Genomic DNA, 57,671 nt, shown 5'->3' on the forward strand with positions numbered 1-57,671 from the left:
ACGCTCGCTATATGTTTTACTGTTTAGTTTTCAATGACCAAAGTACTTGTTTATTTTAGCATTTGTTAACTCATTTGTCAACACTTACTTAAAATATTTAAATTTTTCTTGCCCCGTAAGAACCATGTCTTAAGGACAAGATTTATTATATTACTTATATTATAGTAACGTTTTTAAAATTTAACCATTATATTAAATTACATATATAATACTTTATAATACTATAACATACTAACTTTTACTATATTAGATACACTACGATAAGTTGACTAGTTTTTTCATATATATATGCACTTTTACATAGGTTTTATTGTATTTTATAACTGTTTACATATTAATTTATCTATGTATGGATACTTATTTCAATTACTTGCACCAAAGGATTACTATCTTTACATTGAATATAACAACTTTAAAGCTGAAAAAAGACTAGGTACAAATTAAAGTACCTAGTCTTAATATTTATATATTATAAATTTAAAAGTCTAATTAATATAAAATTATTCTTGATCTAATTCTATATCTTCATCATCTAAATTATCATTAGTGTTAACCTTAGCAACAGAAACAATCTTTTGACCATCATCCGCTCTCATTAAAGTAACACCCATAGCATTTCTACCTGTAGTTGAAATACCACTTACAGCAAGTCTAATAATAATACCGCTATTGTTGATTATCATAATTTCATCTGAATTATTAACGCTTCTAGCACTTATTATTATTCCTGTTTTCTTTGTAACCTTATATGTGATAATTCCCTTACCACCTCTGTTTTGAACTGTGTAATTCTCAAAACTTGTTCTCTTACCAAATCCATTTTCACTTACTACTAATAGGTCGTTGCCTTCCTCTGCAACTTCCATACTAACTGCAATATCATCTTCTCTAAGAGTAATACCCTTAACCCCTGCAGCAGTTCTACCCATACATCTAACATCTGATTCCTTAAATGTAATTGAGTATCCCTTCTGAGTTACTATAGTAATATTCTTAGTTCCATCAGTTAATTTAACGCTAATAAGCTCATCATTTTCCTTAAGAGTAATAGCATTAATACCTGTTTTTCTAATATTAGCATATTCAGTAAGTCTTGTTTTCTTAATGATTCCACCTCTAGTACTGAATAGTAGTGTTTCATCTTCAACAAAGTCTTTAATAGTAATAACTGTTTGGATTTTTTCGTTAGGTTGTAGTGGAAGTATGTTAACAATATTAGTTCCCCTAGCTGTTCTACCTGCTTCAGGTATTTCATATGCCTTAAGCTTATATGCACGACCAAGGTTAGTGAAGAATAGTATATTGTCATGTGTTGAAGTTATAAATAAGCTTTCAACAAAATCATCTTCACGAGTAGCAAGACCCTGAATACCTCTTCCGCCTCTTTTTTGGCTCTTGTAAGTATCGCTTGGAAGTCTCTTAATGTAACCTGCATGAGTTATAGTTACAGCTACATCCTCTTCATCTATTAGGTCTTCAATATTAATTTCATCCATAGAGTTTTCTATTGATGTTCTTCTTTCATCAGCATACTTGCTTCTAATTTCCAGAAGTTCTTCTTTAATAATATCTAAAACCATTTTTTCACTTGAAAGTACAGCATTAAGGTATGCAATTGTCTCCATAAGCTGATTATATTCATTTTCTATCTTTTCTCTTTCAAGTCCAGTAAGTCTTTGAAGTCTCATATCAAGAATAGCCTGTGATTGTCTTTCTGATAATGAGAAATTTTCCATAAGAGATTCCCTAGCTATTTCTGTAGTTTTTGATCCACGAATAACTTTAATTACTGCATCTATATGATCAAGTGCTATTCTAAGACCCTCTAAAATGTGGGCTCTAGCTTCCGCCTTGTTAAGATCAAATATACTTCTACGTCTAATAATCTCCTTTTGGTGATCTAGGTAGTGTATTATTATTTCCTTAAGGTTAAGTACCTTAGGCTCTCCATTAACAAGTGCAAGATTAATAACACCAAATGTATCTCTCATCTTAGTGTGCTTGTACAGAAGGTTAAGAATTACGTTAGGATTAGCGTCTCTCTTAAGTTCTATAACAATTCTCATACCATCTCTATCTGATTCATCACGAAGATCTGATATACCTTCGATTTTCTTCTCTTTAACAAGTGTAGCTATATTTTCTATAAGTCTAGCCTTGTTAACCTGGTATGGAAGTTCAGTAACTATAATTTTGTGTCTTCCCTTTTCTTCCTCAATTTCAGCCTTAGCTCTAACTATTATTCTACCTCTTCCTGTTTCGTAGGCACTTCTAATACCTTCACGACCTAGAATTGTAGCAGCTGTTGGGAAGTCTGGTCCCTTAATCTTAGTCATAATATCCTTAACTGTAACTTCAGGGTCATCAATAACCATTACAGTTCCATCTATTACTTCACCAAGGTTGTGAGGTGGCATATTAGTTGCCATACCTACTGCAATACCACTTGAACCGTTAACAAGAATGTTAGGGAATCTTGAAGGTAGAACTGTAGGCTCCTTTTCACTTCCATCAAAGTTATCAGCAAAATCAACTGTATCCTTGTTAATTTCACGAAGAAGTTCCATTGATATCTTTGACATTTTAGCTTCTGTATAACGCATTGCAGCAGCAGAGTCACCGTCTACTGAACCAAAGTTTCCGTGTCCGTCAACTAGTGGGTATCTAGTAGAAAAGTCCTGTGCCAGTCTAACCATTGCATCATATACTGCAGTATCACCATGTGGGTGGTACTTACCAAGTACGTCTCCAACGATTCTGGCAGACTTTCTGTGCTTTTTATCGTGGTATATTCCTAGCTCATGCATAGAGAATAATATTCTTCTATGAACAGGCTTTAATCCGTCTCTAACGTCAGGTAGTGCTCTACCAACGATAACACTCATTGCATAATCGATATAACATTTTTGCATTTCGTCTGCTATATCAATATTAAGCACCTTATCTCTATTTTGTTCCATTTACTCTTTCACCTCTTCTTTATATATCAAGGTTGTGAACTTTCTTAGCGTTCTCTTGAATGAATTCACGTCTTGGTTCAACCTTATCTCCCATTAGTACTGTAAATATATCATCTGCCTTAATAGCATCTTCAATTGTTGCTCTAAGCAGTGTTCTAGTATCAGGGTCCATAGTTGTGTCCCAAAGCTGCTCTGCATTCATCTCTCCAAGACCTTTGTATCTTTGGATTTCAACACCTTCTCTACCTATTTCGTTAAGTCTAAGCTCAAGCTCAGCATCTGAATATGTGTAGAAACTATTCTTACCCTTAGAAACCTTATATAGTGGTGGCTGTGCAATATAAACATGGCCCTCTTCAATAAGTGGTCTCATATATCTAAAGAAGAATGTTAGTAGAAGTGTTCTAATATGAGCACCGTCTACGTCCGCATCGGTCATTATTATTATTTTGTCGTATCTAAGCTTTGATACGTCAAATTCTTTATCTATACCAGCACCAAATGCTGTAATCATATTTCTAATTTCATCTGAAGCTAGAATTTTATCTATTCTTTGCTTCTCAACGTTCATAATTTTTCCTCTAAGAGGTAGTATAGCTTGGAATGCTCTACTTCTTCCCTGCTTAGCGGAACCCCCTGCTGAGTCTCCCTCAACTAGGTAAACTTCACAAAGCTTAGGATCCTTCTCTGAACAGTCAGCAAGTTTTCCTGGAAGACTCATAGAATCTAGTACGTTCTTACGTCTAGTAAGTTCTCTAGCCTTTCTAGCTGCTTCTCTAGCTCTTGAAGCCATAAGTGATTTTTCTAGTATAATTTTAGATACGTGTGGGTTCTCTTCTAAGAAGCTTGAAACCTTATCTCCACATATACTTTCAACTATACCCCTAACCTCTGAGTTACCAAGTTTAGTTTTAGTCTGCCCTTCAAATTGAGGGTTAGTAACCTTAACAGATATAACAGCTGTCATACCTTCTCTAGTATCCTCACCTGATAGGTTCTTATCACTATCTTTAAGTATGTTGTATTTTCTAGCATAGTCATTAATAACTCTAGTTAAAGCTGTCTTAAATCCAACAACGTGTGTACCACCTTCAGTAGTATCAATGTTATTAGCAAATGATAGTATAGTTTCGTTATATCCAGTGTTGTACTGAAGTGATATTTCAACCATAACATCATCCTTAAGACCTTCTATGTATATAGGATCCTCATGTACTATGTCTTTTTTCTTATTAATAAACTTAACAAACTCTTTAATTCCACCTTCATAATGGAATACTTCTACTCTATCTTCTTCTTCTCTTTCATCTGTAAGAGTTATCTTGATTCCCTTATTTAGGAATGCAAGTTCACGAAGTCTTTGAGCTAATATGTCATATTCATATACTAAAGTTTCGAATATTTCGTGGTCAGGCTTAAATGTTACAATTGTCCCTGTGTCTTTACAGTCACCTGTAATCTTCATATCAGATAATACATTACCTCTTTCATATCTTTGGAAATGCACTTTATTGTCACGTCTAACCTCTACCTCAAGGTATTCTGAAAGGGCGTTAACAACAGATGCTCCAACTCCGTGAAGACCACCTGATACCTTGTATCCCCCTCCACCGAACTTACCACCTGCGTGAAGTACAGTAAATACTACTTCAACTGCTGGCTTATTCATTTTTGGGTGCATACCTGTAGGTATACCACGACCATTATCCTTAACTCTTATAATATTATCCTTAAGGATTGATACTTCTATATTGTCACAGTATCCAGCTAGGGCCTCATCTATTGCATTATCTACTATTTCGTAAACTAAATGATGTAAACCTCTACTACTTGTACTTCCAATATACATACCCGGTCTTTTTCTAACTGCCTCAAGTCCCTCAAGAACCTGAATCTCACTGGCACCGTAATTTTGCTCTTTATCCACTAATATATACCTCCTTCACCTTAGTCTATTTTAATGGCTTTATATTTGTTAAGTTATTCATTTCTCTTTTAAAGTCACTACGCTTTACAAGGGTTACAGAAGAAATAGGTGACAAGTAAATAATACTCTTCTTGTCTCGTTCTGTAAGAACTATTGACTTAGGTTTTTCCTTGTTAATTCTCTTTACGAAGCCTTCTTCATCTGATATTCTCATAAACTTGTCGCTATCGATACTATTAACCGAATCAATATCTAAAATAGCTATAACTTCTTTCTGTGGAATTACAACATTCTCTCCAAGATGCAGGAACATATTCCATCCCCCTTAAAAAAATACTCATTATTCGATTATAACATAAATAAACTTATGTTTCATAACATATTATATTAGGCTAATTTAAGCTTTTATCTAAGTTCTAATTTACCCTCTTTAACGTAAAAAATTTGTCTATTTTCATCGTTAAATAAATCTACATCACTTCCACTTGTGCAAGTTAATATAGTTTGAACATGTCTTAAATTATTTATAAGATATTTTTGTCTGTTTTCATCAAGTTCAGATAATACGTCATCTAATATTAAAACAGGGTATTCCCCTGTAATAGTACGTATAATTTCTATTTCGGATAACTTTAAGGAAAGTGCAGCACTTCTTTGTTGACCCTGTGACCCAAACTCTCTAACATCAATTCCGTTAATCCTAATCATAATATCATCCTTACTAGGACCTGCTAATGTATATCCTTTTTTAATTTCAGATTCTCTAAGGGATTTAATTTTATTATAAAGTTCTTCTCGAACCTGATCCTTAGATAATATTGACTTAACATCACACATATATTCCACTTTAAGACTTTCAGCATTATTTGTAATGCTGCTGTGAATATTACTTGATATTTCAGCTATGTTTTTAATAAACTCATTTCTCATAATAATAATTTCACTTGCAACCTCACACAGCTGCTCTGTAAATATTTCAAGTGTGCCCTGGTTTTCCCTTGAATACTGCAGGGATTTAAGTAAATTATTTCTCTGGTTAAGTATTTTATTATATCTATTAATTAAATAGTGATATTTAGGTCTTATTTGACTTATCTCATAATCTAAAAATTTACGACGTAAAACAGGACCCTCCTTAACAAGCTTAAGGTCCTCAGGTGAAAACATAACAACATTAAGTCTACCTAAAACCTCAGATGCTTTTGTAGCCTTAAGTCCATTAACTTTAATATGATTTTTATCTTTCTTAGATAAGAAAACTTCAACTTGAGTTTCTGTATACTCCTTGGATATTAAGGTATTAATAATTGTATTTTCACTATCCCATCTTATTAGATCTTTGTTTTTAGATGTTCTATGTGAACGAAGTCCACTTATGAAATAAATTGCCTCTGCAATATTAGTTTTACCCTGGGCATTTTCACCTAAAAATATGTTAAGTCCACTTACAAAATTAATATCTACCTCTTGGTAGTTTCTATAGTTTTTAAGTTTAAGATTTTTAACGTACATAATCCACCTTAACAGATTTCAAAAGATTCTACACCTTCTACTTCTACAACGTCACCTTTTCTGATTTTCTTACCTCTTTGAGTTGCTACTTCACCATTAACTTTAATCATTCCATCTGTAATAAGCATTTTAGCAAATGAACCGTTATCAGCTATTCCTGCAAACTTTAATAATTGATCAAGCTTTATAAATTCAGTAGTAATTTCTATTTTATTCATGGTTTATCCTTCTCTCATATATTAATTTAAATGGTGCATACAGAGTATACACCATTTAGCTTCTTAATTATAAATATATAGCTAGGGGTATTCCCTTAATCTAACTATACTCTATGAAGAATTTATTACTTTAAATAACTGCTAAATTAGTTTAAACAGTTATATGTTACTTAATACTTGCATCTCTAACTGGAAGTACAAGATATATGAAATCTCCATCTTCTAACTTCTTAACTATACAAGGACTAACACTTGTTGATAGTTCAAGTAGTACTTCATTATCCTCAATTATTCTTAATGCATCTAGGAAGTACTTAGCATTAAATGCTATCTTAATGTCTTCACCATCCTGTTCAACATCAACCTTCTCATATACATTACCTAGCTGTGAATTAGAAGTAATAACTATACTTGAATCCTTAATATCGAATCTAATAAGGTTAGTTTTTCCTTCTCTAGCTAGAAGTGAAGCTCTTTCTATACTATGAAGAAGCTCTCCTCTATTAACTTTTACTTTAAGTCTATACTCATCAGGAATTATTTGTCTGTAATTAATAAACTCCCCTTCAAGTAATCTTGAAATAACCTTCGTAGTTCCAAGATTAAGAAGAATATGGTTAGGTGTAAATGTTATTTTAACTGTATCACCTTTAATATCAAGTATTTTAGATATTTCACTTAGAGTCTTACCTGGAATAACAGCGCTAATATCACTAGCTCCTGCTATACGTTCTTTCTTAATACTTAATCTATATCCATCAAGTGCAACAAAACTAAGTACAGTATCCTTAACTTCAAATAATATACCTGTAAATATTGGTCTTATTTCATCCTGTGCAACTGCAAATATAGTCTGCCTAATCATGTTCTTAAGAATGTCCTTAGGTATGTCATACATTGTATTTTCATTTATTTGAGGAAGTTCTGGGAAATCCTCTGATGATGTACCAACAATGTTAAACTCAGAATTCTTACATGATATATTAACGTTTCTATCACTAACCTTAAGAGAAATATCTTCATTCGGAAGCTTTCTTATAAGATCTAGGAATAGCTTAGAGTTAATAACAACAGAACCTGGTTCATATATAGTAGCGTCTATTTCTGTTTCTATTCCAAAATCAAGATCAGTTGCAGTAAGTACAACCTTATTATTAATTGACTTTATTAGTATTCCCTCAAGTATAGGGTAAGTTGTCTTTGTAGAAGCTGCTCTAGCTACAATATTAATTCCTTCTAGTAGGATCTCTTTTTTACAAGTAAACCACATAGAAAAACCTCCTTTGTCCACAGGGTGTATTTGTCTTAAATATATATAAATATATCTAATTAATTTAGTAGTAATAGTAGTAGGGGCTGTTGATAAGTGGATAAGTCCCTGAACCTACAATTACTAACAGTTTGATTAAAAAACACATGTGGATAACATGTATACCATACTGCAACACTTATCCACATTATTAACGTCCAAAATACATAAAATAAATTATCCACATTTATTACCCAAATAAAAAAACAAAAATGTTAATAAAAAATAGGGGATTGTAGTAACCCCCCTTAAGGTACTAATTATTTTTTTGGATTTTTTTCATTAGTTCATCTACTGTATTAGACAAACTATCATCCTTTTCAATTCCTGCTGATATTTTTTCGTAGGCATGTATTACAGTAGTATGGTCACGTCCACCAAACTCCTCGCCTATCTTAGGTAGAGAAAGATCAGTTAATTTTCTAGCTATGTACATAGCTATTTGTCTAGGGAAAGCAACGTTTTTAGTTCTTCTCTTAGACTTAAAATCTTCTGCTCTAAGGTTGTAGTAGTTTCCTACAACGTCCTGGATAAGCTTTATTGTAATTTGCTTTGATGTTCTATTAGATATAATGTCTTTTAGAGCTTCTGAAGCAAGCTCTACACTAATGTCTGAATTAGTTAATGATGAGAATGCAACAACTCTAATTAAAGCCCCTTCTAGCTCCCTAATATTAGATTGTATTTTCTCAGCTATATAAACCATTACATCGTTTGAAATATCAAGGCCTTCAAGGTCTGCCTTCTTCTTAAGTATAGCTATTCTTGTTTCAAAGTCAGGAACCTGTATGTCTGCTATAAGCCCCCACTCAAATCTAGATCTTAATCTATCTTCTAAGGTTGGGATCTCCTTAGGAGGTCTATCACTAGATATAATTATCTGTTTATTAGCCTCGTGTAGAGTATTGAAAGTATGGAAAAACTCTTCTTGAGTTCTCTCTTTACCAGCAATAAACTGAATGTCGTCAACTAGAAGTACATCAACGTTTCTGTACTTATTTCTAAATTCTACATTCTTGTCATCCTTAATTGAATTAATTAGTTCATTAGTAAACTTCTCGCTTGTTACATACTCAATCTTTGCATTAGGATTACTATCTAATATATAGTGTCCAATGGCATGCATTAAGTGAGTTTTCCCAAGACCTACCCCCCCATAAAGGAACAGAGGATTATAAGCCTTAGCTGGTGCTTCTGCTACTGCGAGAGAAGCTGCATGGGCGAACCTATTGCTATTACCAACTACAAAGCTATCAAATACATACTTAGGATTAAGTGTAGTTGATGGAAGTTCATCCTTTGGAGAGCTTGAGTTATCAAACCCCTTAGGAGAATTGCTTTGCTTAGCTGGAGATTCCTGAGACACATCGTCACCAGGAAGTACAATGCATATTTCATACATTTTAGAGGATACTAACTTAACAGCATTAGATATAAGATCCTTGTATCTAGCTTCTAGTATTCCCTTAGTAAAGTCGTTCTGTACTAATAAATATAATGAGTCCTGAGTTATTTTAATTGGCTTAATTGGACTAATCCAAGTATTAAACCCAACTTCAGTTAACTCAGATTTAATAATATTAGTGGTTTTATCCCATAAATCACTAAGCTGGTTCCCCATAGAATTGCCTCCTGTTTTAATTTTATTAAAAATTTATTTAATGAATATTTTAGAAATAGTGAATTATCAACAACGTTATTAACAGATTCAATTATATTATTAATAATTGTTAACAACAAACAACAAAAATACACACAACATGTGGATATGTTAATAAACAAAAGTTATTAGACAACATAATAGAGTTATTAACAATTACCCTAATAACACTATTAACATTGTCTAAATCATTGAAAATAGGCAAAAAAATAATAAGTTTTTAAACTAAATCACAAAGATATTAACAGGTTTATCCACAGCATGTGTATAACTCGAATATAGTCAACATATCCCTAAAAGTTATCAACATATGTAAATTCATTTTATCAAATGTTTAATTATGTATCAACAATTATCCACAAAAAATAAAGTCTGGGGATAAAACATATCTACAGCATATCTATTTCTTGACAGTTTAGGCCTCAAACTATATAATCTTTATAGTAATCTTATTTAATGGGAAAGTACGTTTATAAATAAACGGATCATATATATAAGGAGGTGTTTTATCAATGCTTAGAACTTACCAACCTAAAAAGAGACAAAGATCAAAGGAACATGGTTTCAGAAAGAGAATGAAGTCACATGCTGGACAAATCATTCTTAAGAAGAGAAGAAGAAAAGGTAGAAAGAAACTTTCTGCATAAGGCCGCTAATTTTGTGGCCTTTTTCTATAATATTTATTGGATTCAACTTATAGAAAGAGGATTTTAATGAAGAGTGAAGAAAAAATAAAGAGAAATTCTCATTTTAGATATATATATAATAGAGGAAAATCTTTAAGTAATGACACTCTTGTTCTTTATAGAATCAAAAACAACAAGCCTGTAAGCAGATTAGGGATATCTGTTAGCAAGAAGGTTGGAAACAGTGTTGTTAGAAACAAGGTTAAAAGACTGATTAGAGAATGCTATAGAGTTAATAGAGGATCATATAAGACTGGATTTGATTTCATATTTATAGCTAGGCAAAAGGCTTCTACAGCAGACTATGCTAAGGTAGAGTCTGCTATGAAGCATTTAATGAGAAAGTCAGGTATGTTTATAGAGGAATGATGCTTTATGTTAAAGAAGTTATTCCTATGGATCATAAGGATGTATCAAAAATATATATCTCCTATGAAGAAACCCTGCTGTAGGTTTTATCCTACATGCTCTACATATGGAATAGAAGCTATCGAAAAATATGGTGCCTTAAAAGGCGCCTTTATGACTATAAAAAGAATATTAAAGTGTCACCCTTTCCATGAGGGTGGTTATGACCCTGTACCTTAAAGGAGGTTATTAGTAATTGGGCGGATTTGTTGATTTATTAACAGGATTTTTTGATGTAATCCATAATTTCATTACTGGACTTGGAATCACATCACTAGGTGTATCTTATGTTTTAGACATATTTGTATACACATTAATCCTTAAGCTAATTGTTATGCCACTATTTGTTGTACAACAAAAAAGTACAAGAAGAATGGGTGAACTAACACCTAAGGTTAAGGAGCTTCAAGAAAGATACAAAAACAATCCTCAGAAACTTCAAGAGGAACAAATTAAGCTTTACAAAGAGCTAGGGGTTAATCCTATGATGGGATGCTTACCACTTCTAGTATCTATGCCAATATTTATTGCAATGTTTACAGTAGTATCATCTTACCCAGGATTTAATGGGACTTCATTCCTATGGATACCAGACCTTGGAAAGTATGATCCTTTATACATTTTACCGCTATTAACAGGAGCTATACAGTACTTTAGTGTTATGGTTATGTCTAAAAACATGGACCCTGAGCAACAAAAAATGCAAAAAAGAATGGGTATTGTTATGTCCGTTATGTTTGTATTTATTTGTTTCAAGTATAAGGCAGCACTTGCTATTTACTTTATTGCCAGCAGTTTAATTCAAATGATTCAAACCATGGCAATTAATGCATATCTTGCTAAAAAGCAGGTTAAGGAAGATGCTATTAAGGCAGAAAAAGCAGCTGAAAAAGCTAAGAGAGAAGCAGAAGAAAAAGCGGCTAGACGTGAGCTACACAAGAAAAAGAAGAAGAAGCCACAAATAGAAGGTGAAACTTCAAAAACTGAAGGGTGTGAAGCAGCAGCAGATGCTGATAGACCTAAGAAAAAAAAGAAAAAGAAAAGACCTGTTGAAGGTGGAGAAATAAAACCGAAAGACGACAAGGTCTCAGAATAAAAGGTGGTGAAGGTCTAGTGAAAACTTTAGAGGTAACAGCCAAGACGATTGAAGAGGCATTAGAAAACGGACTTAAGGAGCTTAATGTAGCACTTGAAGAGGTTGAGTATAGTGTAATTCAAAAGCCAAGTAAAGGTTTTCTAGGTCTTATAGGAGTTAAGCCAGCGAAAATAGCAATTTCTCTTAAAGCGAAGACAGTTAAAGAAGAGGCTACTAAACAAGAGGTTGCAGTAAATACAACGGCTGTAGACTATGAGGGGCTAGCAAAGAAGTTTTTAAGAGATGTCTTAAACAACATGAACATTATGTGTGAAATACACGTAGATGTTACTAGAGATGCAGTTAAGGTTAACCTAGTAGGACCAGACATGGGAATACTAATAGGGAGAAGAGGAGAGACTTTAGACTCACTTCAATACCTACTTAGCCTTGTAATTAACAAAGAGAATAAAAACGACAAGTACAAGAGAGTTGTTATAGATACAGAAAACTACAGAAAGAAAAGGGAAGAGACACTTGTAAGACTATCATTTAAGTTAGCTTCAAGAGTTAGAAAAACAGGCAGCAGTATTACACTTGAGCCTATGAACCCTTATGAAAGAAGAGTTATTCACTCAACACTTCAAAACAACAAGTTTGTTTCAACTAGAAGTGAAGGGGAAGAACCATTCCGTAAAGTAGTAATAGAATTAAGAAAGACCCAATAAGGGTCTTTTTTTTTCGCCTTAATATAGGGGAGAGTTTCTAAGGTGGTAGAGTCTAAAGTGGTTTATTTGTAGAGTGTAGCAAGGGAGATTTACTCAAGGACTTCTAATTATCAAAAATAAACCTTTATTAGACTCTACCACCTAAGAAACTCTAGCAATATTAAGAAAAATAATTCCCTTAATGTGACTATTTTTAGGAGTGGGGAATAAGAGGGTATTTTTTAAATAAAAAAGACCCTTATGGGTCTTATTTGAGTTGTAAGAAGTTTTTATATTTATTTAGGATCAATGTATTATAATATAATAAAAATTGATTACAGGCTAAATGAGGAGGATATTTGTTTGGCATCATCTATGGATGGGATGTTGTTAATTTTGTATACTAAGTTATTGTGATTAAATAATAAAATATATCTTGTTACAGGAGAGCCTTCCGAATAATCCTTAATAAGCTGAATTGTTTTAGATGAGGAGAGTTTAATTGGTGTTAGGAACTCTGAGTCCATTAAGTTTTCAAATTGAATAGACTTAGAATCTGAATTAGTTAAAACTCTTATGTAAGCATAGGGTTCTTTAATATCTGATAGGAAATGAGTTACCCCTTGGACATCTAAATTTTTATTATATGTTGAAGTAAATCCCTTAGGTATTAAGTAGATTTCAGCTATATTAGTATGTTTAATAAATAAAGCTTCGTAGGACTTAAAGTCACTAGGATACAAAATACTTAAACCTGTATCCTCTTCAAGTGAATTAATACTAGGGTATATTTTAGATTTAATACTAGAGTTTAATTCTGTATATGTATAGTCTTTAATTTGATTAATATTAGTTGAATTAACTTGATAAATTGAATCTATTAATCTTTTTTTAGCGAAATCCTTTGAGTTATAGTTTAGTATTAGAAGAATACATCCAATTACTGTAATTAGGAATCCTATACAAGTCCAAAACAGTTTATTTTTCATACTTATCACCTCAAATGATAAAGGACATCACATGATGTCCTTTTATTTTTTTATGGTTGCTTATAGGATTTTACTCCCTTAATTATTCCTTTAACTATGTTATTTTGGAATTCAGGACTAGCTAGTTTTGGAGCGTCATTTATATTATCTATAAAGCCCATTTCTAGTAGTAGGGCGGGCATTTTAGTATAGGTAACTACCCAAAAATCCTTAGGTTTAGCTTTTCTATCTATCATAGAGGTAGAGTTTATTACTTCTTTATGTACTAAAGAGGCAAACTCTCTATCCTTTAATTGATTTGAATTACTAAAATATGTTTCTATTCCTGTTCCTTTACCATTAAATGAATTACAATGTAGAGATATAAAAAGGTCTGCATTGTTATTATTAGCAAATGTATATCTATATCTTAGTGATTCTGATTTATCCTTACTGTTCCAAGCAGTAGAATCATTATTTCTTGTATAGAGTACTCTATAACCGAGTCTTTCAAGTTCACTTCCCAGTTTAAGTGCTACTTGAAGAGTTATATCTTTTTCGAAGAAGTTAATAATAGTAGACTTAGCTCCTGGGTCATAGCCTCCATGTCCTGGGTCTATTACTATTAAAGTATTTCCATTTGGTGGAGGTGGTATAGGTCCTGTTTCTGATTCGGAGTCAAATTCTATTATTTTAAAGTCCTCATATCCATTACCTTCTACAAGTGATGATTTAGCCCATATAAGATATTTGTTTTTACCCTTTTTAACTGTTGTGTTAAGTGGAAGGGTTAATTCCTTAGATGATGGATATTCATTTGAATATGCCATTATTTCATCCCATTTATTTAATGTATATGAATATGAAAAAATCCTATACTGTATTGATTTTTCAGTAGATGATGTAACTATGTCCACCTCAGGCGTATTACCTACTTTAATCTTAAATGGATTTATAGCACAAAAGTCTATTTTAGTTAAAGTAGGATCAACTATAACATCCTTAGTTATAGAGGATTCACTTCCTTGAATTCCATATGGTTTAACATATACTTTATATGTGTTTTTACCTGGTTTAAGTGGTATTAAAGTTGATATTTTAGTTAAACTTAAAGCTTCAACAGGTGCTGAGTATCCATTAGAAGCATCTTCCCATATGTTTAATGTAGAAGAATACAGCTGGATCTTATATTGAACCTTAGTTTTAGATGAGGATTTAACTCCTATAATAGGGGTAACTCCTACAGCTTCATCTATTGGATTAATTATAATTTGATTTATTTTAGCTGTTTCAGATGCAGTGGTTTTGATTGTATAGTGCTGCCTTGTATCATATCCTGTTTTGTTTGCTGGTTTAGTATTAGGTCTTTTAATCCATACAACAAAGTTATTTTCACCACTATATAATTTACACTTAAGTTTTAGTTTATATGGTAATGAAGATGAAACAGGACTTGAGTATCCACCTGATACATTTTCATATTTTTTCTTAGATGGTGAGTACTTAAAAATACTGTATTGAACCTTACTGCTGCCTGATGCTTTTAGTTCAATTATTGGGGTCTCTCCATTTATAAGATTCTTATTAGTAAATTTAATTGAATTTATCTTCGGTAGAGTGTTTCCGTATACATTTAATGGTGCTAATATGGTTAAAATAACACTAAATATAATGGAAAATACTAAGGGTATTAATAACCTATTTTTTTTAATTAAGAGATTAATGATTATCTCCTCCTCTACATATATTTACATTATTTTCTATATGACTTATATTAACATAATAAGATAGTAATTATAACCATTAGTACTAATAATTATTAAGATGTTTATTTGAATTGCTTAATAGTAAGTTTTTAATGTATTGGAATATATAAGGTTGTTAATAACTATTGATGTAGGGAATTATGGAGCTATAAATTTAATCCTGTGGATAAGATGTTTTTTTAGGATTTTGCGAATATTGTGGTATTCTGTGGATAAATAATAGGTTATAATTTTATATAGACTATGTGGATAACTTCAATTATACTTTATTGAGACTTTGGCAAAGCTTAAGATAATATAATTGAAAATATTTTTTGTATTGGAAGGTGTTAATATGTTTTTAGATGACACTATTGCAGCTGTAGCCACTGCCCCTGGTGAAGGTGGTATTGGTATAGTAAGAATTTCAGGGAGTGACGCCCTTAATATATTAAGAAAGATTTTTAAACTTAAAAGCGGAAATGAATTTAAAGAATTTAAGTCCCACACTGTTAAGTATGGTCACATTATAGACCCAAACACTAATGACATAGTAGATGAGGTACTATGTATTTTTATGGAGGGACCTAAGACCTACACAAGGGAAGATGTTGTTGAGATTAACTGCCACGGTGGAGTTGTATCTGTAAGACAGGTTCTTCAGGTTGTACTTGAAAACGGTGCTAGATTATCAGAGGCTGGAGAGTTTACTAAGAGGGCATTTCTTAACGGAAGAATTGACCTATCTCAAGCTGAGGCTGTTATGGATCTTATTCGTAGTAAAACAGACGAAAGTGCTAAGATAGCACTTGAACAGTCTAAGGGTAAGACTTCAGTTAGGGTTAAGGAGGTTTCAGCAAAACTTCTTGATGCACTGGCACATATTGAAGCTGCTGTTGCATTTCCGGAGGAAGATATAGAAACAGTAGTTGCTAACAAAGTAAAAATCACTATTGAAGAGGTTATTGAGGATGTAGATACTCTTATTAACAACTCTTCAGCAGGTAAAATATATAGGGATGGACTTAACACTAGTATTATAGGGAAACCTAACGTAGGTAAGTCATCACTTCTAAACACTTTACTTCAAGAAAAAAGAGCTATTGTTACAGACATACCAGGAACAACAAGAGATGTTATAGAGGAGTTTGTTAACATAAGAGGTATTCCTGTAAAGTTAATTGATACAGCAGGTATTCGTAATACTGAGGATGTTGTTGAGAAAATAGGTGTTGAAAAGAGTAAGGAGTATGCTGAAAAGTCAGACCTAATTATGCTTATGCTTGATAATTCAAGGGATCTTGAAGAGGATGACAAGGAAATTATTGAGTATATTAAGGATAAGAAGGTTATTGTTATAATTAACAAAATAGACCTAGAGAGCAATCTTGATATAGACTATATTAAGTCTAAGTTTAGTGATGATGCTATACTGTTTACTTCAGTTAATACTGAGGAAGGTATAGAGGAAGTTAAGGACAAAATAGCCGATATGGTTAACGTTGGAGCTATTTCTATAAAGGATGTTTACATTACTAATGTAAGACATAGAGATGTATTAATTAAGGCCAAGGAAGCCCTAGTTGGTGGACTTGCAGCAATTAATATGTTTATGCCACTTGATATGGCATCGGTTGAACTTAAGGATGCTTACCTAAAGCTTGGAGAAATAACAGGTGAAGCATATTCAGAGGATATACTAGATAAGATATTCAGTGATTTTTGTATAGGAAAGTAAGGTGATAAAATGTACAGAGGAAAAGAATATGACGTTATAGTTGTAGGTGCAGGTCATGCAGGGTGTGAAGCTGCACTTGCAGCGGCTAGAATGGGTATGGATACTATAGTTATTACTATGAATCTAGACTCTATTGCTTTTATGCCATGTAATCCATCAATTGGAGGAACTGCTAAGGGACATCTTGTTCGTGAAGTAGATGCTTTAGGTGGAGAAATGGGTAAGAATATAGACGAAACATATATCCAGTCAAAAATGCTTAATACTTCAAAGGGACCTGCAGTTCACTCACTAAGAGCACAGGCAGACAAATACCTATATCAGCAGAGAATGAAGAAGGTACTTGAGAAACAGGATAACCTTGAAATTAAGCAGGATGAAGTTATGAGTCTAATTGTAGAGGACTCTGCTATTAAGGGACTTATAACTCGAAATGGTGCTAGAATAATGGGTAAAACAGTTGTACTTACAACTGGAACATACCTAAAGAGCTCAATTATTATAGGTGAGGTTAACTACTATAGTGGACCTAATGGAATGGCATCAGCTAACCACCTTTCAGATAGTCTTAAGGATATAGGAATTGAACTTAGAAGATTTAAAACAGGTACACCTGCTAGAGTTAAGGCAAGTACTATTGATTTTTCTAAAATGGTTCCACAACCAGGAGATGATAGGGTTATTCCTTTCTCATTTACAAGTGATGAGTTTGAAAGACCTCAGGTTGAGTGTTATTTAACTTATACTAATCCTACAACACATAAAATAATTGTAGATAATATAGACAAAAGCCCTATGTATAACGGAAGTATTGAAGGGGTAGGACCTAGATATTGTCCATCTATTGAGGATAAGGTTATGAGGTTCCCGGATAAGGAAAGACATCAAGTATTTATAGAGCCAGAGGGATTAGAAACAGAAGAAATGTATATTCAAGGAATGTCATCATCACTTCCAGAAGATGTTCAAGAGCAAATGATTAGAAGTGTTGAAGGACTTGAAAATTGTGTAATTATGAGAACTGGTTACGCTATTGAATATGATTGTATAGACCCACAGGAACTTAAACTATCACTTGAATTAAAGTCATGTAATAATTTATTCTGTGGTGGTCAGATTAACGGTACTTCAGGTTATGAAGAGGCTGCTGCACAGGGACTTATAGCAGGGATTAACGCTGCACTTAAAGTTCAAGGGAAAGAGCCACTTATACTTGATAGAGGAGACGCTTATATAGGTGTTCTTATAGATGATTTAGTAACTAAGGGAACTAATGAACCATATAGAATGCTTACTTCAAGAGCAGAATATAGACTAATACTTAGACAGGACAATGCTGACCTTAGACTTACAGAAAAGGCACGTGAAATAGGTCTTGTTGATGATGAAAGATGGTCAAAATATATTGAGAGAAAAGCTATGATTGAAGAGGAAATTGAGCGTCTGAAGTCTACTATAGTTGGCCCAAATGAAGAGCGTAATAGAATACTTGAGGAAAATGGTAGTACACCACTTAAAACAGGTGCATCACTATATGAACTTTTAAAAAGACCAGAACTTAAGTATGATGTTGTAATTAGCTTAGATGAAACTGAGGTTGATCTTCCCCTTGCTATAAGAGATGAGGTTCAGAATCAGGTTAAGTATAAAGGCTATATAGACAAGCAAATTGAACAGGTTGAACACCTAAGAAAGCTTGAACAAAAAAGAATACCTGATTATATTAATTATCAGGATATTTCAGGACTTAGAACAGAAGCTAAACAAAAACTTACTGCAATTAAGCCAGACAATATAGGTCAGGCATCAAGAATATCAGGTGTTTCACCTGCTGATATATCAGTACTACTTGTTTACATGGAACAGGTTAGAAGAAGGGAAAGATAATATGCTTGAAAAAATACTAATTGATGGTGCTAAGGAATACGGAATAGAGCTAAGTGAACTTCAAGTTAAGCAGTTTATGACTTATAAGAATCTACTTCAAGAGTGGAACGAGAAGATTAACTTAACTGCTATAACTGAGGATGAAGCTGTTATTAAGAAGCACTTTATAGATTCAATATCAATAATTAAATCAGGAGTTATTGGAGAAGGTGCATCTGTTATAGACGTTGGTACAGGTGCTGGATTCCCAGGAATACCACTTAAAATTATAAGACCTGACATTAAGCTAACTTTACTAGATTCACTTAACAAGAGAATTAACTTCTTAAAGACTGTTTGCAGTGAGGCTGGAATAGAGGGAGTTAACTGCATCCATATGAGAGCAGAAGACGGAGGTCGTGATAAGACTCTTCGTGAGAAGTTTGATATAGGAACAGCTAGAGCAGTTGCTAATATGAGAACATTATCAGAATATATAATGCCATATGTTAAGGTTAATGGTCATATGGTAGCACTTAAGGGACCAATAGGATATGAGGAGCTAGATGAGGCTAGAAATGCTATAGGAACACTTGGTGGTAAGGCTCGTGAAATAGTTACTACTGTAATACCTGGAGAGGATATAAGCCACAATCTTATTATTATAGACAAGATTAAGGCTACAGAGAGTAGATTTCCGAGACAGGCCAAGCAAATAAAATCTAAACCACTATAAAAAAGACGTGAGACCGCGGATTGCTGCGTTGCTCGCAATGTGAAAAAATACTCACGTACTATAAGTACGCTCCGTTTTTTTTACATTACGGCGCCTTGCACTCCACGGTCTCACGCCTTTTTTGGGAAGCCAGGAATGTGGGTAGATTATTGAGTTGATCAGTAATCTAAAAAATGCTCACGTACCATTAGTACGCTCCGCTTTTTTATAAAATCGGCGCCTTGTTCTTCACCGTCTAACGCCTTTTTGGGAAGCCACGAATTTGGAATTAATTATTGAGTTGCTCACTTATTTTTAGTAGGTGGGTATTTTTTTATTTTTGATGGTATTTAGTGTTTTTAATTTTAGTGTTAATTAGTTCTAGTTCTGATATGATTGCTTTGATTGTTTTTGATATTAGTATTGTTATAAGTGATGTTATGAATAGGGTTATTGTTAGGGTTGTTATTGCTGGGATATGTTCTCTTAGGTAGGAGCTATTTGATAAGGGTATTAGTCTTTGGAAGCATAGTAGTAGTGCTGTTATGGCTGAGGTGGCTCCTATGAAGGTAAGTATGTTTGAGTATTTTTTTAGCTTGTCTATGTTAATCACTCCTTTGGGTTAAATTGTTATTTATTATATCATATTTTATAGAGTTTATGATTTTTAGGATATTTTTAGGAGAACATTCTTTAGGGGGATGGCATATAGTATGAGAAATACTATGAAAGACTTTAGGGTTTTCTTCTAGGAGTGTTAGAGTGTCTGATTTAGAAAATAAATATATGATTTATGATGAAAAAAATAAGGCTCAGTTTATTAAGGAGATTATTGATTATTATGGTTTTGACTATGTTATGGGGTTGTTTGTTTCTTATGATTTTACTTATACAGTGGGAGAGTATGATACTTATAAGGAAATAATTAATTGGCATAGGAGTCCATGTTTTAATTGTTTAGACAATACCTTTAATTTTAACTTAGTTGATATGGTTGAAAAGGGTGGAGCTTGTAAGGATATTTTTGTTTTTTCGATAGTTAATAATAGTAATATTGTTATTTTAAGCAATGAACTAAATGATGAGGGTGAGTTTTTTGTTAAGATTAACGGGAATTTTGATATTAGGTATATGAAGAAGTCAATTGTAGGGAATGTTTGTAATGAGCTTAGAAAGTATGGGATATACGATAATATTAGGGTTAGGGCGTGTAAGCTTTACTCATATGAGACTATGGTTAATTCTATTATTCAAGTGAAAAGAAAGGAAAAACAAAAAAGTAATGTTGATTTATCTAGGCTTAACTAGTGTTTTAATATGTAACTAATTAACTAGGGGTGGTTGTATGAAAAAGATAACTTTATTCCTTGTTATTTTTTTATGTTTTGTATTAATTGGTTGTTCATCTATTGATAGATATTCAGTAAAAGATAAAAACTATGGTATTCCAGGGGTAATAATTATATATAAAAATATTAAAATGGATCCTATGCTTGTAAGTTTTCAAAGTGATAGTGTTATAGGGTGTAGTATAGATCCCCATGAGGTAGCATCTAGAATTGTAGCTCTTAATATTAGCCCAGGGGAAAGGGTTAAGTTTAAGGCTAGTAAACCTATTAGCAATACTTCGATTACAATGTTTAGTGATAATAATACTATAATTAACTTTACTAAGAATGAGTTTAATGTTCCCATGAAAAAAGGTGCCTATGTATATAGGTTAACAGGCAATTTTGATAAGGGTACATTTGAATATATATTTAAAATCAAGGTTATATAATTTTATTAAAATAGGACAGGCAATGCCTGTCCTATTTTAATAGTTCGTATACGTTATCAGGGCTTAAATTATTTGTTTGAAATCTTAAATTTGTACCAGAGTTTAGAAGATATTCCTGGGTTTTTTGAAGGTTTTGCCACATATAATAGCTTATATCCTTAAGTCTATATAGCTCGTCTATATTATACTGTGCAAGTGAATTTTCTTCTAAGAACTGATTGTATAGGGAGGACTTATAGTTTTGACATTCATCTATTAATGTATCTACTGGGGATATTATATTGTCTTTTATAAGGCTTGAATTGCTTAACAATTCATTTGTTTTATATGAGTTAATAAATTTATTATCTGATAGGTAGGGGTAAAGTGTTAGATGTATTTTTAGATCATTAGAATATAAAGTCCCTTCTCTACCTGTAGAGGATATTAAATTTATTAATTTTGAGTCTATTTTTAATGTTAAGGTTTCAATTTCTTTGAGTAGGGCTTCTGTAGATTTGACTATTTGAATTCTATCATCTGAGTATGGTGATGATCTAGAATATAGTGAAGAAAGTAACATTAGGTTTTCACCTAAATTTTTTAGTTTGGTTAGATTCTCTTCCTTGTCATCAAGATAGGCCATAGAGTCTTGAATATTATCCTGGGCTCTGATGTTACGATATAGATTAAATTTAAGATGTTCAAGCTTAGAAGCTAGGGTGTTATCAACTAAAATTCCAACTCTATTTATTTGTTCTACTATAGGCTTTATCATTGATTTGGGTTGAGAGACAACCCTATCTACACTATAGGTTCTACCTTTATCAATTTTAAGTGTAGTCATAGATTCACATCCCTATAATTAATAATATTTCCTACTATTCTATATATGTTGAAATATGTAATTTGGCAATTTAATTTAATACAATTTGTTTGGAATATTTACAAATAAATTTTTACTATATTATTTTTGCTAGATAATATAGTAAAATATACATTTAGATACCTATAATTGTAAAAAACATTATAAATTTTATAGTTTTTGAAGGGAAAACGTGAAAAATATAGAAAATATAATTATAAAATATTATAATTATATGATGGGGTTTAAAGATGGTATTTAAACCTTATTTATCTATTATTAAAATAAATTGTAAAGAGGTAGATTGTATATGCAAATGAAGGCTGAAAGAGAAGTTATAAATATTCCAATAATACAGGTTAGACAGAATACTTATCAGCCACGTAAATTTTTTAACGAGGAGTCCCTTTTAGAGCTTTCTGAGTCAATTAGAGAGTATGGTGTGCTTCAACCTATTACTGTAAGAAGAATGGGAGATAGATTTGAACTTATTGCAGGGGAAAGAAGGCTTCGTGCATCACAACTTGCAGGGCTTAATGAGGTACCAGCTATAGTGGTTAACCTTACAGATACAGAGTCTGCTGTATTAGCACTTATTGAAAATCTTCAAAGGGAAGATTTAAGCTATATGGAAGAGGCTGAAGGCTATTATAATCTTATCCGTGAGCATGACTTTACCCAAGAAGAACTTGCTTCTAAAATAGGAAAAAAACAGTCTACTATTGCTAATAAGTTAAGACTACTAAAACTTAGCAATACTGTAAAAGAAGCATTACTTGAAAATGAGTTAACTGAAAGACATGCTAGAGCCCTACTTAAACTTCCAACAGAGGAAATGCAGTTAGAGGCTATAGATTTAATAGTTAAAAGAGGACTAAATGTAAAGAAAACAGAAATGCTTATTGAAAGCATGCTTGAGGAAAAAAACTCTAAATCAGAGGAGAAATTCAAGCAAAAGTGGACATTTAACCCTAGAATTATTACTAATACATTGAAGCAAATTATGGAGAAAAGTGGAATAGAGGCTGAATATAAGCATAGAGAAAAGGAAGACTGTGTAGAAATTATAGTTAAAATACCTAAGAAATAGTATTTTAAATTATATAGATTTTTTTTTAATATGATATTATTATAAAGCTAGCGTTTTATGTAGAAATATATAGAATCCTAGCTTTTGTATTTGTGTAGATAATTATCAAAAAAAGAAATAGTAAGTACAAAATTATAGTATGAAGGAGGTTATTATGAATAGTTATAAGGGATTTATTTATGCAATAATATCTTCAGCAGCCTTTGGGCTTGGTCCTACATTTGCTAAAATAGCTTATATGAATGGATCAAATTCTACATCTTTATTAATGTTTAGATTTCTAATTGCTTTTATTCTTTTACTAGCTTACTTACTTATAAAAAGAGTTAGTATAAAAATAGATAGAAAGCAATTGTTAATGCTCTTTTTAATAGGAATATTAGGATATACTATTACAACAGAAACATTATTTTTATCATATGTATACTTAGATGGAGGTCTTGCTACAACACTTCATTTTACTTATCCTGTTATTATTTGTGTATTTAGTTTTTTTGCATATAAGGAGAAAGTTAGTAGAGGCAAAATTATATCAATAATTACCGCTAGTCTTGGAGTATATTCCTTAGTTGCATTTGAAAGTACAACCTTAAACACTTTTGGAGTTATTTTAGCTCTTATATCAGGTGTTACTTATGCAGGAACAGTTATAGGACTTGGACTTAAGCCTATAAAGCTTATGGATAATAAGATTGCTACTATGTACGTAAGCTTTGGAGCCTTTATTGGAATGGCTATATATGGATTAACAAGAGGGGAAATAGCTTGGGTTTGTAATTTGCCTGTAATAGGATCATATTTTGGTATAGCTATAATATCAACAATAGTGCCTATTGTGCTTTTACTTAAGGCAATAGAGTCTATAGGGGCTACATCAGCAACAATACTGGCTACTTTTGAGCCTATAGTAAGTATAATATGTGGTGTTATTTTCTTTTCAGAAAAGTTATCATTTGCACTTATTATTGGAACGTTGTTAATTATTGCTTCAGCAATTATATTAGCTAAGGATAAGGGCTAATGGATATTTTATTAAATATTAACATGATAATTACAATAGGTATTCATAATGGTTATAAAAGTTATAAAGTAGATAGATGTTATAAATAAAAATAGACTATATTTTAATTAATATAGTCTATTTTTTTAGTAATTTATAGTAGGAATATATTGAGGAATCTGTAGATTTAATATAGTTAAGTTTCTCGTAAAATTTAGAGGATCTGTTCAATGGTGTAGTAAGATAAATATATTTATATTTCATAAATAATGCTATGTTTTCTGATTGAGTAATAATACTACTTCCAAGTCCTTTATTTCTAAGTGTTTCATCTACCCAAAGATAGGATATTTCTAAATAATTATCTTCAAGTTTCCCCATAATACCAGCTACCTTAATACCCTGACTGTTTAATAAAAAAATATTAAATTTAGATTTAGTAATATCCTCTGTATAACTTAAGTTATAATCTAATAGCTTTGTACATAAATCCTGATTAATTTTTAGCTTAGAATTAACTAAACTATCTATTGACATTAAACCACTTCCTTTTTAAATATATAGTATTTCCATAATGGGTCATTATCTAAATTTATTTCTTTAATATATTTAAAAATATTTTTAGATGAAGCTATAAGTGTATTTAGTGAGTGTCTATAAAAATCCCTATCATAGTCTATTCCATTAATATTAACAAAACTAGATTCAGAATTTTTACCTTGTCCATCTTCCACAACTATAAAAAGGTAACCATTATCGTAAAGTACAGAGGATATTCTCTGAAAAGCCATATTAAGCTTATCTTCGGTTAAATGTACAAGGCCAGCTATAACAGCACATCCGTTAAACTTACCAATATAACTATAATCATTTAACATATCCTCATTAATAAACTTAATGTTAGGATTTCTTGTTTTAGCAACATTTATACTTTCTGCGCTGAAGTCAAGACCAACAACCTCAGCTCCAAGTGATGCCATTCTCATGCTTTCATAGCCTGCACCACAGCATAAATCAAGTACACGTGGATTATTAGGTAAAAAGCTAAAAAATTCTTTTAAATATGGTATAAGGCTAGTATCCTCATACCACTTATCAGCCCAATCAGGGGCTGTTTCATTATAAAAATCTTGAACACCCTTCATATATGATCTCCCTATAATTAAATAAATTTCTATAATATTACTATTATTGCGAAAGTAAGTCAATAAAAAAGGCTGCTACGCAGCCTTAAGTTTATATTTAAGTGATAATTTATATAAATATATAAGTGAAATAAGAATAACGATAATATCACTTATAGGAGTAGCTAGGAATACGGATTGTCCTTGATTAATTCCTAGTGGTGAGTTTTTAAATAATATAGGGAGTATGAAAATTAAGGGTAAGAATAATATAACCTGACGTAATATAGTTAATATCATAGCTGATTTCTCAAGTTCATTAACCTGCATAAAGGTTATTAGTATATAGAAGACACCACTAAGTGGGAAGGATATTAAAAACAATCCTATAATTCCACTTGAAAGCCTAACAACCTCAGGGGAGGATGTAAATATACCTATAATTACTGCTGGCTTAATTATAATAAGTAGATACACTCCTAGTCCATAAATAAAGGATATAAGGAGAGAATACTTAAGAACCCTAAGTATCATAGTATTATTTTTACGACCTATAAAGAAGGATAGTATATTTTGTATACCTCCACTAAGTCCTGCAAGTGGCATTATTAAAAGAGTTAGTACACTGAATAAAACAGCTCTACAAGCTAAATACTCAAGTGAACCAAATTCTATAAGCTTTATATTTGCCATCATTCCAGTTAGGCTAAGCATAGCCTGCATAAGAAATTGTACAAACCCTATTTTAAACAAATCAAAGGAATACTTACTATTACCAATGGCTAATTTAATATTAGGTGAATAATAGAATTTTATTTTCTTTAAATAATATAATGACCATGTAAAGTATAAAACCTCGCTACATAACGTGGCAACTGCAATTCCAGTAATTCCAAAGTCTAAAACTATTGTAAATAGATAGTTTAAGGTTACATTTACTATGGTAGCTACTATACATATAATCATTTCAGTTGTAGGGTGACCAATTGATCTTATTATATTAACCAACATATATCCTATTGAGCTAAAAATATTGCTTATAATAGCAATGGTAAGATATTTTTTAGCAAGTATAAATGTTTCTCCACTTGCACCAAGTAGAGATATAATTGGGTCCATAAATATTAATATAATAAGAGAAACTGTAATACTTATAATGGTTGTAAGTAAATAACCTATTCGAAATATAGTAATAGATTTTTCACGGTCGTTTTCCCCTATGCTCTTAGCAATTAATATACCTGTTGAGAGCCCAAATAGCAGCTGTATAGCAACTAGCATAGACATTATAGGGTTTAGTGCACCCATAGCTGAAAGAGCCGCTGTGGAGCCTCCACCTATATTACCAGCAAAGGCAGTATCAACTATACCTGTTAGAGATTCTAATACAAGGGCTACAATTGAAGGAAAAGAAAATATAATAATAGATTTTAATGGATGAAGTTTTTCTAATCTGTCTAATCGGTTCATATAAATTCTCCTATAAATTATTTATAGTAATACATATATAATACCAAAATATTAAATAAAGAAATAATGTTTCACGTGAAACATTATTTTTATAGTTTTAAATTATAGTTTTATATATAATTAGTATGTAGAAATTTGTGAGGTGATTTTAGATAATGAATCATAAATGTGAACATAATAAAGAAAATAATAACCATGATTTAAGGGAGTACGTATGTTACTGTAATAGGGTAACAGAAGAGGATATTATAAGAGCAGTAGAAAAGGGAAATAAAACAGTAAAAGAGGTTATAATGGCTACTGGAGCTATGAAAAACTCTAATTGTATAGAAAATAATCCAAAAAAAGAATGATGTTATTCTGATATAGTTTACGTTGTAAACAAAGTTCTTAATAATATAAAAAGGTAGATTATTTAGTTAATCTACCTTTTAGGTTAAGGAATGTTAATAATGGACTTACGCCCGATTAAAGAGTAAAATTACTCCAATAGCGATAAATGCAATAGCCGAGGCTGTTTGTATTAAATTAGCAGGTATGTACTTGTTTAATATTCCACCTAGGAGTACCCCCATAACTGATGCACATATAAGTGCTAAAGATGAGCCTATAAATACTGCCATCTTAGAACCAGACTGTGCTGAAAGCATCATAGTTGTTAATTGGGTTTTGTCACCTAGCTCTGCTATAAAAACAAGAAAAAAAGTTGACAACATAATTTTTAACATAAATACCTCCTAAAGTATTTAATATAAATTAGTCTTACGGTAAAATATATATTATAGAACATTAGAAAATATACTATTTATTTATAAAGGTGGTAATTATATGGGGAAGGTTATATGTATATTTAATCAAAAAGGTGGAGTTGGAAAGACAACTACTACTATTAACCTAAGTGCATATTTAGCGAATATGGGGCTTAGGGTGCTAATTGCAGATATTGACCCTCAAGGGAATACAACAAGTGGCTTATCAATAAATAAGGACGAGCTTGAGTATTCTATGTATCATGTAATAATGGGTGAGGATCCAAAGAAAGCAATTAAGGGTACAGAACTAGAAAATCTAGACATAATACCTGGAACAGTTGAGCTTGCAGGAGCAGAGATTGAACTTACAGCAAAGATAAGTCGTGAAACAAGGGTCAAAGATGCCCTTGATCAGGTTAAAGATAACTATGATTACATATTTATAGACTGTCCACCTTCCCTAGGTCTACTATCTCTAAATTCATTAACAGCATCAAATAGTGTTATGATACCTATTCAATGTGAATTCTATGCCTTAGAAGGTGTTGGACAGTTAATGAAGACATTCCAGCTTGTAAAAAAGAGCTTAAATAAGGATCTTGAAATACAAGGGGTTGTTATGAGTATGTTTGATGGAAGAACCAACCTATCTATTGAGGTTGTTGAGGAAGTAAAAAAGTTCTTCAAAGGAAAGGTATATACAACTATTATACCTAGAAACGTAAGACTTGCAGAGGCACCAAGCCATGGTAAGCCTATACTTTTATACGACAAATTATCTAGAGGTGCTAGAGCTTATGAAGAGCTTGCAGCAGAATTTCTAGAATATGATAGGGGGGAGAACAATGGCTAAAAAAGGAGCCTTAGGAAGAGGATTATCTGCATTAATACCAGATGAACCTATTCTACAAGAAGAAGTAAGGGGAGCTAGTATTGAAGTTAATATTGACGATGTATTCCCTAACAAAGAACAGCCAAGAAAGAGTTTCGATAGTGACAAAATAGAATCACTTGCAGAATCTATTAAGCTACATGGAATGATTCAACCTATTCTTGTTAAGAAAGAGGGAGAATTCTTTAAAATTATAGCAGGGGAAAGAAGATGGAGAGCTGCGAAGAAAGCAGGAATGAAAACGGTTTCTATAATAGAGAAAGAACTTTCTAATCAAGAAATAGCCGAAATTTCATTAATAGAAAATATTCAAAGAGAGGATCTAAACCCTATTGAAGAAGCATTAGCTTACAAAAGGCTTTCAAAGGAGTTTAACCTAACTCAAGAGGAAATATCACTTAGAGTAGGTAAATCCAGAACAGCAATAACAAATAATATGAGATTGTTATCATTACATGATGATGTTATTGATTCAATTGCTAATAAGGAATTATCTGAGGGTCATGGTAAGATATTAGCTGGTATTGAAGATAAGGACTTACAACTTAAAATTTCTCAAAAAGTAATAAATGAGGAATTAAATGTACGTCAAACGGAGAAACTAGTAAGAGATATAAATAATACTGCTGCTGTTACTACAGAGGCTGCTACAGATAATAAAGACGTTCATACAAGATATGCAGAAAACAGACTTCAAGACATACTAGGAACTAAGGTTAATATTAACCTTGGAAAGAAAAAGTCTAAGATTGAGATAGTATTCCATAGCCAAGAAGAATTAGACAGAATACTTGAGATATTATCTAAAGAATAGGGTCTGCCCCCTATATGTTTCACGTGAAACATAATAATAAGCAGATATACATATTAAGCTAGAATACGGGAGTGATAAGCATTATGGAAAGGTTCCTTGAGATTATTCAAGAATACGACACATTAATAATGGTAGGTATACTAGGTTTATTAGTAATACTTATACTGCTACAAATTATTAACAAGGTTCAATTAAGCAGAATGAGCAAGAGATACAAGAAGTTATTTAGAACATCTAAGAAGGATAATCTAGAGCAGCTAATTGTTGAGTATGGGGATAGGGTTGAAGAAGTTCTTGATTACACAAGAGACATTCATAGAGCATACAAGTCAATTGATGAGAGAATAAGCGGATCTGTTCAGAAGGTTGGAATTGTTAGATATAAGGCATTTGATGATATAGGAAGTGACCTTAGTTTCTCAGTAGCACTACTTGATGAAAGTGATACTGGTATTATTTTAACTGGAATATATGGTAGAACAGATTCTACTACATTTGCTAAGCCTATAGACAATGGTATTTCTAAGTATGATTTATCAGAGGAAGAAAGAGAAGCAATAGATAGGGCTCATAGAGCATATGAAGATAACAACAGATATAGAATGGAAGATATAGATGAGATTCAAGATGTAAGAGATTTTTCATCTAGAATACAGTCTAATGTTGAATCTGAAAGAAATATAGATGAAGACTTTAGAGAGATAGACGAAATAGAATCTAGAGACATAAATAGTTAAGTTAAGCCGAGGATATCCTCGGCTTTTTATTGCTTTAGGGAATAAAAAATGGTAGTATTATGGGAATAGCAAAAATACATAATTTTACATATAGGTATCATATAAATATTTCATTATTATTAAAAGTCAAATATACAATAGATAAGGCTATAAATTATATAAAAGGTGGTTTTTAAATGATAGAAATTAAAAACATTAGTAAAAAATATAAAAATTATGTAGCAGTTAATAATTTAGATTTATCTATTGAGTCAGGGTGCATAGTTGGATTAATTGGTCCTAATGGAGCGGGGAAAACAACAATAATAAATATGTTAATGGGAATAATAGAACCTACAGAGGGATGCATTACCATTAATAATTTAAATATAATCAATAGTCCATATGAAGTGAAAATGCTACTTGGATATGTATCTGATGATGAAAATAAATTTCTAAGCTTAAAGGCATTAGAATACCTTAATTTTGTTAGTGATATGTATGAATTAAGTAGTGAGGTAAGAAAAGAGAGGATAGAAACATTAAGTAAAAGATTTTCTATATTTAATGAACTTAATATGAGAATGGACAAGTTCTCAAAGGGTATGAAGCAAAAGATTATGATTATAGCATCTCTAATGCATAGTCCTAGGGTTTGGGTTTTAGATGAACCATTTGATGGATTAGACCCTGAAATATCATATGATTTAAAGGTATTTATGAAGGAATACTCAAGCCTTGGAAACACAATAATACTATCTTCACATATACTAGAAATTGTTGAGAATTTATGTGATAAAATTATTTTAATTAAAAAGGGTAATACATTATATTATGGTGATTTATCTAAGCTTAAAAATAGGTATGGAAATAAGAAATCATTGGAAGAAATATATATAGATATGTTTAGCGATGCTAAATCTAGACAATAGGAGGTATTAATATGAAACAAATAATATCTCTTATTAAAATAAATTATAAAAAAGGAATTAATATATTTTTAGGTAGTGGCGACACCCTATCAAAGTCACTTGGTATGTTATGTTTTATAATGATTTATCTAGTAGCCTCAGAGGCTTTGTTTGCAAGATTATATAGTGCTTTTAAGGTTGTAGGACAAGAGTATATTTTGGTAAGTGGTCTGTTTAATATGGGGTTTATATTTGGGTGCATAGCTAGTATAAGAGGAGTTATAAATAATATATTCTTAGGTAGTGATTATAAATATATGAGTATATACCCAATTAAAAAGGGAGTTTATATATTGGGGAAAAGTATTGGAGAATCCCTTGGGGTTACCTTGATTCCTGTAGTTTTATCTATACAGTTATTAACCTATGGATTCTATAGTAAGGTTAATTATGATTTTTATCTAGGAATTATATTATTTATTATATTAGTATTTGGAGCAACACTTTTTATTACATATGTGATAATAGGACTTGTTTATATATACTACAATATAAAAAATCTAATCAATAAATTAATAATTGGGTTTACATTGAATATAGTAGTGATAACTATTATAACCTTAAATTATTTTGAAAGGCTTATTAATCAATCTACCAAGTTTGATTTTATTAGTAATTTTATATACTCAGGTGAAATATATAGATTATTACCTCTTGCTAGCCTTGGAATAAGCTTAACTTATGTGGTATGTACTATAGTACTTATTGGATGCGGAATGTATTTTCATGGTGAGGATATGTATATAGATATTATGAAGAAAAACATAGAAAGAAGTAAGGGCTATAGAGGAACCACTGATCAATATAAATATTATCCAAATACTAAAATAGTATCTAATATAATAAGAGACTTAAAGCTAATATGGAGGGTTCCAATATTAAGAACTAATATTATAATTACTACAGGTGTGGTATTTGTAATTTCTACTACTCTACTAATTATATGTGTTAATAGCCCATATATTGAGGTTATTAAAAGTATAGCTATGGTTGGTATTATAGTAATACTTGGAGGATTTACCCTTATTAACTTTGCTGCAATCACTTCCTTTACAAGGGAAGGAAGAGGTCTTGAAATGTTTAAGGTATATCCTATTAAAATATCTACATTAATATTATCTAAGGTAATATTAGCTCTTGGAATAAATTCTTTAGGTCTTATAACGTGTATTGTTATTGGTATTGTATTTTCAAGTAGTTATTTAGATATCTTAATATACACAGGGGTTATTGTAGTAACCTATATAGGGTTAACTATATTATATGTAGGTATGGGAGCAGCTACTTTTAAGGGGAGTCCTCTAGAGGTAGGAGAATTATTTAAATTAGATTCATCTATAAAGGCGCTTATTCCTGCCCTAATTCTAAATGCAGTTCCTATGCCATTTGTAATAATGGCTAAAAGGGTTGAAGGAATGAATGTAAATTATACTTACGGATTAGCTGTAGCTTGTGTAGGAGCGTTGTTTTTAGTAATAGGAATAATTAAACTTAACAAAATACATAAAGATATAAAATAGAAAAGGTTTTCTATAAATTAAAAATAAGGGGGATATAGTTATATATCCCCTTTTGTTATGCTCGTGCGTTAAGATTGCGATAACTGTAATCTTTAAGTGTAAAATACAGGCTTGATGCTATCTTATCAGCAAGGTCCATTACAACTGATAATCTAGTATTCTGAAGTACCATATACTCCATAAACCCAGATACGTTAATAACCCCTGTAATGCCTATATCACCTATATGAGGAAGTTTCTTATTAACACCTGCCCCAGGTCTTATAGGACCGTCAAATATGCTTACAAATCCAACTTTGTCTATTCTGCCAAGTGAAGCGTCTATGGCTATAATAAATGGGTTGTTGAATGTAGTGTTAATCATCTCAATGTTGTCTTCTATGTTCTTAGCATGTACAGGCTCATGTAGGGTTCCAAATATCTTAATATTAGTATTAATAAGTGACTCTTGAAGCTTAGTTCCAACAAGAGGTCCTAGGCTATCCCCTGTAGATCTGTCAGTTCCTATACAAAGAACTATAAGCTGTCTATTTGGGGTATATATATGGTTAATTATCTCCTTAAGAGATGAACAAATAGTCATAACAGCATTATCACTAGAAGTATCAATAGAAAAATTGAATTTGTTAGAGTTCATAAAAAAACCTCCTTAAGTAGCTATAGCTTAATTCTTGCCACAAAAGGAGGTTTATATTCAATTAATTATAAAACATTTACTTTCTTTAATATATTGTAGAAAAGCATTAGGAAGATTAAGAAAATCATACCTAGGAATCCATAAGCCTGAAGCCCTATAAATATAGCAGCAAGTACTGCTACAGGATGTAGGTTCAGTGATGAGGATACAAGCTTTGGTTCTACAATATTTCTAACTACAGTAACAACTGCGTATAGTACAACTAGTATAATAGCAACAGCGTGGTTACCAATTATCCAGTAGTAAATAGCAAGCGGGAAGTAAACTGCAGCTATGCCAAGTATAGGTAGTAAATCAAGTACACCTGATAATAAACTTAGCATAAAGGAGTATTCTATTTCAAGTATAGAAAATCCAATCCAAGTTAACACAAATGTTATAAATATTATAATTCCATATGACTTAATATATTGGAATAACATTTTGTTAGCCTCAGATATAAAGTTTTTAAACTTTTCTTGGCCATCAGGTGAAAGTGATGATAGACACTTTCTCTTAATAGCAGGTAAATCCTTTGATATAAAGAATGTAGCAAGTAAAGTAACTAAAATAACCATAATTATAAGAGGAAGTGACATAGCTAGTACTATTAATTTATCTAGTAGTAACTTAACTACAGCTATAATTCCTGATGTAATCGAAGCAATTTGTGCTTTAATCTGGGTTATTATAGTTGGGTCTAGATTCTCATAAAAATGCTTAAGTGATTCAAACTTTAGCATAAAGTAATTAGAAATACCATCTATATCTATGGAAGGTAGAGAGGCTAATATATCCTTAGATTCTGTGGCAACCTTCATTATTAATAGCACCAATATAAGTGTTATTAATGAAAATGAAATTATGGTTGATATAAGTGATGAGAATCCACTGGACATATGAAACTTTCTCTTAAAAAACTCAGTAAGTGGTTTCATTAAAAAAGCAATCAAAAATGCTAAAACAAATGGTAATGTGTATTTAATTGTTGAGAAGAAACCTACGAAAAGTAAAGTATACACTATAAGGAATATACTAATTTTCTTAAGTTTCGCAAGTAAAACTGGATCAAACAAATTTTAACCCCCTATTCTAATTTAATGTATATCTGTCCATAATTATAATAAACAGAGACGATATAAATTATATATTAATAGTATAAAATAAAAAATTCCACACTATTTAAATATAGTTTTGCTTATTTGATATTATAACACTATAATATGGATTATAAACATTAAGAATTAATTAAATTTGTCAAAGGTGGTAAGATATGAATTATTTAGACCTTGGTATTATAATTGTGTTAGGACTTGGGCTTATTATGGGTGCAAAGCGAGGGCTTATTATATCCATACTAAATATTCTAGGTCTTATAGCAGGTATTTTAGTCAGTTATATATTTACGAAAACCTTTTCTATGTTAATCTATAATTACACAGACATACCGAAGAGTATAGGCTCAGTAATTCAAGGGAGAGTTAATGAGTTTAATGAATACACTAAGATAATCATAAATAAATTTAATTCGGGTGGAGCTTCTATGGTTGATTTTTTAACCCAGGGAGTTATATATGTAGCTTCTTTTTTAATACTTTTTATAGTTGTTACTATTATAATAAGCATATTAAAGCAGGGTATTAGAAAGAATTTGAAGAAGTCGTTTTTCGGTCCTATAGATAGTGTTCTTGGAGGAATATTAGGTGTTTTAAAGTGGATTATAATACTTAATATAGGATTTGTTTTTATTATTCCAATACTTCCGATTTTAAGTGAGGGTAATCAGTTCTACACATTAATAAGTAGTTCTACCCTAGCTAATTTATTTATTAAGTACAATATTATAACTATACTGCTTAAGGGGCTTATAGTAGGCTCTGTTAAGGGCGTAGTACATATGTAGGGAGGTTATTATGAAAACTGTAGAAGAAATATTAGAGATTATTGAAGAGGAAGAAATAGAATTTTTATATATGCAATTTACTGATATATTCGGTGTTATGAAAAACATTGCTATAACAGGTGAAGAAATAGAACGTGGACTTAGAGGGGAGATTACCTTTGATGGTTCAAGTATAGATGGTTTTGTTAGAGTTGAAGAAAAGGATATGCATCTAAAACCTGATCTTAATACATTTGTTATTTATCCTTGGAGAGGTAGTTTTGGCCGTGAGGCTAGGGTTATATGCAATATACTTAATGATGATAATACTCCATTTAAGGGAGACCCTAGATACATACTTGAAAGTGCATTAAGTGAAGCAGAGAAAATGGGATATAAAATAGATGTTGCCCCTGAATGTGAATTTTATATATTCCATACAGACTCTAACGGAAAGCCAACACTTAATACACATGATGATGCAGGGTATTTTGATTTAGCTCCAGTGGATCTTGGAGAAAATGCGAGACGTGATATGGTTGTTACACTTAAGAAAATGGGCTTTGAAGTTGAAACTTCCCATCATGAGGTTGCACCAGGACAACATGAAATAGACCTTAAAAAGGACTATGCTATAAGTGCAGCGGATAAGATAGTAACATTTAAAACTATAGTTAGAAAAGTAGCTAAAAACCATGGTCTTCATGCTACATTTATGCCAAAGCCTTTATTTAAGGAGGCAGGTAGTGGAATGCATCTTAACTTCTCAATGTACAAAAATGGAGAAGATGCATTTAAGGGGTACCTTGGGGGAGGACTATCTCAGGATGCAATGTATTTTATAGGGGGAGTACTTAAGCATGCTCGAAGTATGTGTGCTATTACTAATCCTACTGTTAACAGCTATAAGAGACTTGTATCTGGGTACGAAGCACCTATTAATATTGCATGGAGCTTCAAAAATAGGGGACCACTTATTAGGGTTCCATCAACATATGGGAAAATGGATACAAGAATAGAAATTAGAAACCCAGACCCATCATGTAACCCATACCTTGCTTTTGCTGTTATTATTAAGGCTGGTATAGATGGAATTAAGAACAAAATAGAACCAATTAGACCAATAGAAGATGGTGGAACATATGACAAGTTACCTCAATCATTAGAAACTGCTATTGAGTGCTTATCTAATGATATAGTTATAAGAGATGCCCTTAAAGAACATATTTTTAAAACCTTTGTAGAGGCTAAGAAAATAGAGTTTGAAGATTACAGAAGTAGAATTACTTCATGGGAAATAGAAAAGTATCTTACTAAATTTTAATCTAAAATGGAAAGTTATAAGATAATTATAGGAGATAATGACATTGATTTTTTAGAAGGGCTAAAATTCAAGTTATCAGGATTATCACATCAGGTTATTGGGTGGGATACATCAGGTCCAAGTCTCCTTAGAAAGATAAGAAGTCTTAATCCAGATATAGTAATAGTTGAAGCTAACATGAAGGGTATATCTGGGTTTGAAATAGGAGAAATATTAGAGGGTGAGGGAATTTGCCCCTGTATAATTAGTTTTAAGGGAGAAGCGTCTCAATATAGAATAGCTCTCTCCTTAAAAAAAGTAAAAACCTACCTTAAAAAGCCTATAGATTATAATGAGCTTGATTATATTTTAAGTCAGAGTGTTAAGGATTTTGAATATATACTTAAAGAAGAAAAGAAAAGGAAAGAAAAAAAGGTAATAGACAAGGCTAAAAAAATGCTTATGGACAAGTATTCTATAGATGAAGAAAAAGCTTATACATACATTAGAAAAAAAAGCATGGATAAGAAAACTACAATGTATAAGATATCCTTATTATTAATAGACTTACTAAAAAATTAGCCTTAGAAGATTGTAAGGCTAATTTTATTTTTAAAATAGTGGGGTGGGAAATTAATAATTAATATGTTCCACGTGGAACAATGTTAAATAAATAAATTATAAAAAATAACCCTGTATAAATACAGGGTTATTTTTTATTGTCTGGGATGACAATGGTATTCTCAAGTATGTAATACTTAAAAATTAGAAATAATTAGAATAATTTGGGTTGTTAGGATAATAAGATATTGCTAATAAAGTATTGGGATGACTAATTAACAAATATCCTAACTTTTCTAGGAAACTGTACCAGTACTCAATCAAATAAAAAAAGAGGTTATGGTTGTACTGGTCTATTTGTATAATTCTACACATATATGGAAAGTCCTTCTAGTTATGGTGAATAAATAAGATATTTTTGGGAAATTAATAGATATTTTAAGAAACATGTAAAAATAAAGGAGGAAATGGAGAGGGTAAAGCTAAATTTTTTAAAGTATAATATAGGTAATATTTAAAAAGAGGTGAGAATATGGCTCTTAATGAAATGCAACAACAGGTAGTTAATGAGATAGATAATAATATTATTCTATTAGCATCAGCAGGTACAGGAAAGACTGACACCTTATCTAAAAGAATAGCTAATATTATAAGTAGGGGTAGGGCTAAGGCATCACAGGTTCTATGTATTACCTTTACTAATAAGGCAGCTAAGGAAATGGATGAGAGGGTTAAGTCAATTTTAAAGGCAAACTATAAGGGGATAACAATAAGAACTTTCCATAGTTTTTGCTTTGATATAGTTAAGGCTGAGGCTAAGAGAAATACAGATATATATACAGACTTTACTATTTTTGATGAAGATGATTGTCGTGAAATAATAAAGGGAATGAATATAGGACGATTTAAGGTTGATCCTGTATATAGATTTATAAACCTAATGAAAGAAGAATCACTTAAGGCAGAGGTTGAGTACGATAGTATAATGCCTATTCTTTGCAAAAGTAATATTGAGGATATTAACTATATATGTAAGGAAAGGGGTAGGGTAGATACTGACCTTAGAAATTTCCTTATTGGTGATGGAGTAAGACTTGTTAAAGAATATAATAAGCTACTGGCAGATAACCATGGGTTAGATTTTAATGATTTATTAATTAAGGCTAGGGATATACTTAAAAACCCTAAGGTTTGTCAAAGGCTACAAAGCCAGTATAAGTACATTAATATAGATGAGGTTCAAGATACTAGTACTATGGAATACTCAATTATAGAAAAGGTTTTCGGTAGTAATAATATTCTTATATGTGGAGACGTATTTCAAACAATTTACGGTTGGAGAGGTTCTGATCCTAATGTAATTTTTAATATGTTTAGAAATAAGTATTCACCTATAGATATTACATTTAACAAGAATTATAGGGCTACTAAGAACCTAACTGATGCCTCAATGGGTTATCTTATTAATGCATTTGCAGATAAGGCTAATCTAATTTATAAAGATGGGTTAGAATCTATGGCAAATGATAGTGGAGATAAGATAGTTTTTAGGGAGAATATGAGTTTATATAATGAGGCTAAGTACATTTATGATAGAATAATAGAGCTTAAAAACAAGGGTGTAGATGTTGGAGCTAGCTGTATATTAACTAGGGATAACAATTATACAATTGAACTAAGTGAAGAACTTAAGTACATTCAAAATTCTAAGGATGGATTTGAATTTGTGTTAGTTGACCAGTTTAGGTTTTTTAGAAGACTTGAAGTTAAGGATATTATAAGTTTTCTTAAGTTAATTGCTAACCCTAATGATAGTCTTAGTTTTAAGAGAATTCTTAAGAGAATACCACTTGGGGTTGGCGATAAAACAATAAATGATATAGAAAGTAAAGGTTATAGGGAGGCTGGGATTACCCTATGTGATTTCCTTGATTCTAAAACAATGGAAGGTGAGTATTTTACAAGTCTTATTGAGGAGTACAATAAGGACAACATAATTGTATTTGACGTTGAAAGTACAGGGGTAGATGTAACTGAGGATGAAATAATTCAAATAGCAGCTATTAAAATAAACAGAAGAGGTAAGGTTGTTGAAAGGTTTGAAAGATTCTTACATACAACAAGGGACCTTTCAGATTCATCACTTGTTCATGGATTTACTAATGAATTTATAGACAATAAGGGCGAAGACCCAAAGACAGTATTAGAAGATTTTATAAACTTCTCAGGTGGAAGTGTTATAGTAGGGCACAATGTTCAGTATGACATTAATATATTAACTAGCTACTGTAAGAGGCTAGGAGCTACTTCTCCTAAATTTAAATCCTTCTATGATACTCTAGATATATATAGAAGATTTCACCCTAACTTAATTAACCATAAGCTTGAAACTTTAAGTAATTTATTTAAGGTTGAAAATATTCCAGACCATAATGCAATGAATGATATTCTAGCAACTTCAGAACTTTTAGTTAGGGCTATTAAAGAGGATATTATTCCTACAAGCCTTGAGAGAATAGGGTATATAAGTAAGCATATTAAAAGTTTTAGCAAAATAAATAATAAGCTTAATGATTTATTTAATTTTGCAATTAATAATAGACCACATGATATTATACATTATATAATTAGAAACTTTGAACTTGGTTCAATATACAAGGAAGAGGAGAAAATAGAAAGATTAAGGGATTTTTATAAGCTTATTAAGGACTATGATGATGAGGATAAGTGTTATAGAGATGCACTACTTGATGTTCTTAAAATGACAGCACTATCAAATGGAGAACTTGAAAGAATTATTATTCAGAGAAGTGGAAGGGTTAGAATACCTATTATAACTGTTCACCAATCAAAGGGATTAGAATATGAAAACGTTTTCATAGCTGGATTACAGGATAATAAATTTCCAAGTTATATGGCTATTAAATCTAAAAACCTAGATGAGGAAAAAAGAACTTTTTATGTTGCTATTACTAGGGCTAAGAAAAGATTATTTTTAACCTGTAATACATTTAGCGGAGGAAGGGTTAGTAGCCCTAGTAGGTTTGTAGACCTTATACCAATGAATTATATTAAACGTGATATAGGAGAATAACATGAGAAAATTTGCTATAAGTTATAGCTGCGGTAAGGATAGTACACTTGCGCTATATAGAATGATAAAGGAAGGAAATATACCTATTGCTTTAATAGTTAACTTTTATGAGGATGATACACGTTCATGGCTACATGGAGTTAATGAGGATTTACTGAATAAGATATCCTCATCACTTAATATTCCACTTATTAAGTCTAAACATAACAAATCAAGTTATGGACAAGAATTTGAAAAGTCACTTATAAAGGCTAGGCAAATGGGAGCTGACTGCTGCGTGTTTGGGGATATAGATATTGAGGAGCACAGAACATGGTGTAGTGATAGATGCATGGCTTCAGAAATTGAATGTATTCACCCACTATGGCAGGAAAACAGAAAAAAGCTTGCCTATGAATTTGTTGATTTAGGATTTAAAGCAATAATTAAGGCTGTATCTAAGCAGCATAAACTTAACCCGATTATTCTAGGTAGACCATTAACTAGAAGTGAAATTGATTTTATAGAAAAATGTGGAGCTGATCCATGTGGAGAAAATGGAGAATACCATACATTTGTATATGATGGGCCACTCTTCAATAAGAAAATAATATTTAATCAAGGTAAGGTAGTAAACACAGAATACTCATATGCCATAAATATTTGGTAATAAATTATACAGCTATATACTAGAATTGTTTAAAAAACAACTAGGTATAGCTGTTTTTTATATTAGTGTTTTAAAAATATAGAAATTATAATATTATTTGTATTAATATGTAAAAATTTTATAAATAGGAGGTAAATATGAAAAAATTTAAAATAAGATTAATATGTGTTCTAGTTATTACTATGGTGTTGGCTAATTTATCAGGAATTATTTTTGCTCAAAATATATTAGCTGAAACACAACCATTACCAAAGATAAAAACTATTAAATTTAATAATGAAGAGGGTTTAAAGTCTGGTATGAGACCTACTATAAATCTTACATCTACAATAAATTCTAATGTTCAGTACAGCATATATTTATATTCACCAACAGCTAAAAAATGGATTAACGCATCTAATGGATATACAGCACCTGTTAAAGGGACAAGTCAAACAAGAATAAATCTTAATATACCACTACATGAGGGACAAAATAGCTTTAGTATATGGGTAAAAAGGGCAGGTAAGAAGCCATCTGATAAGGGTGGATATGATAACTTTTTAAGCTATAAAATTAATATAAGTGGATCACAAAATATTATGCCAAACGTATCCAGTGTTAGAATTGAAAATAAGGCAATTGGAGAAAGTCCAACTATTTATTTAAAATCTAACTCAAGTAGTAATGTAGAATACTCAATTTATTTATATTCAAGTATTAAAAAATCATGGGAAGATGTAGGAGGTGGTTATAGTAGTTCCTGTGATCCTAATGTGGAAAAAGCAATAACTATAAATAAGCCACTTCAGTACGGAGATAATAGTTTTAGTATATGGGTAAAAAGAGCAGGAATTCCTCCAAGTGATAAGGGAGGATATGATAGCTTTAGTAAAGAGGTAGTTAATATTCAGTGTAATGCTTCAAAAATATCTAGAATTAACACGCTAGAGAATATATCTAGTGGTGATATTGTAGGAACAAATCCAGAAATAAAAGTGATAGGACAAGCTGGAGATGGAAGTAATTTAAGTTATAAAGCTCTTATATATTCAAATAGTAAAAAGAAGTGGGTTGATGCTTCTTCATATATAGGGCCAAATCCCTCAGAAAGTGAAGTTATAATTAAGCTTGATAAGCCCTTAGAATCTGGAAGTAATAGAATATTAATATGTTCTAAAAGATCATGGATAGGTTCAGATGTATATGAAGATTCAAAGGAAATAGTTATACAGGGGAAAAACACAGCACCACTAAAGAAATTAATAGTAATTGACCCAGGTCATGGGGGATATGATCCGGGGGCAGTATCTAAAATAGATGGTACTATGGAAAAAACAATAGCCTTACAAATATCTAAAAGGCTTGGAAAACTACTTGAGGACGGTGGTTATAACGTATTGTATACAAGGGATAATGATGACTTTGTTAACTGGGATAGTACAAGTAGTTCTAATTCACTAAATTATAGATATACATTTGCTAATAATAATGGTGCTAATATGTTTGTATCAATACATTGTAATAGCTTTGATGGAAACGGATATGGAACTGAAACCTTATATAGCAAAAAAAATCCTAACAAGGATTATAAACTGGCAAGAAATATTCAGACAGAAGTAATTAAAGAAACAGCTATGAGGGACAGAGGAATTAAAAACCATTCAAACTGGGCTGTGGTAAACGGTACAACTATGCCAGCAGCACTTGTTGAAACAGGCTTTATTGATAGTTTAATAGACCTACCAAAGCTTCAATCACCTATTTCACAGGAGCAGTTTGCACAGGGTATATATAATGGAATAATAAAAGCCATACAATAAAAACTCCATAGATATTAGTTAGTTTAAAGTAATCAAAAAGGTTATTCCAATATTTTTGGAATAACCTTTTTATTATTGTGGAGGATTATTAGAGGCTAATTTAAATGGGAGTTTAGTCCATTTAGAATATGGAACCTTGTATCCGTTTGCTTTGTTTTCTACTGAATATTTGTAGAAATCCTTAATAAAATCATTACGTACAGGTGAAGTCATAAGTTCTATTCCACCTATTTGAATTTGGCGAGCAAGAATTTTATCAAGGCTTAGGTTATCATCATTTCTAAGCATGTTATACATAGCCATAAATGATGTTGTTCTTCCTTGACCTGCTAGGCAGTGGAAGTGTAGGTGTGTACCGGGTTTAAGTCCTTTAACAAATTCTACAAATTGGTCTACAACCTGTGGGCTTGGTATATAGGTATCTGTAACTGGAACCCTAACATAACCAATTCCATTATCAGCTGCAACCTTAGATTCACTATTAACTGTATAAACAAATACCTTAGATTTTAATGTTCCCTTTCTATGGTAAATAGGAACCTCTTTGTTAAGTGGAATAGTAGCAAGCATAGCTTTTTCTGATTCCATAACCTGCTTAGAGTCCATACCATTATTAATATATTCCTTAGGATTATAGAATGCTATGGCTGCATTATTAATATAGCCATGGGATTCCTGTCTAAGGTCTACAATAATAATATTAGGGTTGTTAATTTGTGTTTTCATAACAGGTAGCTGAAGAGGGGTAAATTCTGCACTACCTGAAATGCCTAGTGATGGGTCAATTCTAAACCTACTAGGAAGAGGGTTAGTAGAATTTGTGTCTGAAACAATATAATTACCTGATGGTGTAGTGTCCTTAGTAAATGCACTTACAGTAAAATTAAATAATCCAAAGCACAATACAAGAGCAAGAATAAATGCATACAATTTTTTAAAAGGCTTCATAAATAATATCTCCTATCTAAGTTTTGATTGGGTAATCCATACAGAATAGGGCACCCTGTAATTTGATGATTTATTAGAGTTAATATAGTTATAAAATTCATTAATAAAGTCAGCCCTATGACTACTATCTAAAATGTTAGATCCTCCAAGGCTTATTTGTGAGTTAATTATCTGGGTAAGTGAGGTTTCTCCGCCCTGGCGAAATATTTGGTACATAGTCATAAAGGTAGTAGTACGAGCTTCCCCTGAATCACAGTGAAAGTGTAGGTGGCTATCATGTACCTTATACTTCATCATGGCAACAAACTGGTCAACTGTTTCGGGACTTGGAATTCCACTACAGTCAACAGGTAGCCTTACATATATAAAGTTGTTTTTGCGGCATAGTTCACCTTCGTTATATATAGACGCAGCAACTGGGTTAAGTGCAGGGCGTAGGGTTTTGTGGTAAATAGTTATTCTCCTATTAAGAGGAATACCTGCAAGAAGTTTTGTTTGTTCAGATAATATCTTAGATGTTGTAAGACCGTTGTTAAGGTTAAGGCTAGGGGAATAAAATGATATAGCAATATCATTAATAAACCCATGTGATTCCTGTCTTAAATCAATAATGCTAATACTCGGGTGATTAATTTTATTTTTAATATTAGGTAGCTCCTCAGGTGTAAATTGTGAACTACCGGATATATTAAGTGAATCATCTATCCTGAACTTATTTGGGAGTATACCTCGGGACTGACTATCAAGGACAATATAGTTAGAATTAGGTTTATTTGAATAAGTACTAAATCCATGTATTGTAGGTGAAAAAAAAGTATTTATTGTTAATATAATTATCAAGGTATATATGAATTTTTTAGTCATAAAAATCCTCCTTATCTTAAGTGTAAATATAGTATTTGTTAAAAACATAAATATTATAATTGTAAAAGATTTGAATATAGATTTTATCTATGGAAATGGTATATACTATAGAAAAAAACTTTAGTGCTTTGAAACCATTAGACATAAGGTATATATTTATATTTAAAGGAAGAGAAAACTAAGGGAGGCATACACATGAGAATAGTAAATTGCAGGGGACTTGAATGTCCAAAGCCGGTTATAAATACTAAAAAATCAATTGAAGAGTTTAAAGGAGAGGCTTTAAACATATTAGTTGATAATGAAGTTGCACGTGAAAACGTATCTAAATTCCTAAATGGACAAGGTGTTAGCCACGAAATTAAAGAAAATAATGGAGAATTCTCAATAATTACAGATGGAATAATTATAGAAGCTACTGATAATAATAGTGATGAAGGTGGCGAGGTTATTCTAGTTAGCAAGTCTGTTTTCGGATCAGGTGATGATGTACTTGGTGAAGCTTTAATGAAGAGCTTTATGTACGCACTTTCAGAGAGTAATATGCCTTCAGCAATATTATTTGTTAACGGAGGTGTTAAGCTTACAACTTCAGGTAGTGATGTTCTAGAAACTCTTAAGAGTCTAGAGGCAGCTGGAGTTACTATATTATCATGTGGAACATGCCTTGATTTTTACAATCTTAAGGATGAGCTTCAGGTTGGTGGCATAACTAATATGTACACTATTATTGAACATCTACAGAGCTCAAGAAAGGTAATTAGTTTATAGTATGGATAAGTATTTAGTTGTTACATTCGAAAGTGTTAATTTTGCTATGCAGACAGAGTCAGTTTTTAAATCAAAGGATATTAAGCATCAAATAATACCTACACCAAGGGAGATTACACTTAGCTGTGGACTTTCTATTAAAACATTATCAGAGAACAGAGACGAGATTATGTCACTTGTTAATAATGGTGCTATTAGAATTAAGAAGGCCTACCAATTTGAAGGGGTAGGAACTGATAAGAGGATTACAGAGATATAGCAATTTATGACCTAAATTATCTTTAATTGGTAAGATTTTTAGGTCATTTTTATTAGGTTTTATTAGTGGTATAATATAATTCAAAAGTTAACATCTAGCTAGGAAAGCTAGGGTTTAAGGATAAAATGTTCTAAGGAGGAAGAGTATGGATATAAGAGGTATGATTAAAGAGTTTCTTATAGATAACGACCAAATTATCGACGTAATATTTACTATAGGTAATATTATATTAATATTTATCTTAGCTAAAATAACTACTAAGATAGTTAATAAGTTAATAGAGAAGTTCTTTAAAAATCAAAGTAAGTTAGGAATCCAAACTAGTGAACAAAAGAAAAAGACTCTTACTGAACTACTTAAAAACATAACCATGTATGTAGTTTATTTTGTTGCTATTATATGGGCTCTTCAAGTTATGGGAGTACCACCTAGTACAATTGTAGCAGTAGCAGGGGCAGGAAGTGTTGCAATAGGTCTTGGTGCACAGAACGTTATTAAGGATATTATTTCAGGATTCTTCATACTATTTGAGGATCAATTTGCAGTAGGTGACTATATAACAATAGATATGATGTCAGGTGTTGTAGAGGTTGTGGGTCTTAGGATTACTAAGATACGTGACTTCTCAGGAGATCTTCACATTATACCTAATGGTTCGATTGTAACAGTAACAAACAAGTCTAGGGGAGATATGAGAGCCCTTGTAGATGTTCAAGTATCATACAATGAGAACCTAGACAGGGTTTTAGATATTATTAAGGGAGTTTTAGATGGTATTAAAAAGGACTGTAACTACTTTACTGAGGGACCTAACATATATGGGGTTGTTAGTATTACAGAAACAGTAGTTACAATTAGAATACTTGCTAGAACAGAGCCTATGAAACAATGGGAAGCAGAGGTAGAAATAAGACGTAGAATCAAGGAAAGTTTTGACCTTGAAGGCGTTCAAATGCCATACCAAAAAATGGTATACGTTAATGAAAAGGAGTAGAGGGGTTTGGTTAAGGAGTTTAATCTACATGATATTGTAGAAACTAAAAAAACACATCCATGTGGCAGTAAAACATGGGAAATAATAAGACTTGGGGCAGATATTAAAATTAAGTGTACTGGCTGTGAGAGAATAGTTATGATACCTCGTAGCAAGTTCGAAAAGTCAATTAAAAAAATAGTAAAATCAGCAATAGATAGCAATTAATGTTATTGCCATAAAATGCTTTTTGTGCTAAAGTAGATACTGTTGTATCCCTGCTCGAGATATCGGGCCATAGTCCAAGGGGAGGAGGTGTAAGTAAATGAACAAGTATGAATTAGTACTAATAGTAGCACCTAACCTTACAGATGAAGAGGTTAAAGCTACTGCAGAGAAAGCTAAGAGTGTAATTGAAGGTAACGGTGGCGTTATCGACAACGTTGACGATTGGGGTAAGAGAAGACTTGCTTATGAAATCAACGATTTCAGCGAAGCTTTCTACTTCCTAGTTAATTTCACATCAAGTCCAGAATTACCTAAGGAATTAGATAGAATTCTGAGAATTACTGATAGCGTAATTAGACACATGATCGTTAATATTGACTAATTTCTTCAAGGTGGTGTTTTAATGAATAAGGTATTTTTAATAGGCAGACTAACTCGTGACCCAGAACTAAGATTCACAGCGGGATCGGGCAATGCAGTTGCCACTTTTTCATTAGCCGTAGATAGAAACTATGTTTCTCAAAATGGTCAGCGTGAAGCTGATTTCATTAACATAGTTTGTTGGAGAAAGCTAGCAGAACATGTAGCTAACAACCTATCAAAGGGTAGACTTGTTGCGGTTTCAGGATCAATCCAAACTAGAAAATACCAAGCTCAAGATGGAAGTAACAGATATGCTACTGAAATCAATGCAGATGAGGTTAAGTTCCTAGATTGGGGAAATAAGGAAGGTTCAGCTCCTGCCCATAGAGCGAACAGCCAAGTTTCAGAGCCAGCTCCTCAGGGAAGCGGACTTTTTGAACCAGATAACTCAGACGGATTCTTCCCAACGGATGATTCAGAGATTCCATTTTAATCTAATTTAACAAGGTAAGGAGGGAAAACCATGGCAGACTTTAGAAGAGGAAACGGAAAGCAAAGAAGAATGAAGAAAAAACAATGTGCTTTCTGTTCAGATAAATCAGCTGGTATCGATTACAAAGATATCGGTAGACTAAAGAAGTATGTAACTGAAAGAGGAAAGATTCTTCCTAGAAGAATCACTGGTGCATGCGCTAAGCATCAAAGAGAGATCACAATTGCGATCAAGAGAGCTAGAAACGTAGCACTACTACCTTTCACTACTGAATAGGATATTAATGCCCCATTATGGGGCATTTTTGTTTTATATACAGGTTGATAAACGGTTTAAATATAGTTAATATATTTATTAATTATATTTAAGCCGTTTTTATACTATAAAATATAAAGGATATCACCTTAGCTTGTAGAATAATACAAATAACATTGTTTGTATGTGGTTACAGGATTTACTTATTCTAAGTAGGAGGGATATTCAATGAACAAAGAGAGTTTCGATATAATAGGAAATATGAATACTATAGATAGTTACAAAACATGCCTAGTTGGGTTTGTAGCTGACCTTTTTTCCACTATGCATAAGTCTAGGGGGAACACAGCATATAACGACGAAATTATAGACGAAATTGCAGATATTATCATATGCTCTTACCTGATTAGTAAGCGAATTAGTATTAGTTATGATAAAATAGATAAGAGGATAATGGATAAGCTTAAGGTTGGGCTTCTAGAGGATAATGAGTCTGAAAGAAGAGAACACGACTACGCAAGTCTTATAGCATACCTTAAAGAAATTAGAAATTTATAGTATTTTCCTTATAAAAGGAGGAGCTAAATGAGCAATCAAAAAGACACTAAAGCACTAGTTACATCGGCTATGTTAGTAGCTTTAACCGTTGTTATATTTGCCCTAGGTAGATTTCTACCTGTTGTTGATTTAATAGCTATGTTTGTGGCCCATATACCAATAGTATTAATATACTTAAAATATGGTCCAAAGTATGCTTTAATAGGGGCTGCAGCGGCTACAGCTATAATATCAATTTCATTAGGAATAGTCCAGGGGATGAGCTTCATTACATTAAGTGGAGTTATAGGGGTAATTCTAGGATTTTGTATATCGAAAAAATATAATACTGTTGTAACCATAATAGTTCTAGGGATGAGTAACCTTGTATTGTTTGGGCTATTTATTAAAATATCTCAAGTAATTACAGGTGTTGATTTAATATCTAATTATATTGATTTAACTATAGGTATGTTTGAACAAAACATAAATGTATTAAAGGGTGCTGGGGTACCGGTTGATATGATTCCATATGGGAACAACCTAAGTGAGGTTAGAGATTTAATAGGTCTTGCCTTTCCTGGGTTTATGATTATAGGATCAGCTGCTTCAGGTATTATATGGTATAGCTTAACTCAGAAAGTTTTAATAAGGCTAAAAATAAATATAGAGCCTATTAGAAGATTTAGTACATGGTTTATTCCATCAAAGGTAGCCTTTCCAGTAATGATATTAGTACTTATTAATATGTTTACTGGTGGAGAAGAGTTAAATCCATTTGGATTTGCTATTAGGTTAGTATTTGTTATTTTATTTGTGGTTAATGGGCTAGCGGTTATTGCATACTATTTAATAGATGCAAAATTTAAGCCAGGGGTAGCAGGTTTAATTACAGGAGTAGTATTACTGCTATTACCTAATATTTTGGTTTTTGTAGGATTATTTGAATATGCATTTAATTTTAGAGGTCTAGACAGTAACAGAAGGAAATTGCTTGGAAAGAAATAACTGTCTCCAGAAATAACGGAGGTTAGATATGGATAATAAATTTAAACGGTTTTTACCGAAGACCCAGGTTTATCTAGTAATGATAGCAGCTTTAATAACAGTTGTAATATATTATAATCAGGTAATAGGGGCAATAGGATTGGTAGCCTTTACAGCTTTACTTATCTACAACTTTAAAAACAATAGGATGAGTAGAGATCAATGGGGAAGACTAGTAGAGGACCTTTCATCTGATATTGATCTTGCAGGTAAAAACACACTTTCAAAAATTCCACTTCCACTGGCTATTGTTAACTCAGATTCACAGGTTATTTGGGGTAACCACGGATTTACTGAGATAGCAACTGCTAATATTTACGGTAAGGGAATTAACACCCTTGTTAAGGATTTTCACCCTAAGAGAATAGTTCAACGTAACGAAGAATTTATTAATAATGTTGTTATAGAAGATAAAACATACAATATATTAATTTCTAAGGTGGAAGTTGATCCTAATAAGAAAGAGAATAAATTCCTATTTATACTTTATTTCATTGATAAATCAGAGTATTATGAGCTTCAAAAAGAGCACTATAAAACACAATGTGTTGTTGCACTTATAGAATTTGATAATTACGATGAGGTTACCAAAAGCACAGAGGAGGACAAAAGACCTGCTCTTATAGCTGATGTTGATAAACATATTAACAATTTTACAGCTTCACTTAATGGTGTAATGAGAAAGTATGACGACAATAAATACGTTATTATTATGGAAAATCAATATCTTGATATTTTAATTGAGAAGAAGTTTGACATACTTGATGATGTACGTGAAATTGACGAAGGAAATAAAATACCTGTTACATTAAGTATAGGTATAGGGAAAAATGGTGATACACTTTATGATGTTCATCAACATGCAATAGCAGCTAAGGATCTTTGCCTTGGACGTGGTGGAGATCAGGCAGTTATTAAAGATGGAGATAAACTTTCATTCTATGGAGGAAAGTCACGTGAGGTTGAGAAGCGTACAAAGGTTAAGGCTAGGGTTATGGCCCATGGTCTTGCACAGCTAATAGACCAAAGTCGTGAAATAATTATTATGGGACATGATACACCTGATGTTGATGCACTAGGTGCAGCAATAGGTATGTATAGAGGGTGTAAGCTTCGTGGTAAGAATGCACATATACTGCTTAACAAGGTTAACACAGGTATAGAGAAGATGATTGAACAGCTTATGGTGCATGATGAATACCAAAATGTATTTATTAATAATGATGCGGCTATTCAACTTGTTATGAAGGACCCACTTATAATTGTTGTAGACGTACATAGGAAGAGTTTTGTTGAATTCCCAGACCTACTTGATAGGGTATCCAATATATTTATAATTGACCATCATAGAAAAAGTGTTGACTTTATAGACAATGCTACTATAAGCTATATAGAACCATATGCTTCATCTACATGTGAAATGGTAACAGAACTTATTCAGTATATGAGTGAGAAGCCAACTCTTCTAGAAGCAGAGGCTCAAGCTCTTATGACAGGTATCTATATGGATACTAAGAACTTTGCATTTAAAACAGGTGTTAGAACATTTGAAGCTGCAGGATATCTTAAGAGAATGGGTGCAGATATAATAGAAGTTAAAAAACTTCTAGCTGATGATTTTGAAACCTACGTAGAAAGATCTAAAATAGTATCAAGTGCAAAGGTTGAGAATAGGATTGCTATAGTATCACATACTAGTAACGTTAAGAATTATCTATCTATTCCTCAGGCAGCAGATGAGCTTCTGAAGATAGAGGGGATAGAAGCATCGTTTGTACTTGCTCCTACAGGTAACAATGTTACAATAAGTGGAAGATCCCTTGGTGATATTAACGTTCAAGTTATACTTGAAAGCATAGGTGGAGGAGGTCACATGACTATAGCAGGAGCTAAGTTATATGATACCTCAATTGAAGATGCTAATCGCATACTTAAGGATGCTATTGATAAATATCTTGAGCAGGAGGTAGACAAAGAATGAAAGTAATACTAAAAGCTGACGTTAAAGGAACTGGTAAAAAAGGTGAAGTAATTAATGCTTCAGATGGATATGCAAGAAACTTCTTATTTCCAAAGGGACTTGCAGTAGAGGCTACAACAGGTAATATGAAGTCACATGATCTTCAAAAAGCTGCTGAAGCTAAGAGAAAAGCTGAGGAATTAGATGCAGCTAAGGAACTTGCAAAGAAAATCTCAGATCTTACAGTTAGCCTAAAGGTTAAAACTGGAGATAATGGGAAAGTATTTGGTTCAGTAACGTCAAAGGATATTGCTGAGGCATTAGAGAAGGAACATGGAATTAAGGTAGATAAGAAGAAGGTTGACATTAAGGATGCCATAAAAACTGTTGGAGTATACACAGTAGATGTTAAGGTATACCCAGAAGTAATAGGTAAGCTAAAAGTTAACATAGCATAACAAAAAAGGTTGACCTAAAGGTCAACCTTTTTTCATGAAAATCAGGCTTTTCATGAGGTTTGCCGAGGACCGCTAAAGCTACTGCGCGCCAAGCTAAGCTTGTCACTTGGGTCCTCATAAGGTATGTTCAGCGGGGGCACATGTCCCCCTCGAACATGGATTAAAATTAATTTTAGTTAATGAATATGAAGACTACATCAATTTGTTTGGTGTAGTCTTTTTTATGCTTAAAGTTGGCTATTTGAAGTTGTACAAATAAGCCATGTCTTATTATGTAGGTAATTCAATAGTATGGAAGGTTTAGGTAAGGCTTTGAAAAAGCCTAAAAGCGGGGCTTAAATTAGAATAGGTAAACTCAATTTATATTATGCTGTACAAACTTAAAAGTGTGGATGTAAGGGGGAATATATTTTTTAGTCGAAGGCTAGGGTAATTTTAATATGGTGGAAGGCTTAGTGTATTTAGGTTGCGTATATAGTATTTAATGACTAGGGGGTTGTGATTTGTTAAATATGGGCTTCCATAATTGGAGATTCATTGACATAAAAGGGGGATTGTGATATTTTTGATTTGACGTTATGTTTTGAATAGTATAACGAATTGAAATAGAAATTTATAATAGTAGGTGTTTTATGGAGGCTTTGAGAGATAGACGTGGTTTGGTTTTAGTTATTTTAGGAATTATAGTTGCTGTGGTATTTGTTTTATCCTTTGCTGTAGGTAAGTATCCTATTAGTCCTAGGGAATTAATATTGGGACTTGTGGCTCCTTATATGGAGGGGGTAGATGTAGGCCCTGAGGTTGTAACTATTATTTATAACGTTAGGTTACCTAGGGTTATAGGTGCACTGCTTATTGGAGGTGCCCTTGCATGTGCAGGTGCTGCTTATCAAGGTATATTTAGAAATCCTATGGCGTCACCTGATGTACTTGGTGCTTCAGCAGGTGCTGGGTTTGGTGCTGCACTTGGAATTCTGTGTGGGTTTAGTTATTTTGGAGTTTCAATTTCATCATTTTTCTTTGGAATTATAACCTTAATTGTTGTTTACATAATAAGTGTTAAGGTTAACAACAAGGTTATTGGAATTATATTAGCTGGAATTATGGTAGGATCATTATTTTCATCTGCAACATCCTTTTTAAAGCTTATTGCAGACCCAGATAATACACTTCCAGCTATTACATATTGGCTTATGGGGAGCTTATCCTCAGTAAGTATGGAGGATATAGGGTTTGTTATTCTTCCTATGGTTATTGGACTAGCGCCTATTATTTTTTTAAGGTGGAAGCTTAATATACTTACTCTGTCAGAGCAGGAGGCTAGAAGTATAGGAGTGAATACTAAGATTGTTAGAATGGTTGTTATTACTGGAGCCACATTGATTACAGCGGCCAGTGTTTCTATAAGTGGACTTATAGGATGGGTTGGTCTTGTTATGCCCCATATTGCAAGAATGATTGTTGGACAAGACTATAGATATATGATTCCAGCATCTATTTTACTTGGTGGAGGATTCCTACTTATAGTAGATAATTTTGCAAGAACTATTTCAACAGCAGAGGTTCCAATAGGTATACTTACTGCATTTATTGGAGCGCCATTTTTCTTATATTTAATTATTAGGGAAGGTAAAAAATATGATTAAAGTTAAGGATTTATCATTTTCATATAAAGATAAAGAAGTTCTAGGTGGAATTAACTTTGAAGGGGGAGAGGGGGAGGTTATATGTCTTCTTGGTCCGAATGGAGTAGGTAAAACAACCTTGTTTCAGTGTATGCTTAAGATTTTAAAGCCATCTAAAGGTAGCATATTTATAAGCGGACAGGATATAAAAAATCTTAAGCCTAGTCAAATGGCGAAGCTTATAGCATATGTTCCTCAAAGTCACAACATAGTGTTTAATTATAGGGTTATAGATGTTGTTCTTATGGGAATGACGGTTAATTTAAAAGGGGGTAGCCCCACCTCTAAAGATGAAGAAGTTGCTAAGGGTATATTAAAGTCGCTTGGCATTGAGAGTCTTGCCTATAGAGGGTATGAAAACATAAGTGGTGGGGAAAGGCAGCTTGTTCTAATAGGAAGGGCTATGGCTCAAAACACTAAGCTGCTTATTATGGATGAGCCTACTGCCAACCTTGACTATGGTAACTCTATAAGGGTTATGAGGGAGATAACTTCCCTATCTAAAAAGGGATATACAATTATTATTTCAACCCATAATCCAGAACATGGACTGCTTTACGCAGCTAAGGCCTTAGTTATGCTAAATGGAGTAATAGATTCATTTGGTGAGCCTTCGAAGATTATTAATAGTGAAATGATTAAAAGGATCTACAAGGTAAGTTCTACTATGGTAGACATTGAAGCAGAGGGAAACAATTATAAAGTATGTATTCCACTTTTAGACTAGTGGAGAATATATAATTTTAAGGGGGGAAATAAATGAATTCATTAAAGAAGGTTATAGGAATAATAATAATTTTAGCAGTATCAGTTTCGATTTTTGCTGGATGCAGTAAGGCTGGGACAGGTTCAGCAGATGTTGTATCAATTACCGACTCAAGTGGTAGAGTAGTAGAGATTCCAAAGAAGGTTAACAAGGTTGCTTCAGGTGGAGTAGTTGCACAGGTTTATCTATACACTATGAATCCAGACAAAATGGTTGGATGGGCTAAGGAGCCAAGTAAAATAGAGTCAAAATACATAGATAAAAAGCATTTAGATAAGCCTGTATTTGGTCAGATTTATGGCAAGAATGCAAAGCTTAATGTGGAAGAAATTATAAAGGCTAAGCCTGATGTTATTATAGACATGGGAGAAAAGAAAAAGGGTATTAAGGAAGACCTTGATAAGATTCAAAAACAGCTTGGAATTCCTGTTGTTTTCATAGAGGCAACAATGGATACACTACCTAAGGCATATAGAACACTAGGTGAGGTTATGGGAGATAGGGAAAGAGCAGAGAAGCTTGCTACATATACAGAGAATACTATTAATGAAGCTAAGGAAAAGGCATCATTAATAGCTGAAAAGGATAAGAAAAGAATTTACTATGGTGATGGACAAACAGGACTTGAAATTAACCCTGTAGGTTCAGTTCAAGCAGATGTTATAGAAATTATTGGAGCAGTAAATGTTGCAGATGTAAGTGGAGATAAAAGCTCAGGTGGTAAGGAAGTTACAATAGAGCAGGTAATACTATGGAAGCCAGATGTATTAATGTTTGGTCCTAAAAGCGTATATCCAGGAATTAAGGAAAATAAGGTATGGAAAGATCTTGAGGCTGTAAAGAATGGTAAGGTGTACGAGGTACCTATAGGACCATATAACTTTATGGGTAGACCACCTTCAGTTAACCGTGTTATAGGAATTAAGTGGTTAGGAAATCTTATATATCCAGAGGTATATAAGTATAATATGCTATACGAGGTTCAAGAATTCTATAGACTATTCTATAACTATAATTTAAGTGTAGATGATGCAAGGGAGCTACTTAAAAACTCAAGCTTATTACTAAAATAATTGTTACATATAAGGTATAAAAAATACTGATTAGTATTACTAAATTATCTATATTAAGTCATTAAAAAGGTTGATTCAAAAAATATTTTGAATCAACCTTTTTTATTATTTAAATTCAATTATTGTGCTTATTAGTGAATCCTGTGAGGAGAATCCTTTACCCTTATAGGAATAAATAGGAACAGATAACCTGAATTGATTACCTAGTGTAATACTACTACCTCTATATTCTGTAACAGGATTAAATATTAATGAATTAAAAATCAATTTCGACTGAAATAGCCAGTCAATATATGAAGAAGAAATACCACCACTAATAACATTAGAATCTATAGGTGAATTATTGTTATTATGTGTAATAGGTTCAGTACTAAGGCCACTTAATAATTTAAATTTACCAATTGACTTTGGGGGCATATAATCATAAATACTAGCATTATATAAGGAAGAATGGGAAAGGTTAATATCCCGTACACCGTAAAGAAGAGTATTACTAGGGTCTATTTTAACAGGTGTATATAGTTCGTATACTGGACTGTTATTAGTTGAATTAGGTGCCTTAGATGTAAGACAAGAATAAGCAATATTAACGGTTTTATAACAATCTAAAAAGTGATATTGACTAAGAATCATACTATTTTTATATGTAACACTATCTAGACTCGGTTCGAAATTCATTTTCATAGCATATATAAAAAGGTCAATATCCTCTTTAGGATTATTCATATCACGTCTTATAGCTACAATTTTAGGCTTATTATCTAACCCCTTATAAAGGCAGTAACCAATTACCTTCATATCTAAATTAGAACTATAATCAACAGTGTAATTTATTTGAGGATATTTATTAATTTTTATATGAGTATTAAGTTTATCATATAATTTACTTAAGTTAATATTGTCTCCGGTTATAATAATTTTTCTATCAAAATTAGATTGCATATATAAAAAGTTAAAGTTCTTTTCTACCTGTGAGTTATTTAAAAGGTTATAGTCTATAATAACCCCATAGTCATTTTCTACCTTAGCTATTTGATTAGGTTTAGTAGGATTAACTTTAACTTGTAAAACCTTATTATCTACGTCGATTTCCCTATAATTATTAGAGGAAAATTCATTGGTTATATATAGAATATCCTCAGAGGGAGCTGGAGAGTTGTTGGCAAATACAAGTGGGTTAATTGCTAAAAGTATAATTACAAGCAAAATAACAATAGGTATGAGTATTATCCTATTCTTGATTAGTTTAACCATAATATATCTCCTAAAATATGTATTTATATATATATTACAATATAAAGGTAAAAATTTCAATAATTACGAAGAAAAAATGATAAATTTGTAAAAAGTATATATGAAATATAGATAAATGTTTATTTACTTAAAAGCAAATATTAATCCCTTCAAAATAAATATAATAATAATTATAATCTAGGAATAAGAAAAAAAATAAACCGCAAACTAAAAATATGTTAAAATGTAGATAATACGATTTTTTGAGGAGGGCTATTATTTTGGAACAAAGATTAAGAGTGCCTCCCTTTAATATAGAGGCGGAGCAGCTTGTTTTAGGGTCTATGATTATAGACAAAAATGCTATTGCAGCTGCAACAGAAATCTTAAAGGGAGACGAGTTTTATAAAGACCAGCACAAAACACTTTATAGTGCGATTACATATTTATATGACCATGACACTCCTGTTGACGTTGTAACTATTACTGAACAGCTAAAGACAATGGATAAGACCCTGGAGGATGTTGGTGGTGTTACCTATCTTTCAGAACTTGTAGGTGGAGTTGAAACAACCGCAGAGGAACTTGTTAAGGCACACGCTACTATTGTTGAGGAGAAATTTACACTTAGAAAACTTATAGATTCATCTAATAGTATTATGGAAAAATGCTACGACCAGAATCTTGAGGTTCAGGATATTTTATCAGATGCAGAAAAGCATATATTTAATATTTCACAGAAACAAAACAGCTCAGATTTTGAGCATTTAAGTGGAATTATTGAGAGAAGTTTTGCTGATTTTGAGAAGCTTTATAACAGTAAAAGTGATGTTACAGGTATTCCATCAGGGTTTAGAGATCTTGACTCTAGAACAAGTGGATTCCAAAAAGGAGATTTTGTACTTATAGCAGCTAGACCTTCAATGGGTAAAACTGCCTTCGTACTTAACCTAGCACTTCACGCAGGGCTTCGTGCAGAAAAAAGCGTTGCAATATTCTCCCTAGAAATGTCACGTGAACAGCTAGTATACAGAATGCTTTGTGCAGAGGCTAATATAGACATGCAAAAGCTTAGAATTGGAGATCTTGATGATGAATCATGGATAAGACTTGGCCGTGCATCAAGCCCTATGTCTAGTTCTAGAATATTTATAGACGATACTCCAGGTATTACAATATCAGAGCTTAGAAGTAAGTGTCGTCGTCTGAAAATCGAAAAGGGATTAGATATTATTATTATTGACTACCTTCAGCTTATGAGTGGAAGTCGCAGTAGTGAAAGTAGACAGCAGGAAGTATCTGAAATATCAAGATCATTAAAGGC

At 32.0% G+C, this 57,671-nt stretch carries 59 protein-coding genes and 1 pseudogene (1 of these 60 running past the window's edge); 41 read left to right on the plus strand and 19 right to left on the minus strand.

The features are described 5' to 3' along the window. Positions 1-500: 500 nt before the first annotated feature. The 7 genes from gyrA to dnaA all read right to left on the minus strand — a co-directional run bounded on the left by gyrA (position 501) and on the right by dnaA (position 9,547). Entirely contained in the window at positions 501-2,960 is a 2,460-nt protein-coding gene (gene gyrA, locus RR539_RS04390; RefSeq protein WP_332474449.1) for a DNA gyrase subunit A, read from the minus strand. 19 nt (positions 2,961-2,979) lie between these two features. Next, complete coding sequence (gene gyrB, locus RR539_RS04395) at positions 2,980-4,893, minus strand: DNA topoisomerase (ATP-hydrolyzing) subunit B (protein ID WP_442878388.1); 1,914 nt, start codon at positions 4,891-4,893, stop codon at positions 2,980-2,982. A 19-nt stretch (positions 4,894-4,912) separates the two neighbouring features. Then, complete coding sequence (gene remB, locus RR539_RS04400; RefSeq protein WP_332474451.1) at positions 4,913-5,200, minus strand: extracellular matrix regulator RemB; 288 nt, start codon at positions 5,198-5,200, stop codon at positions 4,913-4,915. 92 nt (positions 5,201-5,292) lie between these two features. Next, positions 5,293-6,399, minus strand: coding sequence for a DNA replication/repair protein RecF (gene recF, locus RR539_RS04405; protein ID WP_332474452.1), 1,107 nt, complete (start codon positions 6,397-6,399; stop codon positions 5,293-5,295). 8 nt (positions 6,400-6,407) lie between these two features. Then, positions 6,408-6,617, minus strand: coding sequence for an RNA-binding S4 domain-containing protein (locus RR539_RS04410; protein ID WP_332474453.1), 210 nt, complete (start codon positions 6,615-6,617; stop codon positions 6,408-6,410). 166 nt (positions 6,618-6,783) lie between these two features. Continuing rightward, entirely contained in the window at positions 6,784-7,887 is a 1,104-nt protein-coding gene (gene dnaN, locus RR539_RS04415; protein ID WP_332474454.1) for a DNA polymerase III subunit beta, read from the minus strand. A gap of 295 nt (positions 7,888-8,182) precedes the next feature. Then, on the minus strand, positions 8,183-9,547 hold the full coding sequence (gene dnaA, locus RR539_RS04420) for a chromosomal replication initiator protein DnaA (protein ID WP_332474455.1): 1,365 nt from the start codon (positions 9,545-9,547) through the stop codon (positions 8,183-8,185). 551 nt (positions 9,548-10,098) lie between these two features. On the opposite strand from dnaA, the gene rpmH reads away from it, so the two are divergent. The 5 genes from rpmH to jag all read left to right on the plus strand — a co-directional run bounded on the left by rpmH (position 10,099) and on the right by jag (position 12,483). Further along, the gene (gene rpmH, locus RR539_RS04425) at positions 10,099-10,233 is read left to right on the plus strand and encodes a 50S ribosomal protein L34 (RefSeq protein ID WP_048570407.1); all 135 of its coding nucleotides are present in this window, start codon (positions 10,099-10,101) and stop codon (positions 10,231-10,233) included. 66 nt (positions 10,234-10,299) lie between these two features. Next, a complete protein-coding gene (gene rnpA, locus RR539_RS04430) occupies positions 10,300-10,641 on the plus strand; it encodes a ribonuclease P protein component (RefSeq protein ID WP_332474682.1) in 342 nt (113 codons plus the stop codon). Positions 10,642-10,647: 6 nt separating this feature from the next. Continuing rightward, on the plus strand, positions 10,648-10,860 hold the full coding sequence (gene yidD / locus RR539_RS04435) for a membrane protein insertion efficiency factor YidD (protein ID WP_332474683.1): 213 nt from the start codon (positions 10,648-10,650) through the stop codon (positions 10,858-10,860). Between the two features lie 16 nt (positions 10,861-10,876). After that, entirely contained in the window at positions 10,877-11,776 is a 900-nt protein-coding gene (yidC, locus tag RR539_RS04440) for a membrane protein insertase YidC (RefSeq protein ID WP_332474684.1), read from the plus strand. A gap of 17 nt (positions 11,777-11,793) precedes the next feature. Continuing rightward, the gene (gene jag / locus RR539_RS04445) at positions 11,794-12,483 is read left to right on the plus strand and encodes an RNA-binding cell elongation regulator Jag/EloR (RefSeq protein WP_332474685.1); all 690 of its coding nucleotides are present in this window, start codon (positions 11,794-11,796) and stop codon (positions 12,481-12,483) included. A 314-nt stretch (positions 12,484-12,797) separates the two neighbouring features. Here the strand turns inward: jag and RR539_RS04450 are convergent, their stop codons facing one another. Further along, positions 12,798-13,451, minus strand: coding sequence for a hypothetical protein (locus RR539_RS04450; RefSeq protein WP_332474686.1), 654 nt, complete (start codon positions 13,449-13,451; stop codon positions 12,798-12,800). A gap of 50 nt (positions 13,452-13,501) precedes the next feature. After that, entirely contained in the window at positions 13,502-14,347 is an 846-nt protein-coding gene (locus tag RR539_RS04455; protein ID WP_332474687.1) for an N-acetylmuramoyl-L-alanine amidase, read from the minus strand. A 142-nt stretch (positions 14,348-14,489) separates the two neighbouring features. Between RR539_RS04455 and RR539_RS04460 the strand changes: the two genes are divergently transcribed. From RR539_RS04460 to RR539_RS04490, 7 genes are all read left to right on the plus strand, one after another. Next, a complete protein-coding gene (locus RR539_RS04460; protein WP_332474688.1) occupies positions 14,490-14,624 on the plus strand; it encodes a hypothetical protein in 135 nt (44 codons plus the stop codon). A 147-nt stretch (positions 14,625-14,771) separates the two neighbouring features. Next, positions 14,772-14,951, plus strand: coding sequence for a hypothetical protein (locus RR539_RS04465; RefSeq protein ID WP_332474689.1), 180 nt, complete (start codon positions 14,772-14,774; stop codon positions 14,949-14,951). 579 nt (positions 14,952-15,530) lie between these two features. After that, on the plus strand, positions 15,531-16,913 hold the full coding sequence (gene mnmE / locus RR539_RS04470) for a tRNA uridine-5-carboxymethylaminomethyl(34) synthesis GTPase MnmE (RefSeq protein WP_332483586.1): 1,383 nt from the start codon (positions 15,531-15,533) through the stop codon (positions 16,911-16,913). Positions 16,914-16,922: 9 nt separating this feature from the next. Then, positions 16,923-18,800, plus strand: coding sequence for a tRNA uridine-5-carboxymethylaminomethyl(34) synthesis enzyme MnmG (gene mnmG / locus RR539_RS04475; protein ID WP_332483585.1), 1,878 nt, complete (start codon positions 16,923-16,925; stop codon positions 18,798-18,800). A gap of 1 nt (position 18,801) precedes the next feature. Beyond that, positions 18,802-19,515, plus strand: a complete 714-nt coding sequence (gene rsmG, locus RR539_RS04480) for a 16S rRNA (guanine(527)-N(7))-methyltransferase RsmG (RefSeq protein WP_332474619.1) — start codon at positions 18,802-18,804, stop codon at positions 19,513-19,515. 741 nt (positions 19,516-20,256) lie between these two features. Next, the gene (locus RR539_RS04485) at positions 20,257-20,802 is read left to right on the plus strand and encodes a hypothetical protein (protein ID WP_332474620.1); all 546 of its coding nucleotides are present in this window, start codon (positions 20,257-20,259) and stop codon (positions 20,800-20,802) included. A gap of 37 nt (positions 20,803-20,839) precedes the next feature. After that, positions 20,840-21,274, plus strand: coding sequence for a hypothetical protein (locus RR539_RS04490; RefSeq protein WP_332474621.1), 435 nt, complete (start codon positions 20,840-20,842; stop codon positions 21,272-21,274). A gap of 31 nt (positions 21,275-21,305) precedes the next feature. Here RR539_RS04490 and RR539_RS04495 read toward each other — a convergent pair whose 3' ends face one another. Beyond that, complete coding sequence (locus tag RR539_RS04495; RefSeq protein WP_332474622.1) at positions 21,306-22,100, minus strand: hypothetical protein; 795 nt, start codon at positions 22,098-22,100, stop codon at positions 21,306-21,308. Between the two features lie 334 nt (positions 22,101-22,434). Here RR539_RS04495 and noc point away from each other — a divergent pair, with 334 nt between their 5' ends. After that, positions 22,435-23,208 (plus strand): nucleoid occlusion protein, encoded by a 774-nt coding sequence (gene noc, locus RR539_RS04500; RefSeq protein ID WP_332474596.1) that lies wholly within the window; start codon positions 22,435-22,437, stop codon positions 23,206-23,208. A gap of 154 nt (positions 23,209-23,362) precedes the next feature. Beyond that, positions 23,363-24,229 (plus strand): DMT family transporter, encoded by an 867-nt coding sequence (locus tag RR539_RS04505; protein ID WP_332474595.1) that lies wholly within the window; start codon positions 23,363-23,365, stop codon positions 24,227-24,229. Between the two features lie 117 nt (positions 24,230-24,346). Here RR539_RS04505 and RR539_RS04510 read toward each other — a convergent pair whose 3' ends face one another. The 3 genes from RR539_RS04510 to RR539_RS04520 form a co-directional block, all read right to left on the minus strand. Then, complete coding sequence (locus tag RR539_RS04510) at positions 24,347-24,745, minus strand: GNAT family N-acetyltransferase (protein ID WP_332474594.1); 399 nt, start codon at positions 24,743-24,745, stop codon at positions 24,347-24,349. Then, complete coding sequence (locus tag RR539_RS04515; RefSeq protein WP_332474593.1) at positions 24,745-25,353, minus strand: class I SAM-dependent methyltransferase; 609 nt, start codon at positions 25,351-25,353, stop codon at positions 24,745-24,747. Before RR539_RS04515 ends, RR539_RS04510 begins: the two co-directional genes overlap by 1 nt. A 75-nt stretch (positions 25,354-25,428) precedes the next feature. Continuing rightward, entirely contained in the window at positions 25,429-26,802 is a 1,374-nt protein-coding gene (locus RR539_RS04520; RefSeq protein ID WP_332500230.1) for an MATE family efflux transporter, read from the minus strand. A gap of 206 nt (positions 26,803-27,008) precedes the next feature. Here RR539_RS04520 and RR539_RS04525 point away from each other — a divergent pair. After that, positions 27,009-27,155: pseudogene (locus RR539_RS04525) on the plus strand ((2Fe-2S)-binding protein); the annotation flags it as partial. A 105-nt stretch (positions 27,156-27,260) separates the two neighbouring features. Here the strand turns inward: RR539_RS04525 and RR539_RS04530 are convergent. Continuing rightward, positions 27,261-27,530 (minus strand): TMEM165/GDT1 family protein, encoded by a 270-nt coding sequence (locus RR539_RS04530; RefSeq protein WP_332474591.1) that lies wholly within the window; start codon positions 27,528-27,530, stop codon positions 27,261-27,263. 100 nt (positions 27,531-27,630) lie between these two features. On the opposite strand from RR539_RS04530, the gene RR539_RS04535 reads away from it, so the two are divergent. The 5 genes from RR539_RS04535 to RR539_RS04555 all read left to right on the plus strand — a co-directional run bounded on the left by RR539_RS04535 (position 27,631) and on the right by RR539_RS04555 (position 32,467). Further along, a complete protein-coding gene (locus RR539_RS04535; RefSeq protein WP_332474590.1) occupies positions 27,631-28,407 on the plus strand; it encodes a ParA family protein in 777 nt (258 codons plus the stop codon). Continuing rightward, a complete protein-coding gene (locus RR539_RS04540; RefSeq protein WP_332474589.1) occupies positions 28,400-29,260 on the plus strand; it encodes a ParB/RepB/Spo0J family partition protein in 861 nt (286 codons plus the stop codon). The genes RR539_RS04535 and RR539_RS04540 overlap by 8 nt, the downstream gene beginning before the upstream one ends. Positions 29,261-29,343: 83 nt before the next feature. Beyond that, on the plus strand, positions 29,344-29,997 hold the full coding sequence (locus RR539_RS04545; protein WP_332474588.1) for a DUF4446 family protein: 654 nt from the start codon (positions 29,344-29,346) through the stop codon (positions 29,995-29,997). A 176-nt stretch (positions 29,998-30,173) separates the two neighbouring features. Next, positions 30,174-30,908, plus strand: a complete 735-nt coding sequence (locus RR539_RS04550; RefSeq protein WP_332483581.1) for an ABC transporter ATP-binding protein — start codon at positions 30,174-30,176, stop codon at positions 30,906-30,908. An 11-nt stretch (positions 30,909-30,919) separates the two neighbouring features. Beyond that, positions 30,920-32,467 (plus strand): hypothetical protein, encoded by a 1,548-nt coding sequence (locus RR539_RS04555; protein WP_332483580.1) that lies wholly within the window; start codon positions 30,920-30,922, stop codon positions 32,465-32,467. A 55-nt stretch (positions 32,468-32,522) separates the two neighbouring features. On the opposite strand, the gene yyaC is transcribed toward RR539_RS04555, so the two are convergent. Beyond that, complete coding sequence (gene yyaC, locus RR539_RS04560) at positions 32,523-33,104, minus strand: spore protease YyaC (RefSeq protein ID WP_332483579.1); 582 nt, start codon at positions 33,102-33,104, stop codon at positions 32,523-32,525. A 65-nt stretch (positions 33,105-33,169) separates the two neighbouring features. Then, positions 33,170-34,219 (minus strand): sporulation integral membrane protein YtvI, encoded by a 1,050-nt coding sequence (gene ytvI / locus RR539_RS04565; protein WP_332473639.1) that lies wholly within the window; start codon positions 34,217-34,219, stop codon positions 33,170-33,172. A 197-nt stretch (positions 34,220-34,416) separates the two neighbouring features. Between ytvI and RR539_RS04570 the strand changes: the two genes are divergently transcribed. The 6 genes from RR539_RS04570 to RR539_RS04595 all read left to right on the plus strand — a co-directional run bounded on the left by RR539_RS04570 (position 34,417) and on the right by RR539_RS04595 (position 42,434). Further along, positions 34,417-35,046: a CvpA family protein gene (locus tag RR539_RS04570; RefSeq protein WP_332473638.1), complete on the plus strand. Its 630-nt coding sequence runs from the start codon at positions 34,417-34,419 to the stop codon at positions 35,044-35,046. Between the two features lie 10 nt (positions 35,047-35,056). Beyond that, complete coding sequence (gene glnA / locus RR539_RS04575; protein WP_332473637.1) at positions 35,057-36,349, plus strand: type I glutamate--ammonia ligase; 1,293 nt, start codon at positions 35,057-35,059, stop codon at positions 36,347-36,349. 6 nt (positions 36,350-36,355) lie between these two features. After that, positions 36,356-36,910 (plus strand): ANTAR domain-containing response regulator, encoded by a 555-nt coding sequence (locus tag RR539_RS04580; RefSeq protein ID WP_332473636.1) that lies wholly within the window; start codon positions 36,356-36,358, stop codon positions 36,908-36,910. Between the two features lie 511 nt (positions 36,911-37,421). After that, positions 37,422-39,983 (plus strand): 3'-5' exonuclease, encoded by a 2,562-nt coding sequence (locus RR539_RS04585; protein WP_332500231.1) that lies wholly within the window; start codon positions 37,422-37,424, stop codon positions 39,981-39,983. Between the two features lies 1 nt (position 39,984). Next, positions 39,985-40,632, plus strand: a complete 648-nt coding sequence (locus RR539_RS04590; RefSeq protein ID WP_332473634.1) for a diphthine--ammonia ligase — start codon at positions 39,985-39,987, stop codon at positions 40,630-40,632. Positions 40,633-40,769: 137 nt separating this feature from the next. Continuing rightward, a complete protein-coding gene (locus RR539_RS04595) occupies positions 40,770-42,434 on the plus strand; it encodes an N-acetylmuramoyl-L-alanine amidase family protein (RefSeq protein WP_332483578.1) in 1,665 nt (554 codons plus the stop codon). 72 nt (positions 42,435-42,506) lie between these two features. Here RR539_RS04595 and RR539_RS04600 read toward each other — a convergent pair whose 3' ends face one another. Both RR539_RS04600 and RR539_RS04605 read right to left on the minus strand, forming a co-directional pair. Beyond that, complete coding sequence (locus RR539_RS04600) at positions 42,507-43,382, minus strand: phosphatase domain-containing putative toxin (RefSeq protein WP_332483577.1); 876 nt, start codon at positions 43,380-43,382, stop codon at positions 42,507-42,509. A gap of 12 nt (positions 43,383-43,394) precedes the next feature. Beyond that, positions 43,395-44,246 carry a phosphatase gene (locus RR539_RS04605; protein ID WP_332483576.1) on the minus strand — a complete coding sequence of 284 codons (852 nt, stop codon included), beginning with the start codon at positions 44,244-44,246 and terminating at the stop codon, positions 43,395-43,397. 195 nt (positions 44,247-44,441) lie between these two features. On the opposite strand from RR539_RS04605, the gene yedF reads away from it, so the two are divergent. From yedF to RR539_RS04675, 14 genes are all read left to right on the plus strand, one after another. After that, positions 44,442-45,017 (plus strand): sulfurtransferase-like selenium metabolism protein YedF, encoded by a 576-nt coding sequence (gene yedF / locus RR539_RS04610; RefSeq protein ID WP_332473629.1) that lies wholly within the window; start codon positions 44,442-44,444, stop codon positions 45,015-45,017. Between the two features lies 1 nt (position 45,018). Next, positions 45,019-45,276, plus strand: a complete 258-nt coding sequence (locus tag RR539_RS04615; protein ID WP_332473628.1) for a DUF3343 domain-containing protein — start codon at positions 45,019-45,021, stop codon at positions 45,274-45,276. Between the two features lie 145 nt (positions 45,277-45,421). Next, entirely contained in the window at positions 45,422-46,270 is an 849-nt protein-coding gene (locus tag RR539_RS04620; RefSeq protein WP_332473627.1) for a mechanosensitive ion channel family protein, read from the plus strand. Positions 46,271-46,276: 6 nt separating this feature from the next. Then, positions 46,277-46,477 carry a DUF951 domain-containing protein gene (locus RR539_RS04625; RefSeq protein ID WP_332473626.1) on the plus strand — a complete coding sequence of 67 codons (201 nt, stop codon included), beginning with the start codon at positions 46,277-46,279 and terminating at the stop codon, positions 46,475-46,477. Between the two features lie 97 nt (positions 46,478-46,574). Then, positions 46,575-46,859: a 30S ribosomal protein S6 gene (gene rpsF, locus RR539_RS04630; protein WP_332473625.1), complete on the plus strand. Its 285-nt coding sequence runs from the start codon at positions 46,575-46,577 to the stop codon at positions 46,857-46,859. A 21-nt stretch (positions 46,860-46,880) separates the two neighbouring features. Then, positions 46,881-47,333 (plus strand): single-stranded DNA-binding protein, encoded by a 453-nt coding sequence (locus RR539_RS04635; RefSeq protein WP_332473624.1) that lies wholly within the window; start codon positions 46,881-46,883, stop codon positions 47,331-47,333. A 30-nt stretch (positions 47,334-47,363) separates the two neighbouring features. Further along, positions 47,364-47,609 (plus strand): 30S ribosomal protein S18, encoded by a 246-nt coding sequence (rpsR, locus tag RR539_RS04640; protein WP_332473623.1) that lies wholly within the window; start codon positions 47,364-47,366, stop codon positions 47,607-47,609. 207 nt (positions 47,610-47,816) lie between these two features. Further along, a complete protein-coding gene (locus RR539_RS04645; RefSeq protein ID WP_332473622.1) occupies positions 47,817-48,146 on the plus strand; it encodes a MazG-like family protein in 330 nt (109 codons plus the stop codon). Positions 48,147-48,173: 27 nt separating this feature from the next. Next, positions 48,174-49,133, plus strand: a complete 960-nt coding sequence (locus tag RR539_RS04650) for a DUF2232 domain-containing protein (RefSeq protein ID WP_332473621.1) — start codon at positions 48,174-48,176, stop codon at positions 49,131-49,133. Positions 49,134-49,161: 28 nt separating this feature from the next. Next, complete coding sequence (locus RR539_RS04655) at positions 49,162-51,153, plus strand: DHH family phosphoesterase (RefSeq protein ID WP_332473620.1); 1,992 nt, start codon at positions 49,162-49,164, stop codon at positions 51,151-51,153. Next, entirely contained in the window at positions 51,150-51,590 is a 441-nt protein-coding gene (rplI, locus tag RR539_RS04660) for a 50S ribosomal protein L9 (protein WP_332483575.1), read from the plus strand. The genes RR539_RS04655 and rplI overlap by 4 nt, the downstream gene beginning before the upstream one ends. Before the next feature lie 632 nt (positions 51,591-52,222). Continuing rightward, positions 52,223-53,236 carry a FecCD family ABC transporter permease gene (locus tag RR539_RS04665; protein WP_332473618.1) on the plus strand — a complete coding sequence of 338 codons (1,014 nt, stop codon included), beginning with the start codon at positions 52,223-52,225 and terminating at the stop codon, positions 53,234-53,236. Continuing rightward, positions 53,229-54,002, plus strand: coding sequence for an ABC transporter ATP-binding protein (locus tag RR539_RS04670; RefSeq protein ID WP_332473617.1), 774 nt, complete (start codon positions 53,229-53,231; stop codon positions 54,000-54,002). Before RR539_RS04665 ends, RR539_RS04670 begins: the two co-directional genes overlap by 8 nt. Positions 54,003-54,034: 32 nt before the next feature. Next, positions 54,035-55,114 carry an ABC transporter substrate-binding protein gene (locus tag RR539_RS04675; protein ID WP_332500232.1) on the plus strand — a complete coding sequence of 360 codons (1,080 nt, stop codon included), beginning with the start codon at positions 54,035-54,037 and terminating at the stop codon, positions 55,112-55,114. A gap of 105 nt (positions 55,115-55,219) precedes the next feature. Here RR539_RS04675 and RR539_RS04680 read toward each other — a convergent pair whose 3' ends face one another. Next, positions 55,220-56,368, minus strand: coding sequence for a hypothetical protein (locus tag RR539_RS04680; protein ID WP_332473615.1), 1,149 nt, complete (start codon positions 56,366-56,368; stop codon positions 55,220-55,222). A 260-nt stretch (positions 56,369-56,628) separates the two neighbouring features. Here RR539_RS04680 and dnaB point away from each other — a divergent pair, with 260 nt between their 5' ends. Beyond that, positions 56,629-57,671, plus strand: the 5' portion of a protein-coding gene (gene dnaB / locus RR539_RS04685) for a replicative DNA helicase (RefSeq protein WP_332473614.1). It continues 301 nt past the right edge of the window; only the first 1,043 of its 1,344 coding nucleotides appear in the window; its start codon is at positions 56,629-56,631; the stop codon falls past the right edge of the window.

The organism is Clostridium sp. (genome assembly GCF_036639235.1).
Taxonomy (GTDB): domain Bacteria; phylum Bacillota; class Clostridia; order Clostridiales; family Caloramatoraceae; genus Clostridium_AB.

Excerpts from the sequence above, each read along its gene's own strand:
- gyrA (WP_332474449.1), bottom strand. The coding sequence starts at position 2,960 with ATGGAACAAAATAGAGATAAGGTGCTTAATATTGATATAGCAGACGAA.
- remB (WP_332474451.1), bottom strand. The coding sequence starts at position 5,200 with ATGTTCCTGCATCTTGGAGAGAATGTTGTAATTCCACAGAAAGAAGTT.
- recF (WP_332474452.1), bottom strand. The coding sequence starts at position 6,399 with ATGTACGTTAAAAATCTTAAACTTAAAAACTATAGAAACTACCAAGAG.
- RR539_RS04410 (WP_332474453.1), bottom strand. The coding sequence starts at position 6,617 with ATGAATAAAATAGAAATTACTACTGAATTTATAAAGCTTGATCAATTA.
- dnaN (WP_332474454.1), bottom strand. The coding sequence starts at position 7,887 with ATGTGGTTTACTTGTAAAAAAGAGATCCTACTAGAAGGAATTAATATT.
- dnaA (WP_332474455.1), bottom strand. The coding sequence starts at position 9,547 with ATGGGGAACCAGCTTAGTGATTTATGGGATAAAACCACTAATATTATT.
- rpmH (WP_048570407.1), top strand. The coding sequence starts at position 10,099 with ATGCTTAGAACTTACCAACCTAAAAAGAGACAAAGATCAAAGGAACAT.
- rnpA (WP_332474682.1), top strand. The coding sequence starts at position 10,300 with ATGAAGAGTGAAGAAAAAATAAAGAGAAATTCTCATTTTAGATATATA.
- yidD (WP_332474683.1), top strand. The coding sequence starts at position 10,648 with ATGTTAAAGAAGTTATTCCTATGGATCATAAGGATGTATCAAAAATAT.
- RR539_RS04450 (WP_332474686.1), bottom strand. The coding sequence starts at position 13,451 with ATGAAAAATAAACTGTTTTGGACTTGTATAGGATTCCTAATTACAGTA.
- mnmE (WP_332483586.1), top strand. The coding sequence starts at position 15,531 with ATGTTTTTAGATGACACTATTGCAGCTGTAGCCACTGCCCCTGGTGAA.
- mnmG (WP_332483585.1), top strand. The coding sequence starts at position 16,923 with ATGTACAGAGGAAAAGAATATGACGTTATAGTTGTAGGTGCAGGTCAT.
- rsmG (WP_332474619.1), top strand. The coding sequence starts at position 18,802 with ATGCTTGAAAAAATACTAATTGATGGTGCTAAGGAATACGGAATAGAG.
- RR539_RS04490 (WP_332474621.1), top strand. The coding sequence starts at position 20,840 with ATGAAAAAGATAACTTTATTCCTTGTTATTTTTTTATGTTTTGTATTA.
- RR539_RS04495 (WP_332474622.1), bottom strand. The coding sequence starts at position 22,100 with ATGACTACACTTAAAATTGATAAAGGTAGAACCTATAGTGTAGATAGG.
- noc (WP_332474596.1), top strand. The coding sequence starts at position 22,435 with ATGAAGGCTGAAAGAGAAGTTATAAATATTCCAATAATACAGGTTAGA.
- RR539_RS04505 (WP_332474595.1), top strand. The coding sequence starts at position 23,363 with ATGAATAGTTATAAGGGATTTATTTATGCAATAATATCTTCAGCAGCC.
- RR539_RS04510 (WP_332474594.1), bottom strand. The coding sequence starts at position 24,745 with ATGTCAATAGATAGTTTAGTTAATTCTAAGCTAAAAATTAATCAGGAT.
- RR539_RS04515 (WP_332474593.1), bottom strand. The coding sequence starts at position 25,353 with ATGAAGGGTGTTCAAGATTTTTATAATGAAACAGCCCCTGATTGGGCT.
- RR539_RS04520 (WP_332500230.1), bottom strand. The coding sequence starts at position 26,802 with ATGAACCGATTAGACAGATTAGAAAAACTTCATCCATTAAAATCTATT.
- RR539_RS04530 (WP_332474591.1), bottom strand. The coding sequence starts at position 27,530 with ATGTTAAAAATTATGTTGTCAACTTTTTTTCTTGTTTTTATAGCAGAG.
- RR539_RS04535 (WP_332474590.1), top strand. The coding sequence starts at position 27,631 with ATGGGGAAGGTTATATGTATATTTAATCAAAAAGGTGGAGTTGGAAAG.
- RR539_RS04540 (WP_332474589.1), top strand. The coding sequence starts at position 28,400 with ATGGCTAAAAAAGGAGCCTTAGGAAGAGGATTATCTGCATTAATACCA.
- RR539_RS04545 (WP_332474588.1), top strand. The coding sequence starts at position 29,344 with ATGGAAAGGTTCCTTGAGATTATTCAAGAATACGACACATTAATAATG.
- RR539_RS04550 (WP_332483581.1), top strand. The coding sequence starts at position 30,174 with ATGATAGAAATTAAAAACATTAGTAAAAAATATAAAAATTATGTAGCA.
- RR539_RS04555 (WP_332483580.1), top strand. The coding sequence starts at position 30,920 with ATGAAACAAATAATATCTCTTATTAAAATAAATTATAAAAAAGGAATT.
- yyaC (WP_332483579.1), bottom strand. The coding sequence starts at position 33,104 with ATGAACTCTAACAAATTCAATTTTTCTATTGATACTTCTAGTGATAAT.
- RR539_RS04570 (WP_332473638.1), top strand. The coding sequence starts at position 34,417 with ATGAATTATTTAGACCTTGGTATTATAATTGTGTTAGGACTTGGGCTT.
- glnA (WP_332473637.1), top strand. The coding sequence starts at position 35,057 with ATGAAAACTGTAGAAGAAATATTAGAGATTATTGAAGAGGAAGAAATA.
- RR539_RS04580 (WP_332473636.1), top strand. The coding sequence starts at position 36,356 with ATGGAAAGTTATAAGATAATTATAGGAGATAATGACATTGATTTTTTA.
- RR539_RS04585 (WP_332500231.1), top strand. The coding sequence starts at position 37,422 with ATGGCTCTTAATGAAATGCAACAACAGGTAGTTAATGAGATAGATAAT.
- RR539_RS04590 (WP_332473634.1), top strand. The coding sequence starts at position 39,985 with ATGAGAAAATTTGCTATAAGTTATAGCTGCGGTAAGGATAGTACACTT.
- RR539_RS04595 (WP_332483578.1), top strand. The coding sequence starts at position 40,770 with ATGAAAAAATTTAAAATAAGATTAATATGTGTTCTAGTTATTACTATG.
- RR539_RS04600 (WP_332483577.1), bottom strand. The coding sequence starts at position 43,382 with ATGAAGCCTTTTAAAAAATTGTATGCATTTATTCTTGCTCTTGTATTG.
- RR539_RS04605 (WP_332483576.1), bottom strand. The coding sequence starts at position 44,246 with ATGACTAAAAAATTCATATATACCTTGATAATTATATTAACAATAAAT.
- yedF (WP_332473629.1), top strand. The coding sequence starts at position 44,442 with ATGAGAATAGTAAATTGCAGGGGACTTGAATGTCCAAAGCCGGTTATA.
- RR539_RS04615 (WP_332473628.1), top strand. The coding sequence starts at position 45,019 with ATGGATAAGTATTTAGTTGTTACATTCGAAAGTGTTAATTTTGCTATG.
- RR539_RS04620 (WP_332473627.1), top strand. The coding sequence starts at position 45,422 with ATGGATATAAGAGGTATGATTAAAGAGTTTCTTATAGATAACGACCAA.
- rpsF (WP_332473625.1), top strand. The coding sequence starts at position 46,575 with ATGAACAAGTATGAATTAGTACTAATAGTAGCACCTAACCTTACAGAT.
- RR539_RS04635 (WP_332473624.1), top strand. The coding sequence starts at position 46,881 with ATGAATAAGGTATTTTTAATAGGCAGACTAACTCGTGACCCAGAACTA.
- rpsR (WP_332473623.1), top strand. The coding sequence starts at position 47,364 with ATGGCAGACTTTAGAAGAGGAAACGGAAAGCAAAGAAGAATGAAGAAA.
- RR539_RS04645 (WP_332473622.1), top strand. The coding sequence starts at position 47,817 with ATGAACAAAGAGAGTTTCGATATAATAGGAAATATGAATACTATAGAT.
- RR539_RS04650 (WP_332473621.1), top strand. The coding sequence starts at position 48,174 with ATGAGCAATCAAAAAGACACTAAAGCACTAGTTACATCGGCTATGTTA.
- RR539_RS04655 (WP_332473620.1), top strand. The coding sequence starts at position 49,162 with ATGGATAATAAATTTAAACGGTTTTTACCGAAGACCCAGGTTTATCTA.
- rplI (WP_332483575.1), top strand. The coding sequence starts at position 51,150 with ATGAAAGTAATACTAAAAGCTGACGTTAAAGGAACTGGTAAAAAAGGT.
- RR539_RS04665 (WP_332473618.1), top strand. The coding sequence starts at position 52,223 with ATGGAGGCTTTGAGAGATAGACGTGGTTTGGTTTTAGTTATTTTAGGA.
- RR539_RS04670 (WP_332473617.1), top strand. The coding sequence starts at position 53,229 with ATGATTAAAGTTAAGGATTTATCATTTTCATATAAAGATAAAGAAGTT.
- RR539_RS04675 (WP_332500232.1), top strand. The coding sequence starts at position 54,035 with ATGAATTCATTAAAGAAGGTTATAGGAATAATAATAATTTTAGCAGTA.
- RR539_RS04680 (WP_332473615.1), bottom strand. The coding sequence starts at position 56,368 with ATGGTTAAACTAATCAAGAATAGGATAATACTCATACCTATTGTTATT.